At 70.5% G+C, this 54,553-nt stretch carries 57 protein-coding genes and 1 pseudogene (1 of these 58 cut by a window edge); 17 read left to right on the top strand and 41 right to left on the bottom strand.

Features of this window, described 5'->3' with window-relative positions; translation table 11 throughout:
* On the bottom strand, nt 1–1,403 hold the 5' portion of the coding sequence (gene serA, locus ACPCHZ_RS16900; RefSeq protein WP_423485785.1) for a phosphoglycerate dehydrogenase. It extends 184 nt beyond the left edge of the window; 1,403 of the gene's 1,587 nt are visible here — the first part of the coding sequence; it begins with the start codon at nt 1,401–1,403; the stop codon falls past the left edge of the window.
* Between the two features lie 30 nt (nt 1,404–1,433).
* Between serA and ACPCHZ_RS16895 the strand changes: the two genes are divergently transcribed.
* Both ACPCHZ_RS16895 and ACPCHZ_RS16890 read left to right on the top strand, forming a co-directional pair.
* Nucleotides 1,434–2,876, top strand: a complete 1,443-nt coding sequence (locus ACPCHZ_RS16895) for a phytoene desaturase family protein (RefSeq protein WP_423485784.1) — start codon at nt 1,434–1,436, stop codon at nt 2,874–2,876.
* Nucleotides 2,877–2,911: 35 nt separating this feature from the next.
* Nucleotides 2,912–3,253 carry a hypothetical protein gene (locus ACPCHZ_RS16890; RefSeq protein ID WP_423485783.1) on the top strand — a complete coding sequence of 114 codons (342 nt, stop codon included), beginning with the start codon at nt 2,912–2,914 and terminating at the stop codon, nt 3,251–3,253.
* A 54-nt stretch (nt 3,254–3,307) separates the two neighbouring features.
* On the opposite strand, the gene ilvC is transcribed toward ACPCHZ_RS16890, so the two are convergent.
* The 3 genes from ilvC to ACPCHZ_RS16875 are packed head-to-tail and all read right to left on the bottom strand — an operon-like array spanning nt 3,308 to nt 6,747.
* A complete protein-coding gene (gene ilvC / locus ACPCHZ_RS16885) occupies nt 3,308–4,309 on the bottom strand; it encodes a ketol-acid reductoisomerase (protein WP_423486085.1) in 1,002 nt (333 codons plus the stop codon).
* 57 nt (nt 4,310–4,366) lie between these two features.
* The gene (gene ilvN / locus ACPCHZ_RS16880; RefSeq protein WP_364973589.1) at nt 4,367–4,876 is read right to left on the bottom strand and encodes an acetolactate synthase small subunit; all 510 of its coding nucleotides are present in this window, start codon (nt 4,874–4,876) and stop codon (nt 4,367–4,369) included.
* The gene (locus ACPCHZ_RS16875; protein ID WP_423485782.1) at nt 4,873–6,747 is read right to left on the bottom strand and encodes an acetolactate synthase large subunit; all 1,875 of its coding nucleotides are present in this window, start codon (nt 6,745–6,747) and stop codon (nt 4,873–4,875) included. Before ACPCHZ_RS16875 ends, ilvN begins: the two co-directional genes overlap by 4 nt.
* Nucleotides 6,748–7,083: 336 nt before the next feature.
* On the opposite strand from ACPCHZ_RS16875, the gene ACPCHZ_RS16870 reads away from it, so the two are divergent.
* On the top strand, nt 7,084–7,425 hold the full coding sequence (locus ACPCHZ_RS16870; protein ID WP_423486084.1) for a PH domain-containing protein: 342 nt from the start codon (nt 7,084–7,086) through the stop codon (nt 7,423–7,425).
* A gap of 3 nt (nt 7,426–7,428) precedes the next feature.
* Here ACPCHZ_RS16870 and ACPCHZ_RS16865 read toward each other — a convergent pair whose 3' ends face one another.
* Nucleotides 7,429–8,268, bottom strand: a complete 840-nt coding sequence (locus ACPCHZ_RS16865; protein ID WP_423485781.1) for a DoxX family protein — start codon at nt 8,266–8,268, stop codon at nt 7,429–7,431.
* Between the two features lie 124 nt (nt 8,269–8,392).
* Between ACPCHZ_RS16865 and ACPCHZ_RS16860 the strand changes: the two genes are divergently transcribed.
* Nucleotides 8,393–9,511 carry a PQQ-dependent sugar dehydrogenase gene (locus ACPCHZ_RS16860; RefSeq protein WP_423485780.1) on the top strand — a complete coding sequence of 373 codons (1,119 nt, stop codon included), beginning with the start codon at nt 8,393–8,395 and terminating at the stop codon, nt 9,509–9,511.
* A gap of 74 nt (nt 9,512–9,585) precedes the next feature.
* Here ACPCHZ_RS16860 and ACPCHZ_RS16855 read toward each other — a convergent pair whose 3' ends face one another.
* The 4 genes from ACPCHZ_RS16855 to ACPCHZ_RS16840 are packed head-to-tail and all read right to left on the bottom strand — an operon-like array spanning nt 9,586 to nt 13,778.
* Nucleotides 9,586–11,226 (bottom strand): peptide chain release factor 3, encoded by a 1,641-nt coding sequence (locus ACPCHZ_RS16855; RefSeq protein ID WP_423485779.1) that lies wholly within the window; start codon nt 11,224–11,226, stop codon nt 9,586–9,588.
* 51 nt (nt 11,227–11,277) lie between these two features.
* The gene (locus ACPCHZ_RS16850) at nt 11,278–11,772 is read right to left on the bottom strand and encodes a GNAT family N-acetyltransferase (protein ID WP_423485778.1); all 495 of its coding nucleotides are present in this window, start codon (nt 11,770–11,772) and stop codon (nt 11,278–11,280) included.
* Nucleotides 11,773–11,778: 6 nt separating this feature from the next.
* Entirely contained in the window at nt 11,779–13,281 is a 1,503-nt protein-coding gene (gatB, locus tag ACPCHZ_RS16845; RefSeq protein WP_423485777.1) for an Asp-tRNA(Asn)/Glu-tRNA(Gln) amidotransferase subunit GatB, read from the bottom strand.
* 17 nt (nt 13,282–13,298) lie between these two features.
* Nucleotides 13,299–13,778, bottom strand: coding sequence for a MarR family winged helix-turn-helix transcriptional regulator (locus ACPCHZ_RS16840; RefSeq protein WP_423485776.1), 480 nt, complete (start codon nt 13,776–13,778; stop codon nt 13,299–13,301).
* A 70-nt stretch (nt 13,779–13,848) separates the two neighbouring features.
* Here ACPCHZ_RS16840 and ACPCHZ_RS16835 point away from each other — a divergent pair, with 70 nt between their 5' ends.
* Nucleotides 13,849–14,544, top strand: a complete 696-nt coding sequence (locus ACPCHZ_RS16835; RefSeq protein ID WP_423485775.1) for an NAD(P)-dependent oxidoreductase — start codon at nt 13,849–13,851, stop codon at nt 14,542–14,544.
* 2 nt (nt 14,545–14,546) lie between these two features.
* On the opposite strand, the gene ACPCHZ_RS16830 is transcribed toward ACPCHZ_RS16835, so the two are convergent.
* From ACPCHZ_RS16830 to gatC, 5 genes and pseudogenes are all read right to left on the bottom strand, one after another.
* Nucleotides 14,547–15,578 (bottom strand): ATP-dependent 6-phosphofructokinase, encoded by a 1,032-nt coding sequence (locus tag ACPCHZ_RS16830; protein WP_364971392.1) that lies wholly within the window; start codon nt 15,576–15,578, stop codon nt 14,547–14,549.
* An 82-nt stretch (nt 15,579–15,660) separates the two neighbouring features.
* Nucleotides 15,661–16,308 (bottom strand): annotated as a pseudogene (locus ACPCHZ_RS16825) (response regulator); the annotation flags it as partial.
* 25 nt (nt 16,309–16,333) lie between these two features.
* Nucleotides 16,334–17,506: a sensor histidine kinase gene (locus tag ACPCHZ_RS16820; protein WP_423485774.1), complete on the bottom strand. Its 1,173-nt coding sequence runs from the start codon at nt 17,504–17,506 to the stop codon at nt 16,334–16,336.
* Between the two features lie 79 nt (nt 17,507–17,585).
* Complete coding sequence (gene gatA, locus ACPCHZ_RS16815; protein ID WP_423485773.1) at nt 17,586–19,070, bottom strand: Asp-tRNA(Asn)/Glu-tRNA(Gln) amidotransferase subunit GatA; 1,485 nt, start codon at nt 19,068–19,070, stop codon at nt 17,586–17,588.
* A complete protein-coding gene (gene gatC / locus ACPCHZ_RS16810; protein ID WP_364971395.1) occupies nt 19,067–19,366 on the bottom strand; it encodes an Asp-tRNA(Asn)/Glu-tRNA(Gln) amidotransferase subunit GatC in 300 nt (99 codons plus the stop codon). The genes gatA and gatC overlap by 4 nt, the downstream gene beginning before the upstream one ends.
* Before the next feature lie 114 nt (nt 19,367–19,480).
* Between gatC and ACPCHZ_RS16805 the strand changes: the two genes are divergently transcribed.
* The gene (locus ACPCHZ_RS16805) at nt 19,481–20,140 is read left to right on the top strand and encodes an amino acid-binding protein (RefSeq protein WP_423485772.1); all 660 of its coding nucleotides are present in this window, start codon (nt 19,481–19,483) and stop codon (nt 20,138–20,140) included.
* Nucleotides 20,141–20,147: 7 nt separating this feature from the next.
* Here ACPCHZ_RS16805 and ACPCHZ_RS16800 read toward each other — a convergent pair whose 3' ends face one another.
* The 4 genes from ACPCHZ_RS16800 to ligA all read right to left on the bottom strand — a co-directional run bounded on the left by ACPCHZ_RS16800 (nt 20,148) and on the right by ligA (nt 24,649).
* Nucleotides 20,148–20,624 (bottom strand): hypothetical protein, encoded by a 477-nt coding sequence (locus ACPCHZ_RS16800; protein ID WP_423485771.1) that lies wholly within the window; start codon nt 20,622–20,624, stop codon nt 20,148–20,150.
* Entirely contained in the window at nt 20,614–21,489 is an 876-nt protein-coding gene (locus tag ACPCHZ_RS16795) for a DUF58 domain-containing protein (protein ID WP_423485770.1), read from the bottom strand. The genes ACPCHZ_RS16800 and ACPCHZ_RS16795 overlap by 11 nt, the downstream gene beginning before the upstream one ends.
* A gap of 7 nt (nt 21,490–21,496) precedes the next feature.
* Nucleotides 21,497–22,495 (bottom strand): AAA family ATPase, encoded by a 999-nt coding sequence (locus ACPCHZ_RS16790; RefSeq protein WP_423485769.1) that lies wholly within the window; start codon nt 22,493–22,495, stop codon nt 21,497–21,499.
* 81 nt (nt 22,496–22,576) lie between these two features.
* Nucleotides 22,577–24,649, bottom strand: a complete 2,073-nt coding sequence (ligA, locus tag ACPCHZ_RS16785; protein ID WP_423486083.1) for an NAD-dependent DNA ligase LigA — start codon at nt 24,647–24,649, stop codon at nt 22,577–22,579.
* Between the two features lie 84 nt (nt 24,650–24,733).
* On the opposite strand from ligA, the gene ACPCHZ_RS16780 reads away from it, so the two are divergent.
* Together ACPCHZ_RS16780 and ACPCHZ_RS16775 are read left to right on the top strand one after the other, a co-directional pair.
* On the top strand, nt 24,734–25,129 hold the full coding sequence (locus tag ACPCHZ_RS16780; RefSeq protein ID WP_423485768.1) for an MmcQ/YjbR family DNA-binding protein: 396 nt from the start codon (nt 24,734–24,736) through the stop codon (nt 25,127–25,129).
* A gap of 38 nt (nt 25,130–25,167) precedes the next feature.
* Nucleotides 25,168–26,772 carry a 4-coumarate--CoA ligase family protein gene (locus tag ACPCHZ_RS16775; RefSeq protein WP_423486082.1) on the top strand — a complete coding sequence of 535 codons (1,605 nt, stop codon included), beginning with the start codon at nt 25,168–25,170 and terminating at the stop codon, nt 26,770–26,772.
* Here the strand turns inward: ACPCHZ_RS16775 and ACPCHZ_RS16770 are convergent.
* From ACPCHZ_RS16770 to ACPCHZ_RS16760, 3 genes are all read right to left on the bottom strand, one after another.
* Nucleotides 26,769–27,095 carry an ArsR/SmtB family transcription factor gene (locus ACPCHZ_RS16770; RefSeq protein ID WP_423485767.1) on the bottom strand — a complete coding sequence of 109 codons (327 nt, stop codon included), beginning with the start codon at nt 27,093–27,095 and terminating at the stop codon, nt 26,769–26,771. The two genes, ACPCHZ_RS16775 and ACPCHZ_RS16770, sit on opposite strands and share 4 nt — an antisense overlap.
* Nucleotides 27,092–27,586, bottom strand: coding sequence for an SRPBCC family protein (locus ACPCHZ_RS16765; protein ID WP_423485766.1), 495 nt, complete (start codon nt 27,584–27,586; stop codon nt 27,092–27,094). Before ACPCHZ_RS16765 ends, ACPCHZ_RS16770 begins: the two co-directional genes overlap by 4 nt.
* Nucleotides 27,587–27,659: 73 nt before the next feature.
* On the bottom strand, nt 27,660–28,670 hold the full coding sequence (locus ACPCHZ_RS16760; protein WP_423485765.1) for a methionine synthase: 1,011 nt from the start codon (nt 28,668–28,670) through the stop codon (nt 27,660–27,662).
* 52 nt (nt 28,671–28,722) lie between these two features.
* Between ACPCHZ_RS16760 and ACPCHZ_RS16755 the strand changes: the two genes are divergently transcribed.
* Entirely contained in the window at nt 28,723–29,358 is a 636-nt protein-coding gene (locus ACPCHZ_RS16755) for a sensor domain-containing protein (protein ID WP_423485764.1), read from the top strand.
* A gap of 17 nt (nt 29,359–29,375) precedes the next feature.
* Here ACPCHZ_RS16755 and ACPCHZ_RS16750 read toward each other — a convergent pair whose 3' ends face one another.
* Entirely contained in the window at nt 29,376–29,954 is a 579-nt protein-coding gene (locus ACPCHZ_RS16750; protein WP_423485763.1) for a TetR/AcrR family transcriptional regulator, read from the bottom strand.
* Between the two features lie 97 nt (nt 29,955–30,051).
* On the opposite strand from ACPCHZ_RS16750, the gene ACPCHZ_RS16745 reads away from it, so the two are divergent.
* Genes ACPCHZ_RS16745 through ACPCHZ_RS16735 form a run of 3 tightly spaced genes read left to right on the top strand, consistent with a single transcriptional unit; the run spans nt 30,052 to nt 31,281 of the window.
* Nucleotides 30,052–30,528 carry a DUF1772 domain-containing protein gene (locus tag ACPCHZ_RS16745; protein ID WP_423485762.1) on the top strand — a complete coding sequence of 159 codons (477 nt, stop codon included), beginning with the start codon at nt 30,052–30,054 and terminating at the stop codon, nt 30,526–30,528.
* Between the two features lie 34 nt (nt 30,529–30,562).
* Nucleotides 30,563–30,904, top strand: coding sequence for an NIPSNAP family protein (locus tag ACPCHZ_RS16740; protein ID WP_423485761.1), 342 nt, complete (start codon nt 30,563–30,565; stop codon nt 30,902–30,904).
* Entirely contained in the window at nt 30,901–31,281 is a 381-nt protein-coding gene (locus tag ACPCHZ_RS16735; protein WP_423485760.1) for a DUF4267 domain-containing protein, read from the top strand. Before ACPCHZ_RS16740 ends, ACPCHZ_RS16735 begins: the two co-directional genes overlap by 4 nt.
* Nucleotides 31,282–31,289: 8 nt before the next feature.
* Here the strand turns inward: ACPCHZ_RS16735 and mnmA are convergent, their stop codons facing one another.
* From mnmA to ACPCHZ_RS16690, 9 genes are all read right to left on the bottom strand, one after another.
* A complete protein-coding gene (gene mnmA, locus ACPCHZ_RS16730) occupies nt 31,290–32,357 on the bottom strand; it encodes a tRNA 2-thiouridine(34) synthase MnmA (protein WP_423485759.1) in 1,068 nt (355 codons plus the stop codon).
* Nucleotides 32,358–33,548, bottom strand: a complete 1,191-nt coding sequence (locus ACPCHZ_RS16725; RefSeq protein ID WP_423485758.1) for a cysteine desulfurase family protein — start codon at nt 33,546–33,548, stop codon at nt 32,358–32,360. It lies immediately after the preceding gene.
* 47 nt (nt 33,549–33,595) lie between these two features.
* A complete protein-coding gene (locus ACPCHZ_RS16720; protein WP_423485757.1) occupies nt 33,596–34,486 on the bottom strand; it encodes a lysophospholipid acyltransferase family protein in 891 nt (296 codons plus the stop codon).
* Nucleotides 34,483–35,316 carry a GNAT family N-acetyltransferase gene (locus ACPCHZ_RS16715; protein WP_423485756.1) on the bottom strand — a complete coding sequence of 278 codons (834 nt, stop codon included), beginning with the start codon at nt 35,314–35,316 and terminating at the stop codon, nt 34,483–34,485. Before ACPCHZ_RS16715 ends, ACPCHZ_RS16720 begins: the two co-directional genes overlap by 4 nt.
* 93 nt (nt 35,317–35,409) lie before the next feature.
* The gene (locus ACPCHZ_RS16710) at nt 35,410–36,069 is read right to left on the bottom strand and encodes a nitroreductase (RefSeq protein WP_423485755.1); all 660 of its coding nucleotides are present in this window, start codon (nt 36,067–36,069) and stop codon (nt 35,410–35,412) included.
* A gap of 11 nt (nt 36,070–36,080) precedes the next feature.
* The gene (locus tag ACPCHZ_RS16705) at nt 36,081–36,797 is read right to left on the bottom strand and encodes an SDR family NAD(P)-dependent oxidoreductase (protein WP_423485754.1); all 717 of its coding nucleotides are present in this window, start codon (nt 36,795–36,797) and stop codon (nt 36,081–36,083) included.
* 1 nt (nt 36,798) lies between these two features.
* The gene (locus ACPCHZ_RS16700) at nt 36,799–37,542 is read right to left on the bottom strand and encodes an SDR family oxidoreductase (RefSeq protein WP_423486081.1); all 744 of its coding nucleotides are present in this window, start codon (nt 37,540–37,542) and stop codon (nt 36,799–36,801) included.
* A 170-nt stretch (nt 37,543–37,712) separates the two neighbouring features.
* Nucleotides 37,713–38,669 (bottom strand): electron transfer flavoprotein subunit alpha/FixB family protein, encoded by a 957-nt coding sequence (locus ACPCHZ_RS16695; protein WP_423485753.1) that lies wholly within the window; start codon nt 38,667–38,669, stop codon nt 37,713–37,715.
* Between the two features lie 46 nt (nt 38,670–38,715).
* Nucleotides 38,716–39,507, bottom strand: coding sequence for an electron transfer flavoprotein subunit beta/FixA family protein (locus ACPCHZ_RS16690; RefSeq protein WP_264011976.1), 792 nt, complete (start codon nt 39,505–39,507; stop codon nt 38,716–38,718).
* Between the two features lie 216 nt (nt 39,508–39,723).
* On the opposite strand from ACPCHZ_RS16690, the gene ACPCHZ_RS16685 reads away from it, so the two are divergent.
* From ACPCHZ_RS16685 to ACPCHZ_RS16675, 3 genes are read left to right on the top strand one after another with little or no spacing between them, the layout of a single operon-like run.
* Nucleotides 39,724–40,521: a class I SAM-dependent methyltransferase gene (locus ACPCHZ_RS16685; protein ID WP_423485752.1), complete on the top strand. Its 798-nt coding sequence runs from the start codon at nt 39,724–39,726 to the stop codon at nt 40,519–40,521.
* Complete coding sequence (locus ACPCHZ_RS16680; protein WP_423485751.1) at nt 40,518–42,086, top strand: 1,4-alpha-glucan branching protein domain-containing protein; 1,569 nt, start codon at nt 40,518–40,520, stop codon at nt 42,084–42,086. The genes ACPCHZ_RS16685 and ACPCHZ_RS16680 overlap by 4 nt, the downstream gene beginning before the upstream one ends.
* A gap of 19 nt (nt 42,087–42,105) precedes the next feature.
* Nucleotides 42,106–43,350: a glycosyltransferase family 4 protein gene (locus ACPCHZ_RS16675; protein ID WP_423485750.1), complete on the top strand. Its 1,245-nt coding sequence runs from the start codon at nt 42,106–42,108 to the stop codon at nt 43,348–43,350.
* Between the two features lie 19 nt (nt 43,351–43,369).
* Here ACPCHZ_RS16675 and ACPCHZ_RS16670 read toward each other — a convergent pair whose 3' ends face one another.
* A complete protein-coding gene (locus ACPCHZ_RS16670; RefSeq protein ID WP_364971419.1) occupies nt 43,370–44,107 on the bottom strand; it encodes an acyltransferase in 738 nt (245 codons plus the stop codon).
* 149 nt (nt 44,108–44,256) lie between these two features.
* Here ACPCHZ_RS16670 and ACPCHZ_RS16665 point away from each other — a divergent pair, with 149 nt between their 5' ends.
* Entirely contained in the window at nt 44,257–45,540 is a 1,284-nt protein-coding gene (locus ACPCHZ_RS16665; RefSeq protein ID WP_423485749.1) for a PQQ-binding-like beta-propeller repeat protein, read from the top strand.
* A 12-nt stretch (nt 45,541–45,552) separates the two neighbouring features.
* Here the strand turns inward: ACPCHZ_RS16665 and ACPCHZ_RS16660 are convergent, their stop codons facing one another.
* The 8 genes from ACPCHZ_RS16660 to ACPCHZ_RS16625 all read right to left on the bottom strand — a co-directional run bounded on the left by ACPCHZ_RS16660 (nt 45,553) and on the right by ACPCHZ_RS16625 (nt 51,686).
* Complete coding sequence (locus ACPCHZ_RS16660) at nt 45,553–46,248, bottom strand: esterase (RefSeq protein WP_423485748.1); 696 nt, start codon at nt 46,246–46,248, stop codon at nt 45,553–45,555.
* Nucleotides 46,249–46,323: 75 nt separating this feature from the next.
* A complete protein-coding gene (locus ACPCHZ_RS16655; RefSeq protein WP_423486080.1) occupies nt 46,324–47,538 on the bottom strand; it encodes a THUMP-like domain-containing protein in 1,215 nt (404 codons plus the stop codon).
* Nucleotides 47,496–48,470: a class I SAM-dependent methyltransferase gene (locus ACPCHZ_RS16650; protein WP_423485747.1), complete on the bottom strand. Its 975-nt coding sequence runs from the start codon at nt 48,468–48,470 to the stop codon at nt 47,496–47,498. Before ACPCHZ_RS16650 ends, ACPCHZ_RS16655 begins: the two co-directional genes overlap by 43 nt.
* A gap of 10 nt (nt 48,471–48,480) precedes the next feature.
* Nucleotides 48,481–49,158, bottom strand: a complete 678-nt coding sequence (locus tag ACPCHZ_RS16645) for an enoyl-CoA hydratase (RefSeq protein ID WP_423485746.1) — start codon at nt 49,156–49,158, stop codon at nt 48,481–48,483.
* Nucleotides 49,159–49,160: 2 nt separating this feature from the next.
* A complete protein-coding gene (locus tag ACPCHZ_RS16640; protein WP_423485745.1) occupies nt 49,161–49,991 on the bottom strand; it encodes an NUDIX hydrolase in 831 nt (276 codons plus the stop codon).
* A complete protein-coding gene (locus ACPCHZ_RS16635; protein ID WP_423485744.1) occupies nt 49,988–50,836 on the bottom strand; it encodes an ABC transporter ATP-binding protein in 849 nt (282 codons plus the stop codon). Before ACPCHZ_RS16635 ends, ACPCHZ_RS16640 begins: the two co-directional genes overlap by 4 nt.
* A complete protein-coding gene (locus tag ACPCHZ_RS16630) occupies nt 50,788–51,534 on the bottom strand; it encodes a YczE/YyaS/YitT family protein (protein ID WP_423485743.1) in 747 nt (248 codons plus the stop codon). The genes ACPCHZ_RS16635 and ACPCHZ_RS16630 overlap by 49 nt, the downstream gene beginning before the upstream one ends.
* Nucleotides 51,531–51,686, bottom strand: coding sequence for a hypothetical protein (locus tag ACPCHZ_RS16625; protein WP_423485742.1), 156 nt, complete (start codon nt 51,684–51,686; stop codon nt 51,531–51,533). Before ACPCHZ_RS16625 ends, ACPCHZ_RS16630 begins: the two co-directional genes overlap by 4 nt.
* Before the next feature lie 62 nt (nt 51,687–51,748).
* Between ACPCHZ_RS16625 and ACPCHZ_RS16620 the strand changes: the two genes are divergently transcribed.
* The gene (locus ACPCHZ_RS16620) at nt 51,749–53,209 is read left to right on the top strand and encodes a PLP-dependent aminotransferase family protein (protein ID WP_423485741.1); all 1,461 of its coding nucleotides are present in this window, start codon (nt 51,749–51,751) and stop codon (nt 53,207–53,209) included.
* On the opposite strand, the gene serB is transcribed toward ACPCHZ_RS16620, so the two are convergent.
* Nucleotides 53,206–54,444, bottom strand: coding sequence for a phosphoserine phosphatase SerB (serB, locus tag ACPCHZ_RS16615; protein ID WP_423485740.1), 1,239 nt, complete (start codon nt 54,442–54,444; stop codon nt 53,206–53,208). The genes ACPCHZ_RS16620 and serB overlap by 4 nt on opposite strands.
* Nucleotides 54,445–54,553: the final 109 nt, after the last annotated feature.

Below are 54,553 nucleotides of genomic sequence, written 5' to 3'. Positions count from 1 at the left end.
CCCAGTGCGCCCGGCTGGTCGTCGTAGTTGATGATCAGGTTCACGCCCTCGGCGCGCAGATCCAGGTTGCGGCCGTTGACCTGCACGATCTTCTCGACCAGCTGCGGCCCGGACAGCGTGCCCGAGACGTTGACGGTCGAACCGTCGGCGGCCACGGCGCGGACGTCGACGACGCTGCGGTGATTGGGGCTCTCGCTCTCGGTGTCGATGCTCGCCTCGACACCGCGCTCGGCGGCCAGCGCGGGGGCGTTGACGAACGTCACCTGATCCTCGATCACCGCGGAGAACAGGCCGCGCAGCGCGGACAGCCGCAGCACCCCGACGTCCTCGGATGCCAGCTCACCGCGCACCTGGACGCACAGGTTGGTCGGCAGCTCCGCGGACAGCGCCCCGACCAGCACGCCCAGCTTGCGGACCAGGTCCAGCCACGGCGCCACCTCCTCGCCGACGGTGCCGCCCCCGACGTTCACGGCGTCCGGCACGAACTCGCCGGCCAGCGCGAGCCGCACACTGGCCGCGACGTCGGTGCCCGCCCGGTCCTGTGCCTCGGCGGTCGATGCGCCGAGGTGCGGTGTGACGACGACCTGCGGCAGCTCGAACAGCGGGCTGTCGGTGCACGGTTCGGTCGCGAAGACGTCCAGACCGGCACCGCGGATGTGCCCGCTGGTGATCGCGTCGGCGAGCGCCTGCTCGTCGATCAGCCCGCCGCGCGCGGCGTTGACGATGATGGCGCCCGGCTTGATCTTGGCCAGCGCGTCCTTGCCGAAGAGGCCCGCGGTCTCCTTCGTCTTCGGCAGGTGCACCGAGATGAAGTCGGCCCGGCCGAGCAGTTCGTCGAGGGACAGCAGTTCGATGCCCAGCTGCGCGGCCCGCGCGGACGAGACGTACGGGTCATAGGCGGTGATGTGCGCGCCGAACGCCGCGAGCCGCTGGGCCACCAGCTGGCCGATCCGGCCCAGTCCGACGACGCCGACGGTCTTGCCGAAGATCTCGGTCCCGGAGAACTTTGAACGCTTCCACGTGTGCTCGCGCAGCGTGGCGTCGGCCGCGGGAATCTGGCGGGCCGTGGCCAGCAGCAGCGCCAAGGCGTGTTCGGCGGCGCTGTGGATGTTGGAGGTGGGCGCGTTCACCACCAGCACACCGCGGGCGGTGGCGGCGTCGACGTCGACGTTGTCCAGGCCGACACCGGCCCGCGCGACGATCTTGAGTTTGGGCGCCGCCGCCAGCACCTCGGCGTCCACGGTGGTCGCCGAACGCACCAGCAGTGCGTCGGCGTCCGGCACCGCGGCCAGCAGCTTCGGGCGATCCGGACCGTCCACCCAGCGGACCTCTACCTGGTCACCGAGGGCGGCGACGGTGGACTCGGCGAGTTTGTCGGCGATCAATACAACGGGCAGGCTCACGCGGACAGCGTAGTGGGCTGTAATGGGCCCATGAACATCACGGTGGTCGGCAGCGGGCCCAACGGGCTCGCCGCGGCCGTGGTCTGCGCCCGTGCTGGGCTGTCGGTGCAGGTACTGGAGGCGCAGCCGACGTTGGGAGGTGGGGCGCGCAGCGCCACCGACCCCGAGTTCGACGGCATCCTGCACGACGTGTGCTCGGCGGTGCACCCGCTGGCGCTCGGCTCGCCGTTCTTCGCCGAGTTCGACCTGCAGGCGCGCGGAGTCCGATTCGGCGTGCCCGAGATCTCCTACGCCAACCCACTGGCGGGGCGGCCCGCGGCGGTCGCCTACCGCGACCTCGACCGCACCTGCGACGAGTTGTCCGACGGTGCGTCCTGGCGGCGGCTGCTCGCCCCGCTCGTGGAGCACGAGGACACGGTGCTGGGATTCATGTTGGGCGACAAGCGCTCGCTGCCACCGGACCTCGTCAACGTGACGAGGCTGGGGCTGCGCATCCTGGAGCAGGGTACGCGGGCGTGGAACCTGTTGCTGCGCGGCGAAGATGCTCAAGCACTACTGACAGGCGTTGCCGCGCACGCCATTTCGCGACCACCCTCGCTGGCGTCATCCGGTGCCGGATTGATGCTCAGCACGCTGGCCCACACCCGGGGCTGGCCCATACCGATCGGCGGCACCCAGGCGATCACCGACGCGCTGATCGCCGACCTGCGCGCCCACGGTGGCGAGATCCACGCCGACAGCGAGGTGACCACCCCGCCGTCGGGCGTCGTGCTCTACGACACCGCCCCGACCGCGCTGATGCCGATCTACCGAGAACGGGTTCCGTCCCGATACGCCAGAGCGCTGATGCGCTACCGCTTCGGCCCCGGTGCGGCCAAAGTGGACTTCGTCCTCTCCGATGACGTGCCGTGGTCGGACGAGCGGCTGGCCGATGCGCCGACACTGCACCTCGGCGGCAGCCGCGGCGAGATGGCCCGGGCCGAGATCGAGGCCGCGCAGGGACGGCATGCCGCGCGGCCGATGATTCTCGCCGCACTGCCCCACCTCGTCGACCCCACCCGCATGGACGACGCGGGGTGGCGGCCGATGTGGACCTACGCGCACGTCCCCGCGGGATCGACGGTGGACCAGACCGAGGCCGTCACCGCCTCGATCGAACGGTTCGCGCCCGGTTTCCGCGACATCGTCGTCGCCGCGCGCAGCGTCACCGCCGCCGAGATGCCGCAGCACAACGCGAATTACGTGGGCGGTGACATCACCGTCGGTGGCGCCGACGTGTTCAAGGCGGTGCTGGGGCCGACCCCGAGGCTCGATCCGTGGGCGACACCCATTGACAAGGTCTACCTGTGCTCGTCGGCCACCCCCCCGGGCGCCGGCGTGCACGGGATGGCGGGCTACTACGCGGCACGCTCGGTGTTACGCCGTGAGTTCGGCATCCGCGAGGTGCCGAGCCTCGCCCCGGCGAATCGGTGACATCGAGGGGTCCCGGCCGGCCCTAGGGTGAAATCATGTCGGCACGAGCGCCTGTGGGCATCGCACGCTACGTGGGATCGGTCCCGAGGAATCCCGACGACTGGGCGGCGTTGATGGACGCCGCAGACGTGCAGCTCTATCGCGTCGATCCGCCGCTGACCGGCCACCGCGTGGTCGCGGCCACGCAGTCGATGTGGGCGATCCGGTTGCGGTGCGTCGGCGAGGACGGGCCCGACGAGGACCCGGTGTCGACGACGATCTACGGCGTCACCGGCGGCGAGGGCGTGCGCGTCGACCGTGACCGTCCACTCGCCGAGACCGCCGACGGCAAATGCCCGGCGCGTGCCCTGGCCGAGCTCGGATACGCCATCCGCTGAGACGACTTCGGCGCGCCCACCCTCGTGAGGTGGACGCGCCGAAAGTGTTGTCGCCTATGCCGTTTCGGTGATCGGCCGGTCGACCCAGCTCATCAGGTCACGCAGCTTCTTGCCGGTCACCTCGATCGGGTGCTCGGCGTTCTGCTTGCGCAGGCTCTCGAGCTCCTTGTTGCCGCCCTCGACGTTGGCGACGAGCTTCTTGACGAAGGTGCCGTCCTGGATCTCCGACAGGATCTGCTGCATCCGCTTCTTGGTGTCGGCGTCGATGACCCGCGGTCCGGACAGGTAGCCGCCGAATTCGGCGGTGTCGGAGACCGAGTAGTTCATCCGCGCGATGCCGCCCTCGTAGATCAGGTCGACGATGAGCTTCAGCTCGTGCAGCACCTCGAAGTAGGCCAGCTCGGGCGCATACCCCGCCTCGACCATCACCTCGAAGCCGGTCTTGATGAGTTCTTCGGTGCCACCGCACAGCACGGCCTGCTCACCGAACAGGTCGGTCTCGGTCTCGTCCTTGAACGTGGTCTTGATGACGCCGGCCCGGGTGCCGCCGATGCCCTTGGCATAGGACAGCACCAGCGCCTCACCCTCGCCCTTGGGGTCCTGCTCCACGGCGACCAGGCACGGAACGCCCTTGCCGTCGACGAACTGACGGCGCACCAGATGGCCGGGGCCCTTGGGGGCCACCATGCCGATGGTCACGTTCGCCGGCGGCTTGATCAGGTCGAAGTGGATGTTCAGGCCGTGTCCGAAGAACAGCGCATTGCCGTCCTCGAGGTTGGGCTCGATGTCGTTGGTGAAGATGTCGGCCTGCGCGGTGTCGGGCGCCAGCAGCATGATCACGTCCGCCCACTTGGCGACCTCGGCCGGAGTGTCGACCTCGAGACCCTGCTCGGTGACCTTGTCCCGGGACTTCGAGCCCTCCTTGAGGCCGACCTTCACCTGCACGCCCGAGTCACGAAGGCTCAGCGAATGGGCGTGGCCCTGGCTGCCGTAGCCGATGACGCCGACCTTGCGTCCCTGGATGACGGACAGATCCGCATCGCCGTCGTAGAACATCTCAACTGCCACTCTGTATTTCCTTCTCTTCTGAGCGTCTTCGCTTGTTTTCGGGGATTACTTGGCGGAGCCGATGCCGCGGGGACCGCGGGACAACGACACCACACCGGACTGCACGATCTCGCGGATACCGTACGGCTCGAGCACCCGCAGCAGCGCCTCGAGCTTGCCCGGCGTGCCGGTGGCCTCGACGGTCAGCGACTCGTTGGAGACGTCGACGACCTTGGCGCGGAACAGGTTCACCGCCTCGATGACCTGGCCGCGGGTGGTCGCATCCGCGCGCACCTTGATCAGCGCCAGCTCACGCGAGACCGAGTTGTCGGCGTCCTGTTCGACGATCTTGATCACATTGATCAGCTTGTTGAGCTGCTTGGTGATCTGTTCGAGGGGAAGCAGCTCCTCGACGCTGACGACGATCGTCATGCGGGACATGTCCTTCTGTTCCGTCGCGCCGACGGCCAGTGACTCGATGTTGTAGCCGCGCCGCGAGAACAGTGCCGCCACACGGGCGAGCACGCCGGGCTTGTCCTCGACGAGCACCGACAGCGTGTGCGTGGTGGTCATCAGGCGTGCCCCTCTTCGTTGTCGTCGAACAGCGGACGGATGTTGTGGGCGGCCATGATCTGGTCATTGCTGGTTCCTGCGGCCACCATCGGCCACACCTGCGCGTCGGCGCCGACGGTGAAGTCGATGACCACCGGCCGGTCATTGATCGCGCGCGCCTGGTTGATCACGTCTTCGACGTCTTCGGCACGCTCACAACGCAATCCGACACAGCCCAGTGCGTCGGCCAGCTTCACGAAGTCCGGGATGCGCCGCGAGTGGGTGCCCAGATCCGTCTGGCTGTACCGCTCCTCGTAGAACAGCGTCTGCCACTGGCGCACCATGCCGAGGTTGCCGTTGTTGATCACCGCGACCTTGATCGGGATGCCCTCGACCGCACAGGTCGCCAGCTCCTGGTTCGTCATCTGGAAGCAGCCGTCGCCGTCGATGGCCCACACCTCGGCCTCCGGCCGGCCCATCTTGGCGCCCATCGCCGCCGGGACGGCGAAGCCCATGGTGCCGAGGCCACCGGAGTTCAGCCACGTCCGCGGGTTCTCGTAGGAGATGAACTGCGCGGCCCACATCTGGTGCTGCCCGACGCCGGCCACGTAGATCGCATCCGGGCCGGCCAGCTTGCCCAGCGACTCGATCACGTACTCCGGCGACAGGCTGCCGTCGCTCTGCGGGCCGTAGCTCAGCGGGAATGTCGACTGCACGCCGCGCAGGTACTCCCACCACGTGTCGATTCCCAGTTCCTCCTGCCCGCCGGTGTCTTTTCTCAGCACCTCCAGCAGGTCGGCGATGACGGCCTTGACGTCACCCACGATCGGCACGTCGGCGTGCCGGTTCTTGCCGATCTCGGCCGGGTCGATGTCGGCGTGGATGACCTTGGCCTCGGGCGCGAAGGAGTCGAGCTGCCCGGTCACCCGGTCGTCGAAACGGGTGCCCAGCGCGATCAACAGGTCGCTGCGCTGCAGCGCGGCCACCGCGGAGACGGTGCCGTGCATCCCCGGCATGCCGAGGTTCTGGGGGTGGCTGTCGGGGAACGCGCCACGCGCCATCAGCGTGGTGACCACCGGGATGCCGGTCAGTTCGGCGAGGTCCAGCAGCTCCTGGCTGGCGTCGCCGCGGATCACGCCACCGCCGACGTACAGCACCGGCTTACGCGCGGCCGCGATCAGCTTCGCCGCCTCCCGCACCTGACGGCTGTGCGGTTTGGTGTTCGGTTTGTACCCGGGCAGGTCCATCTGCGGCGGCCAGGAGAACGTGCACTTGCCCTGCAGGATGTCCTTGGGGATGTCGACGAGCACCGCACCCGGCCGCCCGGAGGACGCGATGTGGAACGCCTCGGCGATCACCCGGGGGATGTCGTCACCGTTGCGGACCAGGAAGTTGTGCTTGGTGATCGGCATCGTGATGCCGGAGATGTCGGCCTCCTGGAAGGCGTCGGTGCCGATCAGCGCGCGGCCGACCTGGCCGGTGATCGCCACCACCGGGATGGAGTCCATCTGCGCGTCCGCCAGCGGCGTCACCAGGTTGGTGGCGCCGGGACCGGAGGTCGCCATGCACACGCCGACCCGCCCGGTGGCGTGGGCGTATCCGCTGGCGGCGTGGCCGGCGCCCTGCTCGTGGCGCACCAGCACGTGGCGCAGCTTCTGGGAGTCGAACAGCGGGTCGTAGACCGGCAGGACAGCGCCGCCCGGGATGCCGAAGATCACGTCGACGTCGAGTTCCTCGAGCGACCGGATCACCGCCTGGGCACCGGTGACTTCGTGCGGCGCAATTCGCTTGGGCTGCACGGTCTTCGGGCTGGTGGACTTGACAGCGGACACGGCATCGCCGCTGGGCGGCGCGGTGGCGGCCCGTTCCGGTGGTCGCGTGGTCGGTGCGCTCACTTCGTCCTCTTGAATCTCGTTGTTGTCGGTTTCACTTCGGCGCCCTTGAAGCAACAAAAAACCCCCGTCAGCAGGGCTGCTGTACGAGGGTTGGCGCGTCGATGCTGGTGGCTATGCCCAAGAGAGGGCCAGCGCGGCATCAACGCGCCAACCAATTACTACGAGCAAGCCCTTTCGCATAACACATGACGGTAGCCTCCGCACTGGTCACAGGTCAAATTCCGGCGGCCCGCCGTCCGGCCCGCCGTCACCCTCCCGGCGCAGTGCCAGAATGGGGGTGTGAGCACTCCATCCGCATCCACGCCGCCGGCTCCGGTCGTCATCCGGATCTCGCCGATGGCGCACCTTGCGGTCGGATTCTTCGCCTTCGCGCTGCTCGCGGTCGTGCTCAGCACCCCGCCGGTGTCCGCCGCGCTCTTTCTGCTGCCGATCGCACTGTCGGCGTTGATCATTCGTTACCGCACGGTCGCCGATCAGGACACCGTCACCGCGCGGCGGGCGTTCGGCAGCACCACCGTGCCGTGGTCCGACATCGAGGGCCTGCAGTTCGGCAAGGGCGCCTGGGCGTCGGCCCGCCTCGTCGACGGATCCGAATTGCGCCTTCCGGCCGTCACATTCGCGACGCTGCCGGAGCTGACGGAGATCAGCGCGGGCCGGGTGCCCAACCCGTACGCGTAGCCGTCAGGCCAGCGGGTTGGCGCCGTTGAGCAGCACCCACAGCCCGATACCCGCCCCGACGCCCAGCAGCAGCGCGGCGAACGATCCGACGAACGGCCGGCGTGTCCAGCCGCGTCCCGCGTCGAACCCGTACCGCCCCGGCCCGGCCAGGATGACCGCGGCGACCGCGGCCAGCACGAACACCCGGTACTCGTGGCCGTCGGTGAGGAATGCGGAAAGCCTGGCCTCTTCGTGGGCGACGACCGCCTCGGCGAGCACCCCGTTGATCAGGTACGCCAGTGCGCCGGCTGCGGCCACCGGGGTGAACAGGCCGAGCACCAGCAGCACCCCGGCGGCGATCTGGCCGATGGTGGCCACGTACGTCAGGACTCCCGCGTGCTGGAAGCCGAGTTCGGCCAGCGTCGTCTCGAAACCGCCGAGGCCCGGCCCGCCCCACCACCCGAACGCCTTCTGCAGGCCGTGGGAGATCAGCAGCACGCCAACCGCCAGCCGGAGCACCAGCAGGCCGAGGTCCTGGGTTCCGCGCCGGCCCGCGGCCCTGACCCGGTCCTCGGCGATGGGGTCGACGTCGATCTCGGCAGGCTCGGCGGAGTACGGCGCCATCGCGTGGCGCCCGCTGGGCTGGACGTAGGGCAGTGGTTCCGGGTCGGCGAGCAGGCCGAGCCCGGGCTCGCCACTGGTGCCCTTGGTGGAGTCGTAGCGCGGGATCGCGGTGGTCTCGAAGTCCCCGCCGTAGGTCGAGGTGGGCAGATCGTCTTCCGGATCGACCAGGCTCGCCGTCGCCGGGCGGCCCGAGCCGTCGGGCCGTTGCCAGGCGAGCGGGTCCTGAGAGTGACTGGTCACGCAGTCAGGGTAAGTGCAACTCACCCCCGAACCGGGGATTTACCACGGCGCTTTGGCCGCGTTTCGGCAGGTGGGCGAGCACCGGCGTGGCGAGCACCGCCCGGCGATCCGTAATCTGGCTCGCATGAGGACGCGCCGGCCGGTCATGGGTGTGTTCGTGCTGTTGTGCGCGCTCGTGGTCGGGTCGGGTTGCGCCCGCTTCGACGAGGCGCAGTCGCAGCCGTTCACCACCGAGCCGGAGATGAAGCCGCCGCCGAGTTCGGCGCCGCCACCGCCACCGCCGTTGCCGCCCACGCCGTTCCCCAAGCAGTGCCCGGCGCCCGGGGTGATGCAGGGCTGCCTGGAGAGCACCAGCGGGCTGATCATGCTGCCCGACGGCCAGTCGGCGCTGGTCGCCGAGCGCACCACCGGCGCGGTCAAGGAGGTCGCGACCCGAGCCGAGCCCAAGGTCAAGACCACCATCCCGGTCGACGGGTCCGGCGACGGCGGCCTGATGGACATCGTCATGTCACCGACCTACTCCCAGGACCGGCTGATGTACGCCTACGTCAGCACGCCGTCCGACAACCGCGTCGTGCGCATCGCCGACGGCGACATCCCCAAGCCGATCCTCACCGGCATCCCCAAGGGCGCCACCGGCAATTCGGGCTCCCTGATCTTCACCAGCCCGACGACGCTGCTGGTGCAGACCGGCGACGCGGGCAATCCCGCACAGGCCGCCGACCCCGGTTCACTGGCGGGCAAGGTGCTGCGCATCGAGCAGCCGACCACCGTCGACCAGGCGCCGACGACGACCGCACTGAGCGGGCTGGGGGCGGGCGGCTCGATGTGCGTCGACCCGTCCGACGGATCCCTCTACGTCACCGACCGCACGCCCACCGCGGACCGGTTGCAGCGGATCACCAAGGAGTCGGCGGTCTCGACCGTGTGGACGTGGCCGGACCGGCCCGGTGCGGCCGGGTGCGCGGCGCTGGACGGCACCGTGCTGGTGAACCTGGTGAACACCAAGCAGACGGTCGCGGTGCGGATGGCGCCGGACACCGGAGCGGTCACCGGCGAGCCGGAGGTGCTGCGCCAGGACACCCACGGGCACGCTTGGGCGCTGCAGCTGTCCCCCGACGGCAACGTCTGGGGCGCCACGGTCAACAAGACCTCGGGCGACGCCGAGAAGTTCTCCGACGTGGTGTTCCCGCTGTTTCCGCAGGGCGGCGGCTTCCCGCGCAGCAACGCCGACAACACCTGAGCCCGGCCGTCGCCCCGCCACGACGCGGAGGCCGCTTTCGCCGTGTGGGCGGCGCTGGTTCCCGCAGCGGAGACCTAGTCCCCCGCCGCCACCAGTGAGCGCAGTCGCAGGCCGGGGTTGTCCCGTTCGACGCTCTGCAGGCGCCACGGGGTGGAGAACACCGCGAGGATGACGCCGTCGGTCCGGGTGAAGACCTCGACGGACGCCTGCTTCTGCAGCAACTCGACATCGGCGGGATCGGCGGCGCGCGCGACGGTGTACGGCAGCGGCTCGAGCGAGATCGGCGCGGCGAACTCGGCGGCCATCCGGTGGGTGGCCACCTCGAACTGCATCGGCCCCACCGCGGCGAAGACCGGCGCCTGGTCACCGCGCCGGTCCGAGCGCAGCACCTGGACGACGCCTTCCTGCTCGAGTTGGTCGATGCCCTTGCGGAACTGCTTGTGCTTACTGGGGTCCGTGCCCCGCGCGACGGCGAAATGCTCGGGCGAGAAGCTCGGTATCGGCGGGTACTGCACGGCGATGTCCCGGTAGAGCGTGTCGCCCGGACGCAGCGACGCGGCGTTGGCGAGCCCGATGACGTCGCCCGGCCAGGCGGTGTCCAGAGTGGAGCGGTTCTGACCGAAGACCGATTGCGCGTACTTGGTGACGAACGGCTTGCCGGTGGCGGCGTGGGTGAGCACCTCACCGCGCTCGAACGTGCCCGAGACCACCCGGGCGTACGCGATCCGGTCACGGTGGGCCGAATCCATGCCCGCCTGGACCTTGAAGACGAACGCGCTGAACGGCGACGAGGCGTCGCGCCGGTTGCCGTCGACGTCGAGTTGACCGTGCGGCGACGGCGCCAGTTGGGCGAGGACGTCCAGGAGCTGATTGACCCCGAAGTTGAGGATGGCCGAGGTGAAGAGAACCGGCGTCGAAGTACACCGCAGGAACGAGTCCCGGTCGAAGTCGGCGCCGTCGGCGGACAGCAGCTCCGACTCCTCGATCGCGGTGTCCCAGTCGCTTCCCGCGACCTCGTGGGCGCGGGAGGCATCGATGTGTTCTTCGGGCGCGGCGGTGGCACCGCCTGCTGTCCGGGTGTACTTGATGTATGTGCCGGTACGCCGGTCGAGGACGCCCTTGAAGTCGCCGGCGATACCGACCGGCCACGTCAACGGCGTGGTCTGCAGCTGAATGCGCTCATGGATCTCGTCCATCAACTCCAGCGCGTGGCGACCCGGGCGGTCCCATTTGTTGACCACCGTGATGATGGGAATGCCGCGGTGCCGGCAGACCTGAAACAGCTTGAGCGTCTGCGGTTCCAGGCCCTTGGCGGCGTCGATGAGCATCACCGCGCAGTCCACGGCGGTCAGCACGCGGTAGGTGTCCTCGGAGAAGTCGGCGTGGCCGGGAGTGTCGAGGAGATTGATGACGCAGGTGTCGCCGCTGTGCGTCCGGTACGGGAACTGCAGCGCCGTCGAGGTGATCGAGATCCCGCGGGCCTTCTCCATCTCCATCCAGTCCGAGACGGTGGCGCGACGGCCGGCCTTGCCGTGGATCGCGCCCGCCTCGGTGATGGCCTTGGCGTGCAGCACCAGCGCCTCGGTCAGCGTGGACTTACCGGCGTCGGGATGGCTGATCACAGCGAACGTTCTGCGACGTCGCGCTTCGGCGGAGATGCGGTCTGCCTTGGGCCCCGTGGCGGCCGTCGACACACCGGAGGCGGTATCGGTCATTGCACTGTCGATGATATTGGCCGTGGCGGCCAAACCGATAATCGCGGCGGTCTAGGTCTGCAGTGCGAGATGCATCACGTGCAGGCCGACCAAACCGTGCGTGCGCGAACGGAAGGCACCCGGGACGGTGCCCGCGATCTCGAAACCGAGCGACTGCCACAGCCGCACCGCCCGGGTGTTGGTCTCGACGACGGCGTTGAACTGGATCGCGCGGTACCCGTTGCGCCGGTGCCAGTCGATCACCCACTCGGCCATCGCCCGCCCCGTCCCGCGGATCTGCAGCCCCGGGTCGACCATGAAGCTGGCCGTGCCGACATGGTCGCCGCGGCCGCGGCGGTTGGGGCCCATCTTCGCGGTACCGACCACCCGGCCGTCGACCACGGCCACGATCGCGTGGCCAGGCGGTGGCTCGAGCCACAGCCGCGCGATCTCCTCGTCGGTCAGCGCCTCGGGGTAGGCGTAACTTTCGCCGTCGGCCACCACCGGCCGGAAGATCGCGGCGATCTGGCGCACGTCGTCGGCGCCGGCGGCCCGTATCTCCAGCACGGCGGATCAGCCGCAGGCGGCGAGGACCAGTTCGCGGACGCGGGCGGCGTCGGCCTGACCCTTCGTGGCCTTCATCACCGCGCCGACGATCGCGCCTGCGGCCGCCACCTTGCCGCCGCGGATCTTCTCGACGATGTCGGGGTTGGCGGCCAGCGCCTCGTCGACCGCCGCCTTGATCACCGAGTCGTCGCGCACCATCGCGAGACCGCGGTCGGCCATCACCCGCTCGGGGTCGCCCTCACCGGCGAGCACACCCTCGACCACCTGCCGGGCCAGCTTGTTCGACAGCTTGCCGTCGTCCACCAGCTTGATCACCGCGGCCACCTGCGCCGGAGTGATGGCCAGCGCGTCGAGTTCGACGCCGGCCTCGTTGGCCTTCTGCACCAGGTAGTTGCCCCACCAGGCACGGGCCTGGTCGCTGGAAGCGCCCTGCGCGACGGTCGCGGTGATCAGATCAAGTGCCCCGATGTTGACCAGGTCGCGCATCACCTCGTCGGAGATGTCCCAGTCCTGTTGAATCCGCTTGCGCGACAACCACGGAAGCTCCGGAATGGTCCCCCGCAGCTGCTCGATCTGCTCCGCGCTCGGCGCCACCGCCTCGAGATCGGGCTCGGGGAAGTACCGGTAGTCCTGCGCGGTCTCCTTGCTCCGGCCCGGCGAGGTGTAGCCGTCCTCGTGGAAGTGCCGGGTCTCCTGCACGATCCGGCCACCCGACTCGAGCACGGCGGCCTGCCTGCGCATCTCGTAGCGCACCGCGACCTCGACGCTCTTGAGCGAGTTGACGTTCTTGGTCTCGGTGCGGGTGCCGAACTCCGCCTGACCGATCGGCTTCAGCGACAGGTTCGAGTCGCACCGCATCGAGCCCTGGTCCATCCGCACGTCGGAGACACCCAGTGCGCGCAACAGATCCCGCAGCGCGGTGACGTACGCCCTGGCGATCTCGGGGGCACGGGCGCCCGCGCCCTCGATGGGCCGGCTGACGATCTCGATCAGCGGCACGCCGGCACGGTTGAAGTCCGCCAGTGAATGCGTCGCCCCGGCGATCCGGCCGGTGTCGCTGCCGAGGTGGGTCAGCTTGCCGGTGTCCTCCTCCATGTGGGCGCGCTCGATCTCCACCCGCCAGGTGCTGCCGTCGTCCAGGGGCACGTCGAGGTGGCCATTGATGGCGATCGGCTCGTCGTACTGCGAGATCTGGTAGTTCTTCGGCTGGTCCGGGTAGAAGTAGTTCTTCCTGGCGAAGCGGCACCACGAGACGATCTCGCAGTTGAGCGCCAGCCCGATGCGGATCGCCGACTCCACCGCCGACTGGTTGATCACCGGCAGCGACCCCGGCAGCCCGAGGCACACCGGGCACACCTGCGTGTTGGGCTCGGCGCCGAAAGCGTTGGCGCACCCGCAGAACATCTTGGTCGCCGTCGACAGCTCGACGTGCACCTCCATGCCCATCACGGGTTCGTAGCGCGCGATGACCTCGTCGTAGTCGAGCAACTCGGCGGTAGCGGCAGTCATACCAGCGATGTTAGTGGTCAGGACTGCGCCAGCTTCGGGTGCACGCCCGGCTTGAGCGCCAGTCCGGTGGACACCCGCTGCAGCAGGCGCAGGAACTCGGCGCGCTCGGCGGGCGTCAGCGTCGCGGCGATCTCGTCCTCCTGCGCGCGGCCCTGCGCGTCGAGCGCAGGCAGCAGTTCGCGGGCCTTGTCGGTGAGCGTGACGGCGAACGCCCGCCGGTCGTCGGGATGCGGCCTGCGGGTCACCAGGCCCTGGGCCTCGAGGGTGTCCACGACGCCGACCATCACGTTGCGGTGGATCCCCAGCCGCGACGACAGCTGACGCTGCGACTGCCCGTCGTCGGCGTGCAGCGCCATCAGCACCGCATACGTGCGCGGCCCGACTCCGAACGGCTGCAGGCGCGCCACGAAGTCGTCGGCGACGAGCACCCCGAGCTGCGACAACAGGAACGGGATGCGCTCGTGGAGTTCGGCGATGCCCGGCGGATCCTCCGTCATGCCAGCAGACTAGCCCGCGGCATGATTGTCACATAGAGTGATAATCACACCAAGTGACAAAGGAGACGACATGACCATCGTGATCTTCGGCGCCAACGGGCAGACCGGCAGACTGCTGACGCGCTTCGCGGTCGACCGCGGTCTGCATGCGGTCGCCGTGACCCGCCGGCCCGACGACTTCCCCTTCGCCCATCCGAATCTGCGGGTGGTCTGCGCCGACGTGCGCGACCCCGCCTCGGTCGAGGATGTGGTCGCGGGCGCCGACGCCGTGGTGTCCACCCTCGGCGTGCCGATGAGCCGCCGCCCGATCGACACCTACTCGGTCGGCGCGACGAACACGGTCGCGGCCATGCGGCGGGCCGGAGCCGCGCGCCTGGTCGTCGTGAGCTCGACCGCGGTCACCACGTATCCGGGCCGCACCGGTGCGCCGGTGGCACTGCGCGTCGTCGAGCCGATCCTGAAGAACACCCTCGGCAAGTCGACATATGCCGACCAGCGCCGCATGGAGGGCATCGTCGCCGGCAGCGGTCTCGACTGGACCGTGGTGCGGCCGTCCGGATTGTTCGACCTGCCGCATGTCACCGATTATGCTGCCGGCCAACGTGATCCGATCGGCGCGTTCACCTCGCGCGCCGATCTGGCGGACTACCTGCTGCGATCGGCGACCACCGCGGACGGCGACCGCGGCGTGGTGACGATCTCCACGGTCACCGACACCCCGACGCTGTGGCAGATGGTGCGCCGCGAAGCGTTCGCCGGCGCCTGAGGTCAGCCGAAGAACTCCGCGGCGTCGTCGTAACGGGTCTGCGGCACGAGCTTGAGCTGACGGACGGCGTCGGCCAACGGAACCCGGCCGATCTCCTGACCGCGCAGCGACACCATCATCCCGAACTCGCCGGCGTGGGCGGCGTCCGCGGCGTTCACCCCGAAGCGGGTGGCCAGCACCCTGTCGAACGGGGTCGGGGTGCCGCCGCGCTGCACGTGCCCCAGCACGGTGACGCGGACCTCCTTGTTGATCCGCTTCTCGACCTCCATCGCGAGTTGCTGCGCCACACCGGTGAACTTCTCGTGACCGAACTCGTCGATTCCGCCCTGAGCCAGCCGCATCGACCCCTCGGCCGGCTTCGCGCCCTCGGCGATGACACAGATGAAATGCGAGTCACCGCGCACGAAGCGACCCTTGATCAGCCGGCACACCTCTTCGACGTCGAACGGCACCTCGGGGATCAACGTCATGTGGGCACCCGAGGCCAGGCCGGCGTTCAGCGCGATCCAGCCCGCATGCCGGCCCATCACCTCGACGAGCATCACCCGCTGGTGCGATTCGGCGGTGCTGTGCAGGCGGTCGATCGCCTCGCTCGCGACGGTCAGCGCCGTGTCGTGGCCGAATGTCACGTCAGTGCAATCGATGTCGTTGTCGATGGTCTTGGGCACCCCGACCACCGGGACGTTCTCCTCGGAGAGCCAGTGCGCCGCGGTGAGCGTGCCCTCGCCGCCGATCGGGATCAGCACGTCGATCCCGTTGTCGTCGAGGGTCTGCTTGATCTGGTCGAGCCCGGCGCGCAGCTTGTCCGGATTGGTGCGCGCCGTGCCCAGCACAGTGCCGCCCTTGGCCAGCAGGCGGTCGTTGCGGTCGTCGTTCTTCAGCTGGATCCGGCGGTCCTCGAGCAGGCCGCGCCATCCGTCGAGGAAGCCGACGACCGTCGAGCCGTACCGCACGTCGCAGGTGCGGACCACCGCGCGGATCACCGCGTTCAGGCCAGGACAGTCACCGCCACCGGTGAGAACTCCGATCCGCATGATCTATACCGTTCCTCGCGTGCCCATGAACCCCGATCCTGCCAGCATCGTCGGTTCGCGGCTCGTCAGCAATGGAACGGGCGAACGGGGACACCAGCCCGGACTCGTAGGCGATCACCACCGCCTGCGCGCGGTCACGCAGGCCCAGCTTCGAGAAGATCCTCCCGACATGAGTTTTCACGGTCTCCTCCGACACCACCAACTCCGCCGCGATCTCGGCGTTCGACATGCCGCGGGCCAGCAGCGCCAAGACCTCGGTCTCCCGCGGTGTCAGGCGCGCCAGCTCGTCGGCGGAGCGGCGCGGCACGGCATGCCGGCTCACCAGGTCCGCGATCACCCGCCGGGTGACCGACGGCGCCAGCAGCGCGTCGCCCGCCGCGACGACGCGCACCGCGCGGATCAGCTCGTCGGCGGGCGCGTCCTTGAGCAGGAAGCCGCTGGCACCGGCCCGCAACGCCGCGTAGACGTAGTCGTCGACGTCGAACGTGGTGAGCATCACGACCTTCGACGTGGTCTGCGCCAGGATCTCGCGGGCGGCGTCCAACCCGTTCATCTCCGGCATCCGGACGTCCATCAACACCACGTCCGGCGCGCAGGCGAGGACGCCGGCCACCGCGTCGCGCCCGTTGGCCGCGTCGCCGACCACGCTGATGTCGGTCTGGGCCGCCAGCAGCGCGCCGAAGCCCTGCCGCACCATCGCCTGGTCGTCGGCGATGAAAGCGGTGATCATCGGCGGGCCGGGCGCGTGGGGAGCGTCAGACCGGACACCCCGACACGGTAGCCGGGACGCAGGGCAGATAGGACCAGACGACGAACTCGCCCTCGGTGTCGTGGACGGCGACGATGCCGCCGACCGCCGCGGCCCGCTCCCGCATGCCGGCGATGCCGAGGCCCGGCACCGGAGGGTCCCACGATTCACTCACCCGTGGGTTGCGGATCTCGACGCCGACACCGTCGACGGTGATGTTCACCTCGGCGGCGACCGTCGCCCCCGGTGCGTGCCGCGCGGCGTTCGCCAGACACTCCTGCACGATCCGGTACGCGGCCGAGCCGACCAGGTCCCCCACCAACTCCGTCGGCCCGTCGATCCGCCAGGTCAGGTGCACACCCGCGCGCTGCGTGGCGGTGAACAGCGCGGGCAGGTCGGCGATCGTCGGCGCGGGAGCCAGGTCGGCAGGCTCGACACCACTGCGCAGCACACCAAGCAGGCCGCGGATCTCGTTGAGCGCCTCACGTCCGGTCGCGGCGATCGTCTCGAACTCGGCCTGCAGGCCCGGTGGCACATCGGCGTGGCGATACGGCGCGGTCTGCGCCGACACCACCACCATCGACATGTGGTGGGCGACGACGTCGTGCAGGTCGCGCGCGATCCTGGTGCGCTCCTGCAGCACCGTGCGCCTGGCCCGCTCCAGGTCGCCGACCTCCTCCAGTTCGGCGACCCGCCGTCGGGACAGCACCAGCCAACGCACCAGCACCACCGCGAACACGATGGCGGTGACTCCGAAGGCCCAGCCGCCGTCCACGTGATTCGGCATCGCGACGAGGAACAGCAGTGCGGTTGCCAGCCACACCCTGACGACGACCGGCAGCGGGCGGGTCCAGACCACGGCGACGGTCAACACCAGCAGCACGATGAGGTGCACGACCTGCCACGGGTAGGTCCACCCCGGCTGCCTGTCGAAGAACAGCGGGATCAGCACCGCCGACACCACCGAGATCGACCATCCGACAAGCGGATTGACCGACAGGAACAGGATCGGCAGGGCGGCCGGCGCGGCGACGATCGGCGCCAGCGCCGCAGGCACCTGGTGGGTGACGAACAGCGTCGGCCAGGCCACCGCGTACAGCACCCCGGCGGCGGCGACCACCACCCAGTCCGTCCAGTGTCCGCGCCGCACCCAACCCGTCGAACCGCTCGGCCTGTTCACGATCCGAATGCTAGGACGGTTTCACCGCCCGGCCATCCCCCTGCGGGGGGATCCGCGACTGGCTCGGCGGAGCCAGCCGCTAGAGCGCGGTCGGCAGCGCTCCGCGGGCCGCCTCGTAGGCCGCGCCCACCCGGTACAGCCGGTCGTCGGCCAGCGCAGGCGCCATGATCTGCAGGCCGACGGGCAGACCGTCGTCCGGCGACAACCCCGACGGCACCGACATGCCGCAGTGCCCGGCCAGGTTCAGCGGCAGCGTGCACAGGTCGAACAGGTACATCGCCAGCGGGTCGTCGACCTTCTCCCCCAGCGGGAACGCCGTGGTGGGCGTCGCCGGGGACACCAGCACGTCGACGCTGCGGTACGCCTCGTCGAGGTCGCGGGCGATCAGCGTGCGAACCTTCTGCGCCTGGTTGTAGTACGCGTCGTAATAGCCCGCCGACAACGCATAGGTGCCGATCATGATGCGGCGCTTGACTTCTGGGCCGAAGCCCGCGGCCCGGGTCAACGCCATGACCTCCTCGGCACTGTGCGTGCCGTCGTCGCCGACGCGCAGTCCGTAGCGCATCGCGTCGAAACGGGCCAGGTTCGAGGACACCTCCGAGGGCAGGATCAGGTAGTAGGCGGCCAGCGAGTGGTCGAAGTGCGGACAGTCGACCTCGGTGACCTCGGCGCCGAGCGCGGTCAGCTGGTCGACCGCCGCGGTGAACGACGCCAGTACCCCCGGCTGATAGCCGTCGCCGCGCAGCTGGCGCACCACACCCACCCGCACACCGGACAGGTCGCCGTCCGCGCCGGCCCGTGCCGCGGCCACCACGTCCGGCACGTCGGCCGTCACCGACGTGGAGTCCTTCGGGTCGTGCCCGGCGATCACCTCGTGCAGCAGCGCCGTGTCGAGCACCGTGCGGGCGCACGGCCCGCCCTGATCCAGCGACGACGCGCAGGCGATCAACCCGTACCGCGACACCGTGCCGTAGGTCGGCTTCACCCCGACGGTCGCGGTCAGCGCCGCGGGCTGGCGGATCGAACCGCCGGTGTCGGTGCCGATGGCCAGCGGCGTCTGGAACGCCGCGAGCGCGGCGGCGCTGCCCCCGCCGGAACCACCGGGGACGCGGTCGACGTCCCACGGGTTGCGGGTGGGCCCGTACGCGGAGTTCTCCGTCGACGAGCCCATCGCGAACTCGTCCATGTTGGTCTTGCCGACGATCGGGATGCCCGCCGCCCGCAGTCGCGTGGTGACGGTGGCGTCGTAGGGCGATCGCCAGCCCTCGAGAATGCGTGAGCCGCAGGTGGTGGGCATGTCGGTCGTGGTGAACACGTCCTTGAGCGCCAGCGGGACGCCGGCCAGCGCCGAGGGCAGCCGCTCTCCGGCCGCGACGGCCTCGTCGACACGGGCGGCCGCCGCCAGCGCCGCATCCCCGGCCACGTGCAGGAAGGCGTGGTAGCGCTCGTCGGTCGCGGCGATCTGGTCCAGGCATGCCTGGGTGACCTCGGTGGAAGACACCTCACCGGCGGCGATGCGGCCGGCCAGGGTGGCGGCGTCGAGGCGGGTCAGCTCGCTGCTCACTCCGGCTCCCCCAGGATGCGCGGGACCGCGAAGCGGCCGTCGACGGCGTGCGGGGCCGCGGCCAGCGCCTCGTCCTGCGTCAGGCACGGCTCGACCGTGTCGGGGCGCATGACGTTGACGTCGGTCAGCGGATTGCCGGTGGGCTCGACACCGGTGACGTCGACCGCCTGGATCCTGCCGACGTGGCCGAGGATCGCGTCCAGCTGGCCGGCGAAACCGTCGAGTTCGTCATCGGTGAGCGCCAACCGGGCCAAACGGGCCAGGTGGGCAACCTCGTCTCGGGAGATCTGCGACACGACAGAACAGCCTAGTCACGGCCGGTCGGGCCGGTCCGGCGGGCTTCCGGGCGGTGGGTGGGCGTGTCCCGGCGCGGCGGGCGGGACGCAGCCCGTTGTGTCACAGTGTCAGCCGTGCCTTCGTATCTCCTGCGGGTCCAGTTGGACGACCGGCCGGGCAGTCTCGGCTCGCTGGCGGTCGCACTGGGCTCGGTGGGCGCCGACATCCTGTCCCTCGACGTCGTCGAGCGCGCCTCCGGATACGCCATCGACGACCTGGTGGTCGACCTGCCCGCGGGCGCGATGCCGGACATGCTGATCACCGCCGCGGAGAACCTCAACGGCGTCTACGTCGACAGCATCCGCCCCCACACCGGGCTGCTGGAGGCGCACCGCGAGCTGGAGTTGATCGATCACATCGCCGCCGCGTCGGGCCGCGACGGGAAGCTGCAGGTGCTGGCCGACGAGGCGCCGAAGGTGCTGCGGGTCGGGTGGTGCACCGTGGTGCGCTCGACCGCGGACGGCGTCGAGCGGATCGTCGGCAGCGCCTCGGCCCCGGAGACACAGGCCGGGTCCGCTCCGTGGCTGCCGCTGGAGCGTGCCGCCGCGCTGGACGGCGCGGCCGAATGGGTGCCGCAGGTGTGGCGCGACATGGACACCACCCTGGCCGCCGCGCCGCTGAGCGAACCGCAGTGCGCGGTCGTGCTCGGCCGCCCCGGCGGGCCGCTGTTCCGGCCGTCGGAGGTGGCCCGGCTGGGCTATCTGGCCGGCATCGTGGCGACCATCCTGCGCTGACCGGCCGTCAGTTCCAGGTCGTCACGAGCGCTTCGGTGGCGGCGCCCAGCTCGATCACATCGACGTCGGAGTCGGCGTTGAACTGCACGTCGTCGATCCGTTCCAAAAGCGGTGCGGCATGGGCGAGGTCGCCGCGCGCGATGTCGCCGGTGTGCAGGTACTGCGCCCCGACACCGGTCCGCACGGACAGGAAACTCCGGACCACCCGGGCGAGTTCGGTGCCGGCTTCGGCCGCCGTCAGCTCATGACGGCGGTGCCGCTCGGTGATGGCCCGCACCGACCGCACGAACCGGCGCTCGGTCAGGCGCCGGTGCACATCCCGTACAACCGGGATGCGCCGCAAGCGTTCCGGCGGCAACGTCCACAGCACCACGGCCGTCCACCAGAGCAGCACGGCGACGACGAGAACGGCCGCCAGCAGCAGCCAGCCCGTCGAGTACGGCAGCGGGCCGCCGACGAAGCGCAGCAGATCCTCACCCGGCACGGCGGTACGCCTCGGTCACCGTGGTGAGCTTCGCGCGCACGTCGGCGCTGCCCGTGATGCGGGCAAACGGCACACCGCGGGCGGTCATCGTCTCGACCAGCGCGGTGAGGCGGCGGCGCTCGGCCTTGCGGTAGGCGGCCAGCACCCGTGGGCCCAGGCTGTGGCCGTCGAGCACCACCCGCCCCGTCGCCACGTCGACGCCCTCGTGCCCGCCGTCGGCCGGGCCGCCCACGGCCGGCATGTCCGAGATCATCAGCCAGAGCACGTCATGGCGGCCCGCGAGGCGGCGGATCGCCTCGTCGAGGCGGGGACTGACCTCCGGCTCGTCGGAGATCACCACGAGCAGCACCGGCCGCCGGTGGTGGCGCGCGACGTACTCGAGCTGGCTGACGATGTCGCTGATGCCGACGTCGCCACGGCTGTGCAGGTAGAACTGCTCGATCAGGCCCTCGATGTGCGGTTCACCGCGGCCGCTGCGCATGTGCTGCGAGCCGCGGACGTCGCCGTAGACCAGGCCCACCTCGTCGGTGCGGCGCAGTGCGATCAGGCCGATGGCACCCATCGCCACCGCCGCGACGTCGCGCTTGAGCTCTCCGCCGGGGGCGAGTGCGGACATGTTGCGACCCGCGTCGGCCACCAGCAGGATCTTGTGATGCTTCTCGGTGACGAACCGCTTGACCAGCACCGAGCCCGCCCTCGCGGTCGCCCGCCAGTCGATGTCGCGGATCTCGTCACCGGGGACGTAGGGTCGCAGATCGTCGAACTCCATAGTGCGCGTGTGCAACAACGCGTAGTGGCCGCCCTCGAGCATTCCCCGGGTGTCGGAGCCGAAGTACTGTTTGGCCCGGTTGAGGTGCCTGCCCATGACGGACTCAGGGCACCCGGACGGAGTGCATCACGGCGTCGACGACGGTCTCAGTGGTGACACCGGCGCTGACGGCCTCGAAGCCGAGGACGAGCCGGTGGCGCAGCACGCGGTGCGCGAGATCGCGGATGTCGTCGGGCAGCACGTGATTGCGGCCGGCCAGCAACGCCAGCGCCCGGGCGGACCGGCAGAACGCGATCGTCGCGCGGGGACTGGCGCCGTACTCGACGAGGCGGGCGAGCTGCGGGCTGAGGAACTCGTCGGGGTTGCGGGTGGCGTACACCAGCTGGCTCACGTAGTGCACCAGCTTGGGGTCGAGATGCACCCGGGCGGCGACCCGCTGGATCATCCGCATCTCGTCGAGGCTGATGACGGGCGCGGTGGCGTGCGCGCGGTCGTAGACACCGGCGTCCATGCGGAACATCACCTCCGCCTCCTCCTGGGGCGTCGGGTAGCGCAGCACCTCCTTGAGCATGAACCGGTCGGTCTGGGCCTCCGAGAGCGGGTAGGTGCCCTCCTGATCGACGGGATTCTGGGTGGCGATCACCAGGAACGGCTCGGGAATCGGGTAGAGCCGGCCGGCGATGGTGGTCTGCCGCTCCTCCATCGCCTCCAGCATCGCGCTCTGGGTCTTGGCGCTGGACCGGTTGATCTCGTCGAGTATCACGATATTCGTGTGCACCGGACCCAGTTGCGTGACAAAGGAACTGGTGGCCGCGTCGTAGATCTGGGTGCCGATGATGTCGCTGGGCAGCAGGTCCGGTGTGCACTGGATCCGCTGGAATCCGCCGGAGATCGATTCGGCGACGACGCGCGCCGCGGTGGTCTTGGCAAGGCCGGGAACGCCTTCGAGCAGGATGTGGCCGCCTGTCAGCAGGCCGATCAGCAGCGTCTCGCGCAGATTCTCCTGGCCGACGACCTTGGCCGAGAACGCCTCGGCGATGCCTGCCACCACGCGGCGGGTCCGGTCCAGCTGCTCGACGTCGGACGGGCTGCTCGTGGTCATCGGGCTCAGAGTAGCCGTCCGCCGGTTCCCCAAACATCGCCGCGCGGCCGCAGCAAACGGCGAGCCGCCCGCGGCCTGGGCTCAGACGGCGTCGGGGCCACCGTCGAGCAGCCGGGTGAAGCCGTCCTCGTCGAGCACGGGAACTCCCAGTTCGACGGCCTTGTCGAACTTGGAGCCCGGAGAGTCGCCCGCGACGACGTAGGCCGTCTTCTTCGACACCGATCCGGCGGCCTTGCCGCCGCGCGCGATGATCGCCTCCTTGGCCTCGTCCCGGGAGTACCGGGTGAGCGATCCGGTGACGACGATCGACAGCCCCTCCAGCGTGCGGGCGATGCTGGCGTCGCGCTCGTCGGCCATCCGGACACCGGCGTCGCGCCACTTCTCCACGATGGCGCAGTGCCAGTCGACGGTGAACCATTCCTTGACCGCGGCGGCGATGGTCGGCCCGACACCCTCGGTGGCGGCCAACTCCTCCTCCGATGCCTCGATGACCGCGTCCAGGCTGCCGAACTCGGTGGCCAGCGCGCGGGCCGCGGTGGGCCCGACGTGCCGGATCGACAGGGCGACCAGCACCCGCCACAGCGACTGACTCTTCGCCTTGTCCAGATTGGCCAGCAACCGCCTGCCGTTGGCCGACACCTCACCGGCCTTGGTGGTGAACAGGTCGGTGCGCAGCAGGTCGTCGGCGGTGAGCGTGAAGAGGTCGCCCTCGTCGGTGATGACCTGCGCCTGCAGCAGCGCGATGCCCGCCTCGTACCCGAGGCCCTCGATGTCGAATGCGCCGCGGCCCGCGACGTGGAACACCCGCTCACGCAGTTGCGCCGGGCAGGTCCGCGCGTTCGGGCAGCGGATGTCGGCGTCGCCCTCCTTGGCCGGCGCCAGTTCGGTGCCGCACTCGGGGCAGTGCGTGGGCATCACGAACTCGCGTTCCGAGCCGTCGCGCAGGTCGACCACCGGGCCGAGCACCTCGGGGATCACATCCCCCGCCTTGCGGATGACGACGGTGTCACCGATCAGCACGCCCTTGCGCTTCACCTCCGAGGCGTTGTGCAGCGTCGCGAGGCCGACGGTGGAACCCGCCACCTTGACCGGCTCCATGTAGGCGAACGGTGTGACGCGGCCGGTGCGGCCCACGTTGACGCGGATGTCGAGCAGCTTGGTCTGCGCCTCCTCGGGCGGGTACTTGTAGGCGATCGCCCAGCGCGGTGCGCGTGATGTCGCCCCGAGCCGGCGCTGCAGCGACACCTCATCGACCTTGACCACCAGGCCGTCGATCTCGTGCTCGACGTCGTGGCGGTGCTCGCCCCAGTACGCGACACGCTCGGTCACCGCGTCGACACCCTGCACCCGGGTGGTGTGGTCGGACACCGGCAATCCCCACGCCTGCAGTGCCCGGTAGGCGTCGTGCAGCGTCGTGGGTGTGAAGCCCTCGACCCGGCCAAGGCCGTGGCAGATCATCCGCAGCCGGCGCCGCGCCGTCACTGCGGGGTTCTTCTGGCGCAGTGAACCGGCCGCGCTGTTGCGGGGGTTGGCGAACGGCGGCTTGCCCTCGGCGACCAGGCCGGCGTTGAGATCCTCGAAGTCGGCCAGCCGGAAGAACACCTCGCCGCGCACCTCGAGCACCGTGGGCAGCGGGAATTCGTCGGTGGCGGTGAGCCGTTCGGGCACGTCCTCGATGGTGCGGGCGTTCAGCGTGACGTCCTCGCCGGTGCGGCCGTCGCCCCGGGTGGCGGCACGCTCGAGCTTGCCGTCCCGGAAGACCAGCGCCAGCGCCACGCCGTCGATCTTGAGCTCACACAGGTAGTGCGCGTCGTCGCCGATCTCGCCCTTGAGGCGGGCGGCCCACGCCGCGAGTTCGTCGGGGGTGAACACGTTGTCCAGGCTGAGCATGCGCTCGAGGTGCTCGGCCGAGGTGAAGTCGGTGGCGAAGCCCGCGCCGCCGACCAGCTGTGTCGGCGAGTCGGGGGTGCGCAGTTCCGGGTGGGTGTCCTCGAGTGCCTGCAGCCGGCGCAGCAGGGTGTCGAACTCCGCGTCGGTGATGATCGGCGCGTCCTTGACGTAGTAGCGGAACTGATGCGCGCGCACCTCGTCGGCGAGTTCCTGCCAGGCCCGTCGCACGTCGGCGTCCGGCGCCTCCTCGGCCTGTTCGGCCAGCGCCGACTCGGCGTCTTTCGAGCTCACCTACGCAGGCTATCGAAGCGCTGTGACAACGGCGCCGGAGCGCTTAGCCTGACGGGCATGCCGCACCCGATCATGTTCCGCGAGGGCGATCCCGGACTGGCGGAAGTGCGTGAGATCGCGCTGAGTTACCCGGAGGCCTACGAGAAGGTGTCCCACGGCAGGCCCGGCTTCTTCGTGGCGAAGATGTTCGCGATGTACGGCGGCAGCACCAAGGAGAGCGGCTCGATGGAGACCGTCCCGCACTGCGTGATGGTCAAGGTCGGCAAGTCCGACCACGAGGCGCTGCTGCAAGACGACCGCTTCTTCTTTCCGGCCTACATGGGCCCGTCGGGCTGGCTCGGGCTCGACTTCACCAAGGGCGATGTCGACTGGGACGAGGTGCGCGAGCTCGTCGACGCGTCGTACCGGTTGGTGGCGGGCAAGAAGCAGATCAAGCTCCTCGACGGACTCTGACCGGCCGCGCGGCCGGGCGTGGTTCGATGGCAGGCACCATGAGTTTCGCGAGCCCATACCCCGACGTCCACATCCCCACCACGAGCCTGTACGACTACCTGTTCGGCGACCTGTCCGAGGCCGACGCGCAGCGGGTCGCGCTGGTCGACGCCGCACCCGGCACCGAGATCACCTACGGCGAGATGCTCACCCGCATCGACGCGTTCGCCGGTGCGCTGGCCGATCGCGGCATCGGCGTCGGTGACGTGGTCGGGCTGCTCTCCCCGAACAGCTCGGCCTTCGCGATCGCGTTCCACGGCATCCTGCGGGCGGGCGCGACGGCCACCACCATCAACGCGCTGTTCACCGCCAAGGACGTCGCCAAGCAGCTGACCGACTCGGGCGCACGGCTGCTGGTCACCGTCGGCCCGCTGCTGGCCCAGGCCGCCGAGGCCGCCGAGGCGGTCGGCCTGCCCGCCGACCGGCTGTTGGTGCTCGACGGCCCCGGACTCGCCGCCGACGGCCACCCCAATGCCGACGACCTGCTCGGCCCCGGTCACCCCGCCCCGGATGTCGACTTCGACCCGGCCACCCACCTCGCGGTGCTGCCCTACAGTTCCGGCACCACTGCAAACCCCAAGGGCGTCATGCTCACCCACCGCAACCTGGCCGCCAACGTCGCCCAGATCCGCCCGGTGCAGGGCATGACCGCCGATGACCGCATCCTGGCCGTGCTGCCGTTCTTCCACATCTACGGCATGACGGTGCTGCTCGACGCCGCGCTGCACGCCAGGGCGCGGCTGGTGATCATGCCGAAGTTCGACCTGAGCGACTTCCTGCAGAACATCGCCGAGCACCGGTGCACCTTCGCGTTCATCGCGCCGCCGGTGGCCGTGGCGCTCGCCAAGCACCCGATGATCGACGACTACGACCTGTCGAGCCTGCGCGGGATCATGTCCGGCGCCGCACCGCTGGACGCCGACCTCGGCCGGGCGGTCGCCGAGCGACTGGACTGCGCGGTGGTGCAGGGCTACGGCATGAGCGAGCTCAGCCCCGTCAGTCACGTCACCCCGTTCGACGGCGGCACCGAACTCGTGGGCGCGGTCGCGCCGCTGAGCTCGAGCGGCTGGACGGTGCCGAACGCCGAGAGCCGGATCGTCGACGGCGAGACCGGGGACGAGATCGGCATTCCGGCAGAGGGTTTGAGCGCTACCGGAGAGCTGTGGTTCCGCGGGCCAAACGTGATGGCGGGTTACCTGAACAACGAGCAGGCCACCGCCGAGACCATCGACGGCGACGGCTTCCTGCACACCGGCGATCTGGCGCAGGTGGACTCGAACGGCTGCGTGTACATCGTCGACCGGCTCAAGGAGCTGATCAAGTACAAGGGCTATCAGGTGCCGCCCGCCGAACTCGAGGCGGTGCTGCTCAGCCATCCGTCGATCGCGGATGCGGCGGTGATCGGCGTGAACGACGCTGAGGGCGAAGAGGTTCCGAAGGCGTTTGTCGTCGCGCAGTCGGACGCCGAGCTGACCGAGGACGACGTGATCGAGTTCGTCGCCGGTGAGGTGGCGCCGTACAAGAAGGTGCGGATGGTCGAGTTCATCGACGCGATACCGAAGTCCGCGTCGGGCAAGATCCTGCGGAAGGACCTGCGCCGCTAGTCGTCCTCGACGAGGGCGCGCAACCGCTCGATCGCGCGGTCCCACCGTGTCGACAGCGCGGTCAGGTAGTCGCTGGCCTCCGCGAGCGGTTCCGGGCGCATCCGCCAGATCCTCTCGCGGCCCTGCCGGTGACTGCTCACCAGACCCACCGCCTCGAGCTGCAACAGATGCTTGGTGGCGGCCTGCCGGGTCACCGGGATCACCTGGGTGACTTCCGATGTCGAGCACGGGCCGCCGTCGCAGAGCCGGATGACGATGCGCAGCCGGTTCGCGTCGCCGAGGGCGTCGAACAGCGGTGCGGTGGCCTCGACGGTGGTACTCACACCTTTTCGTCCAGCGCCAGGTACTTGCCGACCAGCTCGGCCTGCAGCGACCAGCCCTCGCTGTTGGCCTCGAAGGCCGACGCCCGGCGCGCGGCCGGAACGGCGTCGAAGCCGGATTCGACGATGCGCAGCAGCACGCCGCCGTCGGCCTCGGTGAGGGTGAACTCCACCAGGGTCGTCGGTTCGGCGGAGTAATCGGCGCCCGGCTCGACGGCATACGGATGCCAGCGGAATGCCAACCGGCGCTTCGGTTCCACCGCGACGATGTGCCAGCTGTCGGCCTGCCCCGCGTAGGGCTCCTGCATGCCGGCCACCCGGTCGTCCACCGCCGTCGGCGTCATGACGCCGGTCACGGTCGCGCCCTCGACGAACGGTCCGTCGAAGCGCACGCCGAACCAGCGGCCGAACTCGTCGGCGTCGCTGATCGCCCGCCACACCCGCTCCAGCGGGGCCCGCAGCAGTACTTCCTTCTCGATGCGATCGGTATTCATATGCAACCTCCTGGTTGCTCCTCACGCTAGCGGAGGCCGGCGAGAAAGGCAACCTTTCGGTTGCGTCTTGCGGTCAGACCGCTGCGGTGTCAACCGCCAGGACGTCGGCGGCCCTCTGTGCCAACCCGACGGCAGTGCGCGCCCACTCGGGCGTGGACCCCGCCAGACCGCACGCGGGGGTGATGCCGATCCGGTCGGTGATCACCGACCGGGCGAATCCGAGCCGGTCGGTCAGCGTCACCACCGCCTTCGCGACGTCCTCGGCCGACGTCGGTGCGGTCGGGGACGCCGAGGGCACCACACCCAGCACCACGGCGCGGCCGCTGTCGACGAATTCTCCGACACCGTCGAGGTCGGCGACCGTGAGTGTCGCGCTGTCGACCGAGATGGCGTGAAGAGTGCTGCGCAGGAACAGCTTCCACGGTAGATCGGGGGCACAGCTGTGCAGCGCGACGTCACCGCCGACCGTGGCGACGCACTCGTCGAGCAGCGCGGTGGCCACCGGCTCGTCGACCGGGTGCACCGGGCTGAAACTGGTGACGCCGGTGAGCCGGCCCGCCAGCGCGGCAGGCAGCAGGGGTTCGTCGAACTGCACCACCACCGGCGTGCCGAGGCGCCGCTGCAGTTCCGCGCGATGACCCGCCACCCCTTCGGCGAGCGAGGAGGTGAGGTCGCGTACCGCACCCGGGTCGGTGATCGCGCGATGTCCGCCGGGCAGTTCGAGTTCCGCCGACAGGGTGATCGGTCCCGGCGCCTGCACCTTCACCGTGCGCCCGGAGCCGGCCAGTCCTGCCTTCTCCCAGGCCTCCTCGAGCGCGTCGATGTCCTCGGCGAGCAGACTCGCCGCACGGCGCCGCGCGGTGCTGCGGCCGGGGGCGATGCGGTAGCCGCGCGGCACGATGTCGATGCCGATGTCGACCAGCAGTCCCCCCGCCCGGCCGATCATGTCCGCGCCGACCCCGCGCGACGGCAGCTCGACGAGATGCGGCAGGGTGTGCAGCTCCCCCACCACGACCTCGGCGGCCTGACGCGGGTCGGCGCCGGGCCAGGATCCGATACCGGTCGCCCCGGCGAAAACGCTCACCCGTTTGACGATATGCGACCGGGTTAAAGTCGTGACGACGGAAGGGGCCGCCATGTGCGCTCGGGCCCGGTGGCTGCTGTTCGTCGCGGTGCTGCTCGTGGCGGGGTGCGCCCACACCGTCGGCGGCAATGCGGTGCGGCCGGTGCCCGGCATCGACGACCACTCACGCTCACCCGTCGACGTGGACACGGTGCTCCTCGAACAGTCGCAGATGCGCGCCATCACCGGCGCCGGCGAGGACTTGACCGTCATCCCGTCGATGGACGGCAAGTTCCCGGTCGACATCGAAGCGCTGATGCCGACGGTGCCGCCGCAGTGCGGCTGGGTCTACGCCGAGACGCAGACCTTCGGTCCGGACGTCGAGGAGTTCCACAAGACGACGTTCCAGAACCCGCCCGACGGCGGGCTCATCTCGCAGGGCGCCGCCGGCTACCGCGATCCGGTGACGGCCCGCCGCGCCTTCGACGGCCTTGTCGGTCACATCGACCGCTGCGACGGCACCGGTGCCGGGTCGTCGATCGTCGGGGACTGGACGGCCTCCGATGATGCGGCACAGACCCGGCCCGGCGGGTGCGGCCGGGACTACCGCCTCAAGTCCGTGGTGCTGGTCGAGGTGACGTTCTGCAGTTTCCCGGATTCGGTGCCCGACATCGTGATGACCAACATCCTGGCCAGGATTCGGGAGTAGTCCCGCGGGGCGTGCCGTCAGCGGCTTGCCATGAACGACTCGACGAGCAGATCGAGACGTTCCGCGTCATGGCCGGGGCGTAACCGGCCGGCGCGGGTGAGGGTGACCAGGCCGTGCAGCCCGGCCCAGAACACCTCGGTGAGCGCGTCCGCGTCCTGCCCGGCGGCGACCAGGGCGAGCGCCTGTCGAAGCTCGGTGAAGGCCGCCGTCAGCTGGGGCGGTGTGTCCTGGGCGGCGAAGCGCAACGTGGTCGCACGAATGAACATCACGTCGTAGAGGGCCGGATTGTCGCGGGCGAAGTCGAGGTAGGCGCGCGAGACCCGGGTGAGGACATCCCGGCCCGTGCCGGGGCCGGAGCGGGCGGCCCGGAGCACCTTCACGAACTCGCCGAAGCCCTCGATCGCCACGGCCCCGGCGATCTGTTCCATGCCGGTGAAGTGCTTGTACAACACCGGTTGGCTGTACTCGATCTCGGCGGACAGGCGACGCGTGGTGACCGCGTCCCAGCCTTCGGACTCGGCCAGTCGGCGGGCCGCGTCGACGATCAGCCCTCGACGGGCGGCGCGCTCGCGCTCTCGGCGCTCGTCGATCGGCATACCGCACGATATCACCGCTAGTAATGCTAGCGCTGCTATTGACGTCGGACGGGCTGGGGGTTAGCGTTGCTAACACCTACTCGACCGAGGAGTCCCCATGGACCTGGACCTCATCACCCGCGTCGTCGCCTTGATCGCGGTGCTCGGCGCCGCGGTGGTCTACGGCACCGACGTGTTCTGTGCGGTCGTGCTGCGGCCCGCTCTGGCCGCGGTCGACGACGGCGTGCTGGTCGCGGTGACCGGGCACGTTCACCGCTACGGCGACCGGCGGATGCCGGTGCCCGGAGTGCTCGGCATCCTCGCGACCGCGGCCACCGCGGTGCTGGCCGCGGTGGCCGCGCACTGGGCGCAGGCCATCGCGGCGGCAATCGCGCTGGTCCTGCTGTCGATCTGGCTGGTGCTCTACCTCCGGGTGAGCGCACCCATCAACCGGCAATTGACCGCTGCCGCCGACGCGGGGCGGTCGCTACCGGACGGGCGTGCGCTGCAGGCACGGTGGGACCGGATCATCGGTGCTCGCGCCGCCCTGCAGGGAGTGGCAGTGGCCGCCCTGTGCATCGCGTTGATCGCCTGAGTTCCCAAAGACGACTGGAAGAGAGCGGGATTCGATGTTCCAACTCAGGATCTACACACTGCGGTCACCCGAGGCTCTGCAGCGGTACGCGACCGTGCACTGGGCCCGCCACGTCACGACCTTCGCCACGTTCGGGGTCGATACTCACGGTGTCTGGACCGAACACGCAGGCGGAGCACATCGACTCGTCGCGCTGATCACTTATCCACCCGGCGCCGACCCCGAACACCTCACGCGACACATCATGGCCAGTCCCGACTTCGCCGCCGACATGGCCGGCTTCGACGCCGATGACATCGTCGACGTCGAATCGGTACTCCTCGATCCGATGCCGTTCTCCCCCAATTCCTCCCAGTTCCAGGAGTCTCTGTCATGACCCTCACCACCGTCGCCTACGTGCTCGCCGGGCTCATCGCCGCGGCCATCATCGTCATCGGCGCGCGATTCCTCGTCGCGCCGCGCGCCGCCGCCGCCGGCTACGGTGTGCAGCCCGATCTCGATCAGCGTTCCACCGGCGCCTACCTGAGCGTCAAGGGCATCCGTGACATCGCCTCAGGACTGTTCGTCGTCATCCTGATGGTTGCCGGCGTCACGCATCTGCTCGGCTGGATAATCCTGGCCGCCACCATCATTCCGATCGCCGACGCGGCCATCGTGCTCGCCAACGGAGGGCCGAAGTCGATCGCCTGGGGAGTACACGGCCTCACCGCCGCCGTCATGGTGACGACGTCGGCGCTACTGCTGATCCCCTAGGGGTACGGCTAGCCGCGGATCGTCGCGCTACCCAGCACCTCGTCGCCCTCGGGGTCGGGACGGTAGAGCACCATGGTCTGGCCCGGTGCCACCCCGCGCAGCGGAGCCCGCAGGTCCACCGTGAGCACGCCGTCAGCCAGCGCCGCGACACCGTCGGCGACGCCGCCGTGCGCACGCACCTGCACCGCACACTCCACCGGGCCGTCGGGCGCCGACCCGCTGGTGAACACCGGACGCTCGCCCGTCAGGCGCCACACGTCCAGATCCTCCCGATCGCCGACGCGAACCGTTCCGGTCGCGGCATCGATGTCCGTCACGTAACGCGGTCGCCCGTCCGGGCCGGGCCCGGCGATGCCCAGGCCCTTGCGCTGTCCGACCGTGAAGCCGTGCACCCCGTCGTGCTCGGCGAGCACGGCGCCGCCCGAGTCGACGACCGCTCCGCGCCGCACGCCGATGCGGGCGCCCAGGAACGCCCGGGTGTCGCCGGACGGGATGAAGCAGATGTCGTGGCTGTCCGGCTTGTCCGCGACGGCCAGGCCGCGGCGGGCCGCCTCCTCGCGGATCTGCGCCTTCGGGGTGTCGCCGATCGGGAACAACGCGTGGCGGAGTTGGCCCGCGGTGAGCACACCCAGCACATAGGACTGGTCCTTGTCGTGGTCGACGGCGCGGCGCAGCCGGCCTGCGGACAGCCGCGCGTAGTGCCCGGTCGCGACGGCGTCGAAGCCGAGCGCCAGGGCGCGGGCCGCCAGAGCGGAGAACTTGATCTTCTCGTTGCACCGCACGCACGGGTTGGGCGTCTCACCGCGGGCGTAGGACGCGACGAAGTCGTCGATCACGTCCTCCTTGAAGCGGTCCGCGAAATCCCATACGTAGAACGGGATGTCGAGGATGTCGGCCACCCGCCGGGCGTCACCGGCGTCCTCCTTCGAGCAGCACCCGCGCGATCCGGTGCGCAGCGTGCCTGGCGCGGCGGACAGCGCCAGATGCACACCCACGACGTCGTGGCCGGCGTCGACCATCCGGGCGGCGGCGACCGAGGAGTCGACACCGCCGCTCATCGCGACCAGGACCCGCATCTACTCCAGCACCCCGGAACTGGCCAGCGCCGCCTGGCGCGCGCGCTCCACCGCCGCGGGCAGGACCGCCAGCGCGGCATCGACATCGGCGTCGGTACTGGTGTGCCCCAACGACAGCCGCAGCGAACCGCGGGCGCTCACCGGGTCGGCACCCATCGCGATCAGCACGTGCGACGGCTGCGCAACGCCTGCGGTGCACGCCGATCCGGTCGAGCACTCGATTCCCTTGGCGTCCAACAGCATCAGCAGAGAGTCGCCTTCGCACCCGCGGAAGGTGAAGTGGGTGTTCCCGGGCAGCCGGCCGCCGTCACGGGCACCGTTGAGGTAGACGTCGTCGATGCCCGAGAGCACGCCGTCGATCAGCCGGTCGCGCAGCTGCTGCACCCGCGCACTGGTGACGGCCATACCTTCGATCGCCACCCGGGCCGCCGCGGCCATCGCCACCGCCCCCGCGACATCCGGTGTGCCGGAACGGACGTCGCGCTCCTGGCCGCCACCGTGCAGCAGCGGCACACAGGCGGTGTCGCGGCGCAGCAGCAGCGCACCGACACCGGTCGGTCCGCCGAACTTGTGGGCCGCGACGCTCATCGCGGACAGGCCGCTGGCGGCGAAATCGACCGGGATCTGGCCGACGGCCTGGATCGCGTCGCTGTGCATCGGGATGTCGAACTCGGCGGCCACCGCGGCCAGCTCGGGCACCGGCAGCACGGTCCCGACCTCGTTGTTGGCCCACATCACCGTCACCAGCGCGACGTCCTCGGGGTGCTGAAGCGCGGCCCGCAGCGCGGCGGGCGTCACCGAACCGTCCGGTTCCACGGGCAGCCAGGTCACCTCGGCGCCCTCGTGCTCGGCGAGCCACTCCACCGCGTCGAGCACGGCGTGGTGCTCCACCGGCGTGGTGATGATGCGGCGGCGCCGCGGATCGGCGTCGCGGCGGGCCCAGTAGATGCCCTTGATCCCGAGGTTGTCGCTCTCGGTGCCGCCCGCGGTGAACACCACCTCCGACGGGCGGGCGCCCAGCAGGTGCGCCAGCGCCTCGCGGGCCTCCTCCATCCGCCTGCGGGCCAGCCGGCCGGTGCCGTGCAGCGACGACGCGTTACCGACCGTCGCCAGCACAGCGGTCATCGCCTCGATGGCGGCGGGGTGCATCGGGGTGGTGGCGGCGTGGTCGAGATAGACCGGCTCGGACATAACCGTTCAAGGATACCGGCCACCTCTGGGCCGCTCGCCTCGCCTGGTCAGGCCGCCAGGGCGTGCACGGACGCCGGTGTGGCGGACACCGCAGGCCGGTCCTGCCCGCGGACCAGCGCCTCGCAGCGTGCGGCGAGGTCGCGGCGGTCGACGCCGGGCAGTTGCAGCGACGCGACCTCGATGTGGCAGACCGTCAGGCGTGCGCCGGTAACCCGGCGCAGCGACTCCAGCAGCGTGTCGTCGCCGACGAAAGCGGGAACCGTCGACGGCCTGCCGTCGCGGTGGTGGTAGTTCAGCCGCAGCGGTTGCACCGGCCTGCCCGCGTCCACCGCGGCCTGGAACATCGCAGGACGGAACCGGCCGTAGCCCAGCCCGCACCACGTGGTGCCCTCGGGGAACGCCACCACGGTGTGGCCGGCCCGCAACCGGTCGGCGACGGCGGCCACCACGGCAGGCAGGCGGCGCAGGCTGGCCCGGTCGATCGGGATGACCTTCACCATGCGCGCGAGCCGCCCGATGGCGGGCCACTCGACCAGGTCCGCCCGCGCGACGAACGACCCTGGCAGCACGGCCCCGATCGCGAAGATGTCCAGCCACGACACGTGCCCGCTCACCACGAGCACACCGCGCAGGTTGCGGATCGGGCCGCCCGACACGGTGATCCGCACGCCCAGGCAGCGCAGCATCAGCCTGCAGTAGGCCCGCTGGACGTGTGTGCGGCCGGGCAGCGGCACCGCGAGCAGTGGCAGCGCAGGCGCCAACAGCAGGGCCATGGTCAGCCGGAGCGCGGTGCGCAGTCGCACCAGGACGGGCCGGCTCGGCTGCCCGACGCCGGCGCTGACACAACCGGAATTGCAGGAGGCCCGGGGCAGCCAGGGGTGGTCGGCCACCGGGGAAGGCTGCGGGCCGGGTGCCGACGCGGCGCCCAGGCCGGTCATCGGGTCACCCCTTCGGCCATCGTCGATGCGGCCGAGACCGACCGCAGGCGTTTCAGGTACCGGGTGTCGGCCTGACGCTTGTCGAGCAGCGCCGGGAAGTCGCCGACGCCGAAGTCCGGATCGTGGGCGGGATCGCCGCAGATCCGCGCACCCAGGCGCAGGTAGCCGCGCATCAGACCGGGAACGGCCAGGCGCTCCGGGGGTTCGATGTCGTCGAGTCCGCGCCCGTCGAGCACCACCGGGCGGTACGGGTGCACGGTGAACTGCTCCGGGGCGGCGTGCCTGCGCCGGACGAAGTCGCGCACCCCGCGGACCTGGCTGCCCGGCGCTCCGCCGTCTGTGTGCGTCGGGACGGACACACAGCCGGTGACGTAGTCGTATCCGCAGCGGTCCAGGTAGGCCAGGATGCCCGCCCACATCAGCAGCACCACGCCGCCGTTGCGGTGGTCCTCGCGCACCACCGCGCGCCCCATCTCCACCAGCGACGGCCGCAGCGCATCGAGCGCGCTGACGTCGAATTCCGTTGCGGTGTAGAGACCGCCGGCGGCGATGGCGCCCGGGGGTGGCAGCATCCGGTAGCAGCCGACGAGCTGACCGGACTCCTCCTCGCGGACCAGCAGGTGATCGCAGTACTCGTCGAAGCGGTCGGCGTCGCGGCCGTCGGTGGCGCCGGCCAGCGCGAAGCCCGGCTCAGAGGTGAACACGTCGTGACGCAGCCGCTGGGCGGCCTCGATCAGGTCGGAGTCGGTGGACAGCAGGAGTGAATACCGCGGGACGTTCACCGAGGTGGTCTGTTGATCGGCGGCGATGAGTACAGCAGCAGTGCTCATGGTCAGCACGCTCGCCTAGCCGGGTCTCGGGACGGCGTCGTGTGCATGACGTGTCCGTGAGCGCTGGATGACGAACTGTGGTCGCCGCCGCTCTCAGGAGTCGAGGATCACCACGTTCTCGCTCACCGGGTTCCGGGGCATGACGAGGTGGTTGACCGGAGACGCGGGATCCGGATAGCCGATCGACAGGCCGCACAGCACCGACAGGTCGTCGCCGATCTCCAGTTGCTCCCGCACCACCTCCGGATACAGCGCGATCGACACCTGCACACAGGTGCCGACGCCCCGCTCGGTGAGCGCCAGCAGCAGCGTCTGCAGGAACATCCCCACCCCGAGTGCGTCCACCGCACCGAAGTCGCGGTGCATGCACACCACCCCGGCCACCGGCGCGCCGAAGAACTCCCAGTTGCGCCGCTGAGCGTTCCACCGGCCCTGCCGGTCGTCCCGCTCGATGCCCATCGCGCCGTACACCAGGGCGCCGCTCTGCATCCGCCGGTACGCGAACTTCGGCGGCAGGCCGGCCGAGGCCAGCGCGGGCGGCGTCGTGTCGACGGCGGCGAGCAGGGCCGCGACCAGCCGTGCCCGGCGATCGCCCGTGGCGAGGAACAGCTGCCACGGCTGGGTGTTGGAGTTCGACGGCGCCCGCATCGCCAGCTCCAGCGCCTCGTCGAGCAGCGCGCGCGGGACAGGTCTGTCGGGCAGGAACATCCGGTTGGAGCGACGCGTCCGCACCACCTCGTCGAGGCCGGTCATCCCGTCTCCCTTCAGGCGGCCGCGCCGCCGCCGTCGGCGTGCAGCGTCGATCCGGTGACGAAGCTCGCTCTCGGCGAGGCGAGGAACAGCACCGCCTCGGCGATCTCCGCCGGCCGGGCGGTCCGGCCCAGCGGCAGCGTCCGTCCGAGCTCGTCGTTGGTGTCGCCCCATTCGGCGTAGACGCCCTCGGTGGCGGTCGGTCCCGGTGCGACGCTGTTCACCCGGATGCCCCTCGGCCCGAATTCGGCGGCCCAGGTGCGGGTCAGCGATTCCTGCGCGGCCTTCGAGGCGCTGTAGGTGGACGCACCCGGCACACCCTTGAACGCCACCATCGAGGTGACGTTGACGATGCTGCCGCCGCCGCGGGCGATCATGCCCGGCACCATCGCGGCCACCAGGAAGTACGCGCCGCGCACGTTGGTGTCGAACGTCGTCTCGAACGACGCCACGTCCTGGTCGACGGTCAGCGCGCCGGGGAAACTGGCCGCGTTGTTGACCAGGATGTCGACGTCGCCGCATCGGCGGGCCAGCGATTCGACCGACGCCAGGTCGGCGAGGTCGGCCTCGATGAACCGCACGCCGAGTTCGGCGGCCGCCCGCTCGCCGCGGACGGCGTTGCGGCCGGTGACGGTCACCACCGCACCTTCTCGGGCGAGCAGCCTGGCGACCTCCAGGCCGATGCCTGCGGTGCCGCCGGTGACCAACGCCGACTGACCGGTGAGTTCCATGTCAGCGACCCGCCAACCAGTCGCCGAACCGGGTGCCGGCCAGGATGCCGTCGTCGCCGGTGACCAGGCTGTCGGCCTGCACCGGTGTGCCGAAGTAGGTGGCCTGCGGATCGACCACCACACGCTGTCCGCCGCCCTGCCGCTGCACCACCGCTCGGGCCAGGTCGGCGAACGACATCTTCTCCGGGCCGCCGATGTTCACCACACCGCCCCGCGGAGGGTCCTGTGCGACGCGGGCGACCTGCTCGGCGACGTCGGAGACGGCGATCGGCTGGATCAACGCGTCGGGGGCGCGCACCTCGCCGCCGACGACCAGTGATCCGGTGATCATCTCGGCGAATTCGTGGAACTGCGTGGCCCGCACGATCGTGTACGGCAGGCCGGATCCGACGATCGCGCGCTCCTGCACCACCTTCGCCCGCATGTAACCGCTCTCGGGCAGCCCGTCGGCGCCGACGATAGACAGCGCCACGTAGTGCCCGACGCCCGCGTCGGCGGCCGCCGCGGTCAGGTTCGCCGTCGACCTGGTGAAGAAGTCCAGCACCGGCTCGTCGTCGAACGAGGGCGAATTCGTGACGTCGACCAGGACGTCGGCGCCGGACAGGGCGTCGGCGAGGCCCGCACCGGTGAGCACGTCGGCGCCCGTCGAGCGGGACGCCGCGACCACCTGGTGGCCCGCATTCTCGAGCAGTTCGACCACCTTCGCGCCCACCTGACCGGTGGCTCCCATGACCGTGATCCGCACGCTGTTCGTCATCTTCTGAACCCTCCTCGGTTGACCTGCCCTCAGCATCGTCGCTTCGTGGCGTCGATCGCCCCCTGGAGAATCCGTGGTCTTGCCCGACTGCGGAAAAGACGGAACCCCGGCGCCGCAGGGCGCCGGGGTTCCGGTTGAGCGTGTGCGTCGACCAGAGGTCAGCCCTTGCGGGCCTTCACCTTCTCGGTCAGCTGCGGCGTGACCTTGAACAGGTCGCCGACGATGCCGAGGTCGGCGATCTCGAAGATCGGCGCCTCTTCGTCCTTGTTCACCGCGATGATCGTCTTCGACGTCTGCATGCCGGCGCGGTGCTGGATCGCCCCGGAGATGCCGAGCGCGATGTACAGCTGCGGCGACACGGTCTTGCCGGTCTGGCCGACCTGGAACTGGCCCGGGTAGTAGCCGGAGTCGACCGCGGCACGCGAGGCGCCGACGGCGCCGCCGAGCGCGTCGGCCAGCTCCTCCACCACGTTGAAGTTCTCGGCACTGCCGACCCCGCGGCCGCCGGACACCACGACGGTGGCCTCGGCGAGCTCGGGACGGTCACCGGCCACCGCGGGCTCCCGCGCGGTGATCCTGGTGGCGTTCTCGGCCTGCTCCGGCACCTCGACGTTGACGACCTCGCCCGCGCCGTCGGACGGCTCGGCGTCGAGCGATCCGGCGCGCAGCGTGATCACCGGCAGCTCGCCGGTGGACTCCGCCTCGACGGTGAAGGCGCCACCGAAGATCGAGTGGATGGCCACGCCACCCTCCTTGACCTCGACGACGTCGGTCAGCACGCCGGACCCGATGCGGGCGGCGAGCCTGCCCGCGATCTCCTTGCCGTCGGCGTTCGACGACAGCAGCACAGCGGCCGGCGACGCCGACTCAACCAGCGATGCCAGCACGTCGACCTGCGGGGTGATCAGGTAGTTCTCCGCGTCGTCGGACTCGGCGACGTAGATCTTCGCGGCGCCGGCGGCCTTGAGCCCGTCGACGAGCGGCTCGGCGGTGCCGGGCTTGCCCACCACGACGGCGGCGGGCTCGCCGAGCACACGGGCGGCGGTGATCAGTTCGGAGGTGACCTTCTTCAGGGCACCTTCGGCGTGTTCGACGAACACGAGTACTTCAGCCATGGGTTTGTCTTTCGCCTCTTCTAGGGATGTCTGGGGTGGGTCGCGGCTAGATGATCTTCTGGGCCACGAGGTACTCGGCGACCTTCGCGCCGCCCTCGCCCTCGTCGGTGACCTTCTCGCCGGCCGTCTTCGGCGGCTTCGGGGTCGACGACAGCACCTTGGAACCGGCATTGGCGACGCCGACCTCGTCGGCCTCGACACCGATCTCGGCCAGCGTGAGCTTGACCACTTCCTTCTTCTTCGCGGCCATGATGCCCTTGAAGGACGGGAAGCGCGGCTCGTTGATCTTCTCGTTCACGCTCACCACGGCGGGCAGCGACGCCTCGAGCGTGAACACGCCGTCGTCGGTCTCGCGCTCGCCGGTGACCTTGCCGTCCTCGACGCTCAGCTTCCGCACGTGCGTCAGCTGGGGCAGGCCCAGGTACTCGGCGATGATCGCCGGGACGGCGCCGCCGGTGCCGTCGGTGGCCTCGTTGCCTGCGATGACCAGCTCGGCGCCCTCGATGGTGCCCAGCGCGCGGGCAAGCGCCCAGCCCGTCTGGACCATGTCGGAGCCGTGCAGCTGCTCGTCGACGAGGTGGACCGCCTTGTCGGCGCCCATCGACAGCGCCTTGCGGATGGCCTCGGTGGCGCGTTCCGGGCCGGCGGTCAGCACGGTGACCGTGCTGTCGTCACCCTGGCGCTCCTTGATCAGCAGCGCTTCTTCGACCGCACGCTCGTTGATCTCGTCGAGTACGGCGTCGGCGGCCTCCCGGTCGAGCGTGTAATCGCCGTCGGACAGCTTTCGCTCGGACCACGTGTCAGGGACCTGTTTGATCAGGACCACGATGTTCGTCATGACTCTGGTTCGTCCTCCTCGGTGAGGCCGATGGGCCGGCCTTATTACCACGTTTCAAGCAACTGCCACCATGTTACCCGTCGGTAACTTGTGGTGGCCGTACTGACACCATAGCTGGTCGAAGTTTGCGCGCTGACCTCCCCTAAGCAGGGGCGGCGTGGAGGAACTGTTCGCGAATCGGCCATCGGCGCTTCGCCTGGGTTAGCCTGCCTTCCGATGAGCGCATTCCTGACGGGGGCGGTCGGGGACGGCCCTGGCCGGACACCCCCTGCCCTGCCGCTGACCGGCGAGCGGACCATCCCGGGACTGGCCGAGGAGAACTACTGGTTCCGCAGGCACGAGGTCGTCTACCGGCGGCTGGCCGACCGCTGCGCCGATCGCGACGTGCTCGAGGCCGGCTGCGGGGAGGGCTACGGCGCCGACCTGATCGCCGACGTGGCGCGCCGGGTGATCGGCCTGGACTACGACGAGGCCACGGTCGCGCACGTGCGCGCCCGCTACCCCCGCATCGAGATGCACCACGGCAACCTCGCCGCACTCCCGCTGCCCGACGCGTCCGTCGACGTGGTGGTGAACTTCCAGGTGATCGAACACCTCTGGGACCAGCCGCAGTTCGTCGCCGAATGCCTGCGGGTGCTCCGCCCGTCCGGCGTGCTGCTGATGTCGACGCCCAACCGGATCACCTTCACCCCCGGGCGCGACACCCCGGTCAACCCGTTCCACACCCGTGAGCTGAACGCCGACGAGCTGACCGAGCTCCTGACCGGCGCCGGCTTCGCCCTCGAGGCGATGCTCGGCGTGTTCCACGGCCCCGGCCTCGTCGAACTCGACACCCGGCACGGCGGCTCGATCATCGACGCCCAGATCGCCCGAGCGGTGGCCGACGCGCCGTGGCCCGCCGACCTGCTGTCCGACGTCGCCGCGGTCACCGTCGACGAATTCGACCTGACGCCCGCCGCCGAGCGCCCGATCGACGACAGTCTCGATCTGGTGGCGATCGCGGTGCGGCCGTGACGGATTCCACAGCGCCGGTACCGGGGCTGTTCACCCTCGTCCTGCACACCCACCTGCCGTGGCTGGCCCATCACGGTCGCTGGCCGGTCGGCGAGGAGTGGCTCTACCAGTCGTGGTCGGCGGCCTACCTGCCGTTGATGCGGGTGCTGCGCACGCTGGCCGCCGAGGGACGCGGGCACCTGCTCACCCTCGGGATGACGCCGGTGGTGACCGCGCAACTCGACGACCCGTACTGCCTGACCGGTATGCACCACTGGCTGGCCAACTGGGAGCTGCGGGCACTCGAGGCCGCGACCCTGCGCACGTCGACCGCCACCGGCGCGGCCTCGGCACCGGAGGCGTTGCGCGCGTTCGGTGCGCACGAACACCGGGCGGCGAACCAGGCACTCGAGGACTTCACCACGTTGTGGCGCCACGGCGGCAGCCCGCTGCTGCGTGAGCTGATCGACGCCGACGCCATCGAACTGCTGGGCGGGCCGCTGTCGCACCCGTTCCAGCCGCTGCTCAACCCGCGGCTGCGGGAGTTCGCGCTCCGCGAGGGCCTGGCCGACGCCGGCCAGCGCTTCGCCCACGTCCCCACGGGCATCTGGGCGCCGGAGTGCGCCTACGCGCCCGGCATGGAGACCGAGTACGCCGCCGCGGGCGTCGGGCACTTCATGGTCGACGGGCCGTCGCTGCACGGGGACACGGCGCTGGGCCGCCCCGTCGGTGCCGCCGACGTCGTCGCGTTCGGCCGTGACCTGCAGGTCAGCTACCGGGTGTGGTCACCGAAGTCGGGCTACCCGGGCCATGGCGCCTACCGCGACTTCCACACCCACGACCACGTCACCGGCCTCAAACCGGCCCGCGTCACCGGGCGCAACGTCGCGTCCGAGGACAAGGCGCCGTACGACCCGCAGCGCGCCGACGCGGCCGTCGACGGACATGTCGCCGACTTCGTCGACACCGTGCGGCGGCGGCTGATCTCCGAGAGCGAGCGGATCGGCAGGCCCGCGCACGTCGTGGCCGCCTTCGACACCGAGCTGTTCGGGCACTGGTGGTATGAGGGCCCGGAGTGGCTGGCCCGGGTGCTGCGCGCGCTCCCGGAAGCCGGCGTGCGCGTCGGCACCCTGTCCGACGCCGTCGCCGGCGGCTTCGTCGGCGATCCGGTCGAATTGCCGCCCAGCTCATGGGGTTCGGGCAAGGACTGGCAGGTGTGGGCGGGCGAGCAGGTCGCCGACCTGGTGCAGCTCAACAGCGAGGTGACCGAGACCGCGCTCAGCACCGTCGACAAGGCGCTCGCTCAGACCTCAGCCGTCGGATCGCCGACGGCGCGCGACCACGTCGCCGACCAGATCCTGCGCGAGACACTGCTCACGGTGTCCAGCGACTGGCCGTTCATGGTGAGCAAGGACTCGGCCGCCGACTATGCGCGCTACCGCGCCCACCTGCACGCCCACGCCACCCGGGAGATCGCCGGGGCGCTTGCCGCCGGCCGCCGCGACACCGCACAGCGGCTCGCCGAGGGCTGGAACCGCGCCGACGGCCTGTTCGGCGCCCTCGACGCCCGGCGGCTGCCGCGATGAACCGGGCCCGGTCACGCCCGTGAAGGTGTTGATGGTGTCGTGGGAGTACCCGCCGGTGGTCATCGGCGGACTCGGCCGCCACGTCCACCACCTCGCGACCGCGCTGGCCGAGGCCGGTCACGAGGTCGTCGTGCTGAGCAGGCGGCCCACCGGCACCGATCCCAGCACCCACCCGTCGACCGACGAGTACAGCGAGGGTGTGCGCGTCGTGGCCGCCGCGCAGGATCCGCACGACTTCGACTTCGGCACCGACATGATGGCCTGGGTCCTCGCGATGGGGCATTCGATGGTCCGGTCGGGCCTGACGCTGCGCAGCACCGCCGACGGCGCGCCGTGGCGGCCCGACATCGTGCACGCGCACGACTGGCTGGTGGCACATCCGGCCATCGCCCTCGCCGAGTTCTTCGACGTGCCGCTCGTCTCCACCATCCACGCCACCGAGGCGGGCAGGCACTCGGGCTGGGTGTCGGGTGCGATCAGCCGCCAGGTGCACGCGGTCGAATCGTGGTTGGTGCACGAATCCGATTCGCTCATCACGTGTTCGGCGTCGATGAGTGACGAGATCACCGAGTTGTTCGGGCCCGGTCTCGCCGAGGTGAGGGTGATCCGCAACGGCATCGACGCCGGCCTCTGGCCGTACGCGCCCCGGCGTGCCCGCCGCGGTGCCCCGCACCTGCTGTTCGTCGGCAGGTTGGAGTACGAGAAGGGCATCCACGACGCCATCGCGGCGCTACCGCGCATCCGGCGCGCGCATCCCGGCACCACCCTGACGGTCGCCGGCGACGGCACCCAGGAGCAGTGGCTCGTCGACCAGACGCGAAAGCACAAGGTGCGCAAGGCCACCCGATTCGTCGGGCGGCTCGGACACGACGACCTGGTGGCGATGCTGCACACCGCCGACGCGGCGGTGCTGCCGAGTCACTACGAGCCGTTCGGCATCGTCGCACTCGAGGCCGCCGCCACCGGCACCCCACTGGTGACCACGAATGTGGGCGGACTGGGCGAGGCCGTCATCGACGGCGAGACCGGGAGGTCATGCGCTCCGCGCGACGTCGCCGGGCTCGCGGCCGCCGTCATCGCGGTGCTCGACGATCCGGAAGCGGCGCAGCGCCATGCCGTCGCCGCCCGCGACCGACTCACGTCCGATTTCGACTGGCACACCGTCGCCGCCGACACCGCACAGGTCTATCTGGCGGCCAAACGCGGTGAGCGGGAGCCGCATCCGCGTCGGCCCACGGTCGAGCACGCCCTGCCCGGCCGCTGAGGTCGCAACGATTCCCGGGCTAGCGGGCGGCTTTCTTGCGTTCGATGTCGGCCAGTGCCGCGGCGAGTTCGGCGCGCTGGGCCGCCGAGGTCTCCCAGGCCAGCTTGCGGTTCTTGACCACCTTCGCCGGCGCGCCGACGGCGATCGAGAAGTCCGGGACGTCGCCCCTGACCACCGCGTGCGAACCCAGTACACAGCCGCGCCCGACGGTGGTGTTGCGCAGCACGGTGACCTTGACGCCGACCCAGGTGTCCGGCCCGATGCGCACCGGACCCTTGACGATGCCCTGGTCCTTGATCGGCAGGTCGATGTTGTCCATCCGGTGATCGAAGTCGCAGATGTAGCACCAGTCGGCCATCAGCACCGAATCGCCCAGCTCGATGTCGAGGTAGGTGTTGATCACGTTGTCGCGGCCCAGCACCACCTTGTCACCGATGCGCAGCGACCCCTCGTGGCAGCGGATCGTGTTCTTGTCCCCGATGTGCACCCAGCGGCCGATCTCCATCGTCGACAGCTCCGGGGTCGCCTCGATCTCCACGCCCTTGCCCAGGAACACCATGCCGCGGGTGATGATGTGCGGGTTGCGCAGCTTGAACTTCAACAGCCGCCAGTAGCGGACCAGGTACCACGGCGTGTACGCCTTATTGGCCAGCACCCACTTCAGCGAGGCCACGGTGAGGAAGTTCGCCTGACGCGGATCGCTCAGCCGCGAGCCGCGCCAGCGCTTGTGCAACGGCGCACCCCACATCGTCGTCATGGCCGCAAAGCCTACGCGAGCACCAGGTCTGGATTCAGGGGCCGCCACATCGCCGGGTCCGGCTTGCCGGGTGGCCGGGCCGCCGCCGCACCGGGTTACCCTCACCTGGGCCGCGCATCACGCCCGGACGAGAGGACTGACGGAGCACTGTGTACCGGCGACTGACCGTGCTGGTGGTGACGGCGCTGCTCGCGGGCGTGCTCGCCGGTTGCGGAGACACCGACGGCTGGGTCGAGTCCAAGGCCGCCACCGGGTGGTCCGCGCAGTACGGCGACGCCGCGAACAGCAGCTACACCGCCGACGCCGGGCCGGGAGCGCTCACGCTGGAGTGGACCCGGTCGGTCAAGGGCGACCTCGGCGCCGCCGTCGCCCTCGGCTCGAGCAGCTACCTGGCCGCCAACGCGCAGACACCGGCGGGCTGCTCGCTGATGGTGTGGGAGTTCGACAACCTCGCCCGGCAGCGCTGGTGCACGCGCCTGGTGCAGGGCGGTGGCGGCGCCAGTCCGCTGCTGGACGGGTTCGACAACCTCTACGTCGGCCAGCCCGGCGCCATCCTGTCCTTCCCGCCGACGCAGTGGATCCGCTGGCGCCAGCCCGTCATCGGCATGCCGACCACCCCGCGCCTGCTCACCGACGGGCAGCTGCTGGTGGTGACGCACCTCGGCCAGGTGCTGACGTTCGACGGGCACCGCGGGTCCGTGGAGGGCGCGCCGCTGGACCTGGTCGCAGGGGTCGATCCCACCGACTCGGTGCGCGGCCTCGCCGACTGCCGCACCGCGCGGCGCGGCTGCCCGGTGGCGGCGGCTCCGGCATTCTCCGCGGAGACCGGCATCGTGGTGCTCACGCTGTGGGAGCCCGGCGCCGACGCGCCCGTGGTCGTCGGACTGCGCTACCGCGCCGGGCAGCGCCCGCTGCTGACCCGCGAGTGGACCAGCGACGCGGTGGGCCGCGGGCCGCTGGCCAGCCCCGTGCTGTCGGCCGACGGCGCCACCGTCTACGTCAACGGCCGAGACTCGCGGCTGTGGGCGCTCGACACCGCCGACGGCACCGCCAAGTGGTCGGTGCCGCTGGGGTACCTCGCGCAGACTCCGCCGTCGGTGTCGCCCGACGGGCTGATCCTCACCGGCGGCGGCCCTGGCGCCCGGCTGCTCGCGGTCCGCGACGAGGGTGACCGCGGCGAGGTGGCCTGGACCCGCGACGACGTGGCGCCACTGACCACCGCCAGCCGGGCCGGTGCGCTCGCCTACACGGTGGTTCCCGACGGCGAACGCGGGCAGACGCTGCTGGTCCTCGACTCCGGCGACGGCCGCACGGTGAACAGCTACCCGGTGCCGGAGGCCACCGGGTGGCCGGTCGGCGTGTCGATCGCCCACGACGGCCGCATCGTCACCGCCACCAGCGACGGTCAGGTCTACGGGTTCGCGCCGGCCTGATCGGCCGGCCCCCTAGACCGCCAGCATCGAAGCTATGGCGTCCCGCGGAACGGACACCTGGTTCGCCCCCGCCGCCCCGGCCATCAGCTCCCCCTGCCCGAAGAAGAACACCACCGCGTCGTCGGAGATCGCGAAGTTCTGGTAGTTGTCGGCGTTCATTCCGTTCTCAGGGGCGATCGCCACGTCGGGGCCGAGCTGGCGCTGCACCTCGCGCTGGACGATCGGGTAGATCGTGTCCAGCGGCAGGGTTCCGGGCTTGAACAGGTTGTCGAACGTGACCGGGCGCTGTCCGTCGAGGTTGTAGGTGAACGCCTTGAACCAGGTGCTCGGGTGGGCGCCGCCGACGTTCTGGTACACCTCGAACACCAGGCTCTGCGTCCCCTTCGGCGCCATTCCCGAGTGGTAGGTGGTGCCCTTGGCGTCGAGCACGTAGGGCAGGTCGCGGTTGCCGGGCGTCTGCGACACGTTGACGAATCCGTCCCGGGTCTGGGTCAGGTAGGCCGCGACCGCCTGCTCGTCCGGATAGCCGGCCGGGAAGCTGTAGTCCAGCGTGTACGTCGAGGTGGCGGCATGCACCCGACACGTCTGCTCGCCGTCGAGGGCACCGCCCAGATCGGCGCACGCCGACTGCGCACCCGCGACGGCCATGCCCGGCCAGCCGACCAGGACACCGGCCGCCAGTACGGCGGCCATCTTGGCAATACCCATCGTCAGTAGTCCTCGCAGGTGATGTCGGACACCGGTTCGAACCACCGGCGCGTCCCTGTCAGCGTACGTGTCCCCTCAGCGGTCCGGCCGGCAGATGAACGCCGTTGCCCGGCTTGCGGTCCCGGAACCCAGTCGGGTCAGTACCACCGCGAGCTGCCCGGAACCGCGCAGCCGCAGCCGCCGTCGCAGCGCATCGGGGTCCACATCGAGGCCGCGGACCAGGATCTCGAGCGCACCGACGTCGTGCGACGTCAGCGCATCGCGAAGCCGCCGCTCGCTGAACGCGATCTCGTCGAGCACCTCGAAACCGCGCACCCCCTCGGGCACCGCTTCACCCGACAGGTAGGCGATGTCGGGGTCGAGTTGCCACAGGCCGTGGCGCGCGGCCCAGTGCCGCACCAGCCCGGCGCGCACCACGGCGCCGTCGGGGTCGACGATCCACCGGCCTGCGGGTCCGACCGGGCAGTCGTCGGATTCGGTGTCGGTGATCTCCTCGGCGCGGTCCAGCACGGTGGCGCGGCGGGTGACACCGCCGGCGGTCAGCCCGACCGACCACAGACACGCCTCCCGCACGCTGCCTCCCAACGACGTCACCTCGACCTCGCCGGCGAATCCCAGCTCGGACAGCCGGCCGAAATCGATTCCCGGAGCGCACTTCACGACGACATCACGCTCGCGGTACACGTCGAACAGCGCGTCGAGCGCCGGCGTGTAGTCGCGAGGGTCGAACCGCCGGCGACCGGCACTGCGGCGGGCGGGATCGAGCAGCACGACGGTGTCGCGGCTGACCGGCCGGAGCGCGTCGGCACGGCACACCACGATGTCGGCGCCGCCCTGCCCGAGGTTGTGCCGGGCCATCGACACGCGGACCGGGTCGATGTCGCTGCCCATCACCACCGAAGCCGAATCGCGAAGGGCGACAAGCTCACTGCCGACGGAGCAGGTGGCGTCGTGCACACGGGCGCCGCGAAGGCGCCTGGCCCGGTGCGCGGCCACCGGGGCGGCGGTCGCCTGCTGCAGCGCCTCGTCGGTGAACAGCCAGCCCGACGGGTCGCCGACCTTGGCCGCGGCGCGTCTGCGCAGCCGCACGGTCTCCACCAGCACAGCCGCCCGCGCACCGAATCGAGCTCGCACAGCAGCGATGTCGCGCACCAGTGTGCTGTCGACCAGTTCGCGGGCCGCGACCTCGTGCAGCGCGGTCGCGCCGGCTTCGCCCCGCAGGTACTCGACGTCGTCGAGGGTGAACGCTACGACGGCTTGACCCCGGTGACCATCACGTTGTAGAACCAGCCCTTCGGCACGACGCGGCGCCACACGTTGGCGTCCACCCAGCTCAGCGTGGTCCAGCCGTTGAACGCGAACTTCGCCCAGCCCCACCCGAGCTTGCCCGGCGGCACCGTCGACTCGAAGGTGCGCACCGGCCAGCCCAGCATCGCCGCGGTGAACTCCTCGCTGGCCGTCTCGACCTGGACCGCGCCGGCATTGGTGGCCATCTTCTCGAGATCGGCCGGGTCGAAGGTGTGCAGGTCGACGATCCACTCCAGCGCGGCGGCCCGCGAGTTCTCGTCCAGTTCCTCCTGCGGCCGGCGCCAGCTGCTCAGACCGGGCAGCTTCATCGCCGCAACGGTGGTCTTCCAGGTCAGATCTGCCAGCGTGCGGGCGTAGGTGTTGCCGATGGTGGTCGGCTCGCCGGCGAAGACGAAGCGACCGCCGGGCTTGAGCACCCGCACGACCTCGCGCAGCGACAGTTCCACGTCGGGGATGTGGTGCAACACGGCGTGCCCGACCACCAGGTCGAAGGTGTCGTCCTCGTACGGGATGCCCTCGGCGTCGGCCACCCGGCCGTCGACGTCCAGTCCGAGTGACTGGCCGTTGCGGGTGGCGACCTTCACCATGCCGGGCGAGAGGTCGGTCACCGACCCGCGCCGTGCCACACCCGACTGGATGAGGTTGAGCAGGAAGAACCCCGTCCCGCAGCCCAGCTCCAGCGCGCGGTCGTAGGGCAGTTCGCGCTGTTCCTCGGCGGGCACGATGGCGTCGAAACGGCCGCGGGCGTAGTCGATGCAGCGCTGGTCGTAGGAGATCGACCACTTGTCGTCGTAGCTCTCGGCCTCCCAGTCGTGGTAAAGCACCTGGGCGAGTTTGGAGTCGTGGCGGGCGGCCTCGACCTGCTCTGCCGTGGCGTGCGGGTTCGGGACCGGAGCCGAATCGGTACTCGTCATGCAGGGCAGCCTAACCGGCGGCCCCGAAGCTGGCTTTCGCGGCGGCCAGCAGCTGCGGCGGATAGTCGGCGAACCGCAGCGCCCACGCCAGGGCGGCGTCGTAGACGTGGTCGGGGGCCACCAGCTCGTCGATCAGCCCCAGTGCGTGCGCTTCGGGCGCGCCGACGAACCGGCCGCTGAACACCAGATCCTTGGCCCTGCTCTCGCCCACCGCGCGGGTCAGCCGGGCGGCGGCGGACGGATCGGGTGACCGGCCGCCCAGGATCTCCGTCGACCCGAACTTCGCGTTGTCCCCGCTGACCCGCCAGTCCGCGGCGAGCGCCAATGTCAGGCCACTGCCCAGCGCATAGCCGGTGATCGCGGCGACCGTCGGCTTCGGCAGCGCGGCCAGCGCCTCGATGGCCTCTCGGGCGGTGCGGGCGGCCGCGGCGGCCTCGTCCGGTTCGAGGGTGCGCAGTTCGGGGACGTCGTCCCCGGCGCAGAAGATCTCGTGGCCGCCGAAGACGATGACCGCGAGCACGTCGTCGCGGGCGCCCGCGTCGGCCGCCGCGGCAGCGATCTCCCGGTACATCTGCCGGGTCAGTGCGTTGGTCGGCGGCCGGGACAGCCACAGCGTCGCGACGCCCGGCCGGTCGTCAGCCGGGCCGTTGACCGAGCCACTGAGGACGACGTCGACGAACTCCCCCATGTTCAGTCGCCGCTGTAGCCCTGCGGGGCACGGTGGTCCCGGGCGGCGTTGTAGCGGTCGCTGTCGAAGAACTCGATCTCCCAGTTGCCGTCGCGCGCGGCCAGGTGCGGCTCGACGGCCTCGATCCTGCGCTCCACCGCCAGCACCTCGGCGACGGTGTGGCCGGCCAACGAGTCGAGCTGCGTCCACGTCGGCGGCAGCAGGAACGTGCGCCCGGCGGCGAAGTCGTCCAGCGCGTCGGCGGGGGTGATCCAGCCTGCCTGGTCGGTCTCGGTGTTGTCGCCGTCGGCGCGCTGGCCCTGCGGGATCGCGCCCACGAAGAAGTAGGTGTCGTAGCGGCGGGTGCGCTCCTCCTTCGGCGTCACCCAGTTCGCCCATGGGCGCAGCAGGTCGGCCCGCAGCACCAGCTTCTCGGTCTTCAGGAATTCGGCGAAGGACAGCGACCTGTCGACCAGCGCCTGCCGCTGCGCCCGGTACACCGAGGCGTCGTCGACCAGGACGTCGGGATCGTCGGCGGCGCCCGCGAACAGCACCCCGGACTCCTCGAACGTCTCGCGGGCCGCGGCGCACACCAGCGCTCCGGCCAGGTCGGTGTCCACGCCGAGCCGTCCGGCCCACCAGGCCGGCTCCGGGCCGGCCCAGGCGATGTCGGCGTTGCGGTCGCGCCCGTCGACGCCCCCACCGGGGAACACCATCACCCCGGCCACGAAATCCATCGCCGAGTGCCTGCGCATCAGGAAGACCTCGATGGGTTCGCCCTGATGCCCGTCACGGATCAGCATCACCGTCGCCGCGGGGCGCGGCACCAGCGGATCGGGGGACCCCTCGGTCATGCACGCCTCCTGTGTGCCGCACGACTGCGGGTCCGCCGCGCGAAGTAGCGGCCGTCGACGTTCTCCAGAGCGATCGACTGGCCGAACGCCGTCGACAGGTTCTCGGCGGTGAGCACGTCGGTCAACAGACCCGAGGCGACCACGCGACCCTCCGACAGGATCAGGCCATGGCTGAACCCGCGGGGCACCTCCTCGACATGGTGGGTGACCAGCACCATGGCCGGGGCGTCGGGGTCGGCGGCGAGATCCTCCAGCCGCGCCACCAGTTCCTCGCGCCCACCGAGGTCAAGCCCGGCCGCCGGCTCGTCGAGCAGCAGCAGTTCGGGGTCGGTCATCATCGATCGCGCGATGAGCACCCGCTTGCGCTCCCCTTCGGACAGCGTTCCGTAGAGGCGTTCGGCGAGATGCTCGGCGCCGACGCTCTCCAGCATGTCCACCGCTTGGGCATAGTCGACGTCCTCGTAGCGCTCCCGCCAGCGCCCCAGCACCGCGTAACCGGCCGACACCACCAGGTCGCGAACCACCTCGTCATCCGGAACCCGTTGCGACAGTGCCGAACTGCTCAGCCCGACCCGTGACCGCAGCTCGGCCATGTCGGCCCGGCCGAGCCGTTCGCCCAGCACGAAGGCGGTGCCGCTCGAGGGATACTCCATGGCGGCCGCGATCCGCAGCAGCGACGTCTTGCCTGCACCGTTCGGCCCGATGACGACCCAGCGTTCGTCGAGTTCCACCGCCCAGGTGACGGGTCCGACGAGCGTCCGGCCGCCGCGCCGCAGCGTCACCCGGGCGAAATCGATCAGCAGGTCGGGGTCGGCCGTGTCAGCTGCGGTGTCTTCTTCCGGCACTCGCCCATCGTAGTGTTGCGCCGCCGCCGCAACGCCGGCCGCCTCGCGGCGATTCGCCCGTCGGAATCATCGGCGACGACCACCGGAGCCCAGCCACTGACGGCCAGCAGCCGTTTCGGCGTCAGCCACACGAACATCTGCACCAGCGGCCCGATGCCGAACGCATAGACGACGGTGCCGACACCGACGGTGCCGCCGAGCAGCCAGCCGACCGTCAGCACCGTGATCTCGATCGCGGTGCGGACCAGGCGTACGGACCGGCCGGTGCGCGCGACCAGCCCGGTCATCAGGCCGTCCCGCGGTCCCGGTCCGAGGCCGGCTCCGACGTAGAGAACGGTGCTGAACGCGTTGAACACGACGGCGGTCACCATCCAGCCGATCCGGACCGGCATCGACACCGGCGCGGGCAGGACGGCGAGGGTGGCGTCGACGGTGATTGCGATGACGATCACGTTGGCGACGGTGCCCACTCCCGGCCGGTTGCGCAGCGGGATCCAGGCCAGCAGCACGGCGACGCCGACCACCGCGGTGGCGACGCCGAACGACATGCCGGTGTGGCCGGCCAGGCCCTGGTGGAACACGTCCCACGGATCGAGGCCGAGGCCGGCCCGCACCATCAGGGCCATCGAGAACCCGTAACCCATCAGCCCCGCGAGGAGTGCGGCGCCGCGCAGCGACGTCGTGCGGACTCGCGTCATGCGTGGTCGGGAAACCGGATGCGGATGGCGTCCAGTTCGCTGCGCATCCGTCGAAGATCAGAGTCCAGTTCGGCCGAGGTGGACCCCACCGGCCGGTATGAGAACAGATCCGAGAGGCGATACGCCAGTTTTGATATCCAGTTCGAAGCCATATGCCGATTCTGGCCTTGACTGGCTTGCGGTCCAATAGCCAGTTGGACCATACTGGCTGCAAATGAGCATCGAAACGGTGGCCCGCGCGCTCGACGAGGATCTACTGGCCCGCGAGCTGGGCAACTGGCGTACGTCGAGCCGCAGCGGACCGGCCTACCAGGGTCTGGCCGACGGGATCCGGATGCTCATCGTCGACGGCCGGCTGCCCGTCGGCGCCCGGCTGCCGAGCGAGCGGGCGCTGGCCGACGCGCTGCGGGTCTCGCGCACCACCGTCACCGCCGCCTACGCCCAACTGCGCGACGATGACTACCTCGTCGCCCGCCGCGGCGCGCGCAGCACCACGGCGCTCCCGGTCTCCGCCGCCCCGGTGCCCACCGCGGTCGAGGCGTTCACGACGCCAGGGGGCTCGGTGAACCTCGCCAACGCCGCCCTTGCCGCTCCCGCGACGGCGGTGCTCGACGCGTTCACCGCCGCCACCCGGCAGATCACGCCCTATCTGGACGACATCGGCATCGAACTGACCGGTGTGCGGTCCCTGCGCGAGGCGATCGCCGAACGCTACTGCGCCCGGGGGCTGCCCACCGAGCCCGACGAGATCATGGTGACGACGGGAACGCTGCACGCGTTCGGGCTGATCCTGGCGACCTACACCCAACCGGGCGACCGGGTGCTGGTGGACCAGCCGACCTATCACGGCGCGATCGCGGCGATCACCACCGCGGGCGGCCGCCCCGTGCCGGTGTCCCTCACCGAGGACGGCTGGGATCTCGGGGCGATGCACGCGGCGATCCGGCAGCTGGCGCCGAGCCTGGCCTACCTGGTGCCCGACAACCACAACCCGACCGGGCTCACCATGCCGGCCGCCCATCGCCGTGAGCTCGCCGACCTGATCGCCGACACCCGCACCCGCACCGTCATCGACGAGACGATGACGGAGGTGTGGATCGACGAGCCCGTCCCCGCCCCTGTCGCGAGCCATCTGAACCGACGGCGCGATCTGGTGTTGACCCTCGGTTCGATGTCGAAGTCGTTCTGGGGCGGCCTGCGCATCGGCTGGATCCGCGCCGAGCGCAGCACCCTGGCCACCGTCGCGGCGCTGCGGCCGTCGATCGACATGGGCACGCCGATCTTCGAACAGCTGGCCGCGGCGGAGCTGCTCCGGGTGGCCGACGACGTGCTGCCGGAACGCCGAGAGCTGCTGCGCACCCGGCGTGCGCTGATGTTGTCGCTGCTCGAGGAGCACCTACCGGATTGGCGGCCGTGCCAGGGCGGTGGCGGCCTGGCGCTGTGGGTGCGGCTGCCCGCCCCCATGAGTTCGGCCCTGTCGGCGGCCGCGTCGCGGATGGGGCTCGACGTGCCGCCCGGACCGCGGTTCGGTGTCGACGGCACCCTGGAGCGGTTCGTCCGGATCCCCTACACACTGCCGCCGGATCAGATGGCCGACGCGGTGCGCCTGCTCGCGAGGGCCTGGCGCAGCGTCACCGGCTCCACCGGACCCGAACCCCAGGCCCTGGTGGTCTAGTCGTCGAGGATCTCCACGCGGCGGACCATGCCGTCGACCGCGTCGGCGGCCTCGATCTCGCCACGGGTGACGCCCAGGATGAAGAGCACGGTGTCCAGGTAGGGATGGCTCAGCGACGCGTCGGCGACCTCACGCAGCGCGGGTTTGGCGTTGAAAGCCACGCCAAGCCCCGCGGCCGCGAGCATGTCGATGTCGTTGGCGCCGTCGCCCACGGCCACCGTCTGCTCCATCGGAACACCGACCTGCTGTGCGAAATCTCTTAGCGCCCTTGCCTTTCCGGGACGGTCGACGACCTGACCGACGACCCGGCCGGTCAGCTTGCCGTCGACGATCTCCAGTTCGTTGGCCGCGACGTAGTCGAGCATCAATTCGTGCGCCAGCGGTTCGATCACCTGGCGGAAGCCGCCCGACACCACACCGCAGTGGTAGCCGAGCCGGCGCAGGGTGCGGATCGTGGTGCGGGCGCCCGGCGTGAGCTCCAGCTGTTCGGCCACCTCGTCGAGCACCTCGGCGGGCAAACCGGCCAGCGTCGCCACCCGGCGGTGCAGCGACTCCGCGAAGTCCAGTTCGCCCCGCATCGCCGCCTCGGTGACCTCGGCGACGGCGGCCAGCGCGCCGGCCCGGTCGGCGAGCATCTCGATGACCTCACCCTGGATGAGCGTCGAGTCGACGTCGAACACGATCAGCCGCTTGGCGCGCCGGGAGATGCTGTAGTCCTCCAGCGCGAGGTCGACCTGCTCGTCGGCGGACACCCGGGCCAGCGCCGACTGCACGTGCTTGGCGAGCACCGCCGAAGGCACCGATACCCCCAGCTCGAGCCCGGTGACCGGGTAGTCCGAGATGCCGCGGATGAAGTCGATGTTCACCCCGAGGAACGCCAGCTCGCGGGCCAGCGCGTTGAACGCACCGGCGGTGAACGGCCGTCCCAGGGCGACGATGGTGTGCGTCGACAGGTGCCGCATCACCGGCGAGTTGCCGCTGGGTTCGACGGTCACCTCGAGACCCAGCCGGTGGATCACCTCGGTCACCTCGGCGCGCAGCGCATCGCCGCCGCCGACGGCCGGGGGCGCCGACAGGAGCACACCGAGGGTGAGCCTGCCGCTGATGACCACCTGTTCGACGTTGAGCAGTTCGACGTTGTGCCGCGAGAGCACCTCGAACAACGCCGACGTGACGCCCGGCTGATCCACTCCGGTGACGGTGATCAGCACCGACACCTTGTCTGCTGCGTTCATCCCCTCATGTCGCAGCAGTCCATCAACTGGACGCGTCGATCGGTGTGGGCTCGTCTGCGTGGTGGTCGCGGCCGACGTGCGCCTCGGCACGCATCCGCTCGACCATGTG

Source organism: Mycobacterium sp. NPDC050041 (genome assembly GCF_049541695.1).
Lineage (GTDB): Bacteria > Actinomycetota > Actinomycetes > Mycobacteriales > Mycobacteriaceae > Mycobacterium.
Note: the sequence above shows the minus strand (reverse complement) of the source record. Positions and strands in the feature narration are given on the sequence as shown.

What these genes read in the sequence shown, in the direction of transcription:
- ACPCHZ_RS16895 (WP_423485784.1), top strand. Translation starts at nt 1,434, where the DNA reads ATGAACATCACGGTGGTCGGCAGCGGGCCCAACGGGCTCGCCGCGGCC.
- ACPCHZ_RS16890 (WP_423485783.1), top strand. Translation starts at nt 2,912, where the DNA reads ATGTCGGCACGAGCGCCTGTGGGCATCGCACGCTACGTGGGATCGGTC.
- ilvC (WP_423486085.1), bottom strand. Translation starts at nt 4,309, where the DNA reads ATGTTCTACGACGGCGATGCGGATCTGTCCGTCATCCAGGGACGCAAG.
- ACPCHZ_RS16870 (WP_423486084.1), top strand. Translation starts at nt 7,084, where the DNA reads ATGGCGCACCTTGCGGTCGGATTCTTCGCCTTCGCGCTGCTCGCGGTC.
- ACPCHZ_RS16860 (WP_423485780.1), top strand. Translation starts at nt 8,393, where the DNA reads ATGAGGACGCGCCGGCCGGTCATGGGTGTGTTCGTGCTGTTGTGCGCG.
- ACPCHZ_RS16855 (WP_423485779.1), bottom strand. Translation starts at nt 11,226, where the DNA reads ATGACCGATACCGCCTCCGGTGTGTCGACGGCCGCCACGGGGCCCAAG.
- gatB (WP_423485777.1), bottom strand. Translation starts at nt 13,281, where the DNA reads ATGACTGCCGCTACCGCCGAGTTGCTCGACTACGACGAGGTCATCGCG.
- ACPCHZ_RS16840 (WP_423485776.1), bottom strand. Translation starts at nt 13,778, where the DNA reads ATGACGGAGGATCCGCCGGGCATCGCCGAACTCCACGAGCGCATCCCG.
- ACPCHZ_RS16835 (WP_423485775.1), top strand. Translation starts at nt 13,849, where the DNA reads ATGACCATCGTGATCTTCGGCGCCAACGGGCAGACCGGCAGACTGCTG.
- ACPCHZ_RS16830 (WP_364971392.1), bottom strand. Translation starts at nt 15,578, where the DNA reads ATGCGGATCGGAGTTCTCACCGGTGGCGGTGACTGTCCTGGCCTGAAC.
- ACPCHZ_RS16795 (WP_423485770.1), bottom strand. Translation starts at nt 21,489, where the DNA reads ATGGGCAGGCACCTCAACCGGGCCAAACAGTACTTCGGCTCCGACACC.
- ACPCHZ_RS16790 (WP_423485769.1), bottom strand. Translation starts at nt 22,495, where the DNA reads ATGACCACGAGCAGCCCGTCCGACGTCGAGCAGCTGGACCGGACCCGC.
- ACPCHZ_RS16780 (WP_423485768.1), top strand. Translation starts at nt 24,734, where the DNA reads ATGCCGCACCCGATCATGTTCCGCGAGGGCGATCCCGGACTGGCGGAA.
- ACPCHZ_RS16775 (WP_423486082.1), top strand. Translation starts at nt 25,168, where the DNA reads ATGAGTTTCGCGAGCCCATACCCCGACGTCCACATCCCCACCACGAGC.
- ACPCHZ_RS16765 (WP_423485766.1), bottom strand. Translation starts at nt 27,586, where the DNA reads ATGAATACCGATCGCATCGAGAAGGAAGTACTGCTGCGGGCCCCGCTG.
- ACPCHZ_RS16755 (WP_423485764.1), top strand. Translation starts at nt 28,723, where the DNA reads ATGTGCGCTCGGGCCCGGTGGCTGCTGTTCGTCGCGGTGCTGCTCGTG.
- ACPCHZ_RS16750 (WP_423485763.1), bottom strand. Translation starts at nt 29,954, where the DNA reads ATGCCGATCGACGAGCGCCGAGAGCGCGAGCGCGCCGCCCGTCGAGGG.
- ACPCHZ_RS16745 (WP_423485762.1), top strand. Translation starts at nt 30,052, where the DNA reads ATGGACCTGGACCTCATCACCCGCGTCGTCGCCTTGATCGCGGTGCTC.
- ACPCHZ_RS16740 (WP_423485761.1), top strand. Translation starts at nt 30,563, where the DNA reads ATGTTCCAACTCAGGATCTACACACTGCGGTCACCCGAGGCTCTGCAG.
- ACPCHZ_RS16735 (WP_423485760.1), top strand. Translation starts at nt 30,901, where the DNA reads ATGACCCTCACCACCGTCGCCTACGTGCTCGCCGGGCTCATCGCCGCG.
- mnmA (WP_423485759.1), bottom strand. Translation starts at nt 32,357, where the DNA reads ATGCGGGTCCTGGTCGCGATGAGCGGCGGTGTCGACTCCTCGGTCGCC.
- ACPCHZ_RS16725 (WP_423485758.1), bottom strand. Translation starts at nt 33,548, where the DNA reads ATGTCCGAGCCGGTCTATCTCGACCACGCCGCCACCACCCCGATGCAC.
- ACPCHZ_RS16720 (WP_423485757.1), bottom strand. Translation starts at nt 34,486, where the DNA reads ATGACCGGCCTGGGCGCCGCGTCGGCACCCGGCCCGCAGCCTTCCCCG.
- ACPCHZ_RS16715 (WP_423485756.1), bottom strand. Translation starts at nt 35,316, where the DNA reads ATGAGCACTGCTGCTGTACTCATCGCCGCCGATCAACAGACCACCTCG.
- ACPCHZ_RS16710 (WP_423485755.1), bottom strand. Translation starts at nt 36,069, where the DNA reads ATGACCGGCCTCGACGAGGTGGTGCGGACGCGTCGCTCCAACCGGATG.
- ACPCHZ_RS16705 (WP_423485754.1), bottom strand. Translation starts at nt 36,797, where the DNA reads ATGGAACTCACCGGTCAGTCGGCGTTGGTCACCGGCGGCACCGCAGGC.
- ACPCHZ_RS16695 (WP_423485753.1), bottom strand. Translation starts at nt 38,669, where the DNA reads ATGGCTGAAGTACTCGTGTTCGTCGAACACGCCGAAGGTGCCCTGAAG.
- ACPCHZ_RS16690 (WP_264011976.1), bottom strand. Translation starts at nt 39,507, where the DNA reads ATGACGAACATCGTGGTCCTGATCAAACAGGTCCCTGACACGTGGTCC.
- ACPCHZ_RS16685 (WP_423485752.1), top strand. Translation starts at nt 39,724, where the DNA reads ATGAGCGCATTCCTGACGGGGGCGGTCGGGGACGGCCCTGGCCGGACA.
- ACPCHZ_RS16670 (WP_364971419.1), bottom strand. Translation starts at nt 44,107, where the DNA reads ATGACGACGATGTGGGGTGCGCCGTTGCACAAGCGCTGGCGCGGCTCG.
- ACPCHZ_RS16660 (WP_423485748.1), bottom strand. Translation starts at nt 46,248, where the DNA reads ATGGGTATTGCCAAGATGGCCGCCGTACTGGCGGCCGGTGTCCTGGTC.
- ACPCHZ_RS16650 (WP_423485747.1), bottom strand. Translation starts at nt 48,470, where the DNA reads ATGACGAGTACCGATTCGGCTCCGGTCCCGAACCCGCACGCCACGGCA.
- ACPCHZ_RS16645 (WP_423485746.1), bottom strand. Translation starts at nt 49,158, where the DNA reads ATGGGGGAGTTCGTCGACGTCGTCCTCAGTGGCTCGGTCAACGGCCCG.
- ACPCHZ_RS16640 (WP_423485745.1), bottom strand. Translation starts at nt 49,991, where the DNA reads ATGACCGAGGGGTCCCCCGATCCGCTGGTGCCGCGCCCCGCGGCGACG.
- ACPCHZ_RS16630 (WP_423485743.1), bottom strand. Translation starts at nt 51,534, where the DNA reads ATGACGCGAGTCCGCACGACGTCGCTGCGCGGCGCCGCACTCCTCGCG.
- ACPCHZ_RS16625 (WP_423485742.1), bottom strand. Translation starts at nt 51,686, where the DNA reads ATGGCTTCGAACTGGATATCAAAACTGGCGTATCGCCTCTCGGATCTG.
- ACPCHZ_RS16620 (WP_423485741.1), top strand. Translation starts at nt 51,749, where the DNA reads ATGAGCATCGAAACGGTGGCCCGCGCGCTCGACGAGGATCTACTGGCC.
- serB (WP_423485740.1), bottom strand. Translation starts at nt 54,444, where the DNA reads ATGAACGCAGCAGACAAGGTGTCGGTGCTGATCACCGTCACCGGAGTG.